Genomic DNA, 57,671 nt, shown 5'->3' with positions numbered 1-57,671 from the left:
ATGGTGACCTCGATCCCCGCGGCCCGCAGCTTGGCCGTTCCGCCCGTCGCCACCGGATTCGGGTCGCCGACCGCGACGTGCACGACGGCGACGCCGGCCTCGATCAGGGCGTCCGCGCAGGGCCCGGTGCGGCCCTGGTGGGCGCACGGTTCGAGCGTCACCACCGCCGTCGTGCCCCGCGGGTCGATGCCCTGCGCCCGGGCCGCGGCCAGCGCCGCCGCCTCCGCGTGGGGCGTGCCGGCGCCGCGATGGAAGCCTTCGGCGACCGGGCGGCCGCCCGGGTCGAGGAGCACGCAGCCGACGCGCGGGTTCGGGCCGTACGCCGGGCCCTGCGCGGCCAGTGCGAGGGCGCGGCGCATGGCTGCCTCGACGGCGGGCGGTGCGGTGGGCGGTGCGGTGAGCGTCGCCGCGCGCGCCACGGCGCGGCCCTGCGGTGCCTGAGTCATGCTGTCCTCCCCGAGCTTCGGCGCTCCGGGGTGGACGACGGGTACGCGGACCAGGCCTGAAGGCCCTGCCCGCGCGCACGACGTCACGGCACACCCGCCCCAGGGGACGGCGGCGCCGCACGTGCTTCCTCCCATCCGGACTTTCACCGTCGGTCCTGGAGTTCCACCAGGTCAACCGGTCCCCCTTGCGGGAGACGCGGGTCGCGGACTGTCACCGCCGGCTCGGAATTACACCGACCCCGGAGCACGTGTGTGCGTACTGCTGCCTGTCAGCATGCCACAACTCGCGAGAGCCCCGGCCATGGTCTGCGTCACACCCTGCCGCTCGTCCTGCGCCGTCGGATCAGCCACTCCGCGAAGGCCACGTTGATGACCCAGGCCGCGACCATCCCGGTCGCGTAGGCCGCCGTGCTCATGGTGCCGACGATGGCCATGTACGGCCCGAGCAGCAGCGCCTGCGTCCCGGCGCCCATCGCCAGCGCGTACGCCCGCATCATCCAGGCCGGGTGGCTCACGAAGTCGCGGCGCAGCGCCGCCCGCACACCCAGGACTATCGACACGGCCATGGCGGTGCCGACCACGTAGCGCGCCCCGTTGACGACCAGGTTGTCGTGGGCCGGCAGGTCGTAGAACGTGGTCATCCAGAGGCCGGTCAGCGCGACGCCGAGGCCTGCCGGCGCGAGGACCCGGCCGGCGAGCCGATGCCAGCGTCGTCGGCGCAGGCTCGGCACGAACTGGAACGCGCCGAGCAAGCTGTAGGTCGTCACGCAGATGATGTGCACGATGACAGGCAGGGGCTGGGCCACGAAGCGCGCGTTCTCCGCGGTGACCACGGGATCCGAGGCCAGCTCGGTGAGCCGCACGGATCCGGCGAGTGCCGGGACGGCCGCCAGGAGGAGCAGACCCGCCGGGACGAGCCATTCGCGACGACTCGTGGGCTTGGTCGTCGTCTGGGAGATTGTCATGTGTCGAGCGTGCCTGGCTGGGTACGGGCTGGTCATGGGCCCGTGGACCGGGCTGCTCCCGGCCGAAAGTACGAGCCGTGCTACGGGGCCGGAGCCCGGTCAGGACCAGCCGGGTCGGGAACGACCTGGTCGGGACCAACCCAGTCGGGACCAACCCGGTCAGGCTCAGTTCAGGAGCCGCCGGTCCGCACGCGCCCCGTGTCGTAGGCCCAGAGCGCGACCTCGACGCGGTTGCGCGCTCCGACCTTCGTCATGAGGTTCGCGACGTGCGACTTGACGGTGCTCAGGGTGACGAAGAGCTCGCGCGCGATCTCGGTGTTGGTCAGGCCGCGTGCGACGGCCCGGAGCACCTCCTCCTCGCGCGCGGTCAGCGGGTCGAGGGGCTGCGCGGGTGGCGCGGCGGGTCCGACGTCGGCGAAGGCCCTGAGCAGGCGTGTCGTGATGCTCGGCGCGATCAAGGCGTCGCCGACGGCGGCGGCGCGCACGGCCTGGGCGAGGAGCGCGGGGCCGGCGTCCTTGAGCAGGAAGCCCCGCGCGCCCGCCCGGAGGGCCGCGTAGACGTACTCGTCCAGGTCGAACGTCGTGATGACGACGACGGCGAGCGGATCGACGACTCCCGGGCCGGCCAGCGCCCGGGTCGCCTCGATGCCGTCGAGCACGGGCATCCGGATGTCGAACAGGCAGACGTCGGGCCGGAGGCGGCGCGCTAGCTCGACGGCCGCGGCGCCGTCCGCCGCCTCGCCGACCACCTCGATGCCGTCCTGGACGCCGAGGATCATGCTGAGGCCCGTGCGGACGATCTCCTGGTCGTCCGCGACCAGGACGGTCAGGGCGCGGTCCGCCGGGCGGTCCCCAGGGCGGTCCGGACCGGGCCCCGGCGTCGGGCCGGTCACGGGCGCCCGCCCGTCAGCGGGAGAAAGGCCTCCACGACCCATCCGCCCGACGGCACGGGACCGGCGGTGACGTCGCCGCCCAGCTCCCGGGCGCGTACCCGCATCCCGGCGATCCCGTTCCCGGGCACGAACGGCGAGGTCAGTGGCTCCCCGTCGTCGGAGACGCGCAGCCGGAGGGAGCCGGCCTCGACCGTGAGGGCGACGTCGACCCGCGTCCGGCCGCGGGCGTGGCGGCGCGCGTTGGTGACCGACTCCTGCGCGATGCGGTAGGCCGCCGCGCCGACGTCGGCCCGTACGCTTCCGACCTCGCCCTGAACCGTGACGACCACGGGCGACGGCGGACCGGCGGCGAGCCGGACGACGTCGGCGGCCTGCGGGCCGGGACCGACGGCGCTTGCGCTCAGGCTGTTGCCGGTTCCGGTGCTCGAGCTGTGGCCGGGTCCGGCACCGGAACCGGCTGCGGAGCTCGCTCTGCCGCCGGTGCTGAGACCCGCGGGCGCGGTGGGGACCCGGGCCGTGCCGGCCGAACTGGCCGCGATCGCCGAACCATCCGCAACCTGCTCGTCCTCGCGCAGCGCGCGGACCAGGGCGCGCATCTCGACGAGTGTCTGCTTCGCCTCGCCCTCGATGACGCGCAGCGCGGCCTCCAGCGGGTCTCCGCCGTCCCCCCCGCCGCGACGGCCGCGCCGCGCCTCCGCCTGGGCGAGTCCGGCCTGCGCCCGGACGGCGATGCCGGAGACGTGGTGTCCGACGATGTCGTGCATGTCCCGGGCTATGCGCTCGCGCTCCTGGGCCCGCGCCTGCGCGAGCGCGCGCACCCGGGCCGTGGACCGGAAGCGGACCGCCAGACCGGTAGCGCCCAGCATCGCGACGACAGATGCCCCGCCCAGCGTTTCGGCACCCGTAGCGTTCCCCAGCGCCCAGGTCAGGCCGAGCGCCGCGGCCAGGAGCCCGGCCCCGACGACGGCCTGCCGACCGCTCCCCCATCGGAACAGCGCGTAGACCAGGACCGCGCCGTACACCGCCGTGATCAGGTCGCCGTCGCTCCCCATCACGAGCATCACCGCGGTCGAGACCACTGTCGTGGCCACCACGGGCAGCAGCGGATGCGTCCGGCGCCAGAGCAGCGTCGGGACCAGGACCAGCGCCGCGGCAACCTGCAGCCAGCGCCACGGCAGGTCGGGCCGCACCAGGCCCTCGATCACCACGGCCGGGACCACCACTCCCACCAGAGCCCAGTCCCGCCAGACCCGCGCCGGCGGATCAGCGGGCGGGGGCTCGTCCCAGACCGAGCGGATGGCGGACACGGGCTCATGCTACGAGGGCCGGGCGGGCCGCCGGATCAGGCGAAAGTACGAGGCCGGGCTCCCCGTTCGGGGCTGGTGGTGAGGTGGAGGGTTGGTGGTCCGGGTCTGCGGCGCGCTTGGCACACTTTTTATCCACCAGAGCGCGGGCGCGGACAGCCGTCAGGGAGGTCCGCTTCCACCACACGATCTTGCCTGGACTCTGGCCCGGATCCATGCGAGATCGTGTGGTCGCAGCGGACCAATCTCTGCCCCGCCCGGCGCGGCTCAGTGCGTGTGCTTGCTCGCCAGCTCGCGCAGCGTCGCGATCTCCGCCGGGATGTCCGCGGCCCCGTAGACCGCGGAGCCCGCCACGAAGACGTTCGCCCCGGCATCGGCGGCCCGCTCGATCGTGTCGCGGGACACTCCCCCGTCGACCTGGATCCAGACGTCGAGGCCGGACTCGCTCACGGCCTCGCGCGCACGCCGGATCTTCGGCAGCGTGCCGTCGATGAAGGACTGCCCGCCGAAACCAGGCTCGACGGTCATCACGAGGATCATGTCGATCTCGGCGAGCAGGTCGAGGTAGGGCTCCACCGGCGTCGCCGGCCGCAGCGCCACGCCCGCCCGCGACCCGAGCTTGCGCAGCTCGCGCGCCAGGCGCACCGGCGCCTGCGCCGCCTCGGCGTGGAAGGTGACCGACGCCGCCCCGGCCTCCGCGAACGCCGGCGCCCACCGGTCGGGGTTCTCGATCATGAGGTGCGCGTCGAGCGGGATCGGCGACACCTTCGCGAGCCGCTCGAAGATCGGCAGCCCCAGCGTCAGGTTCGGCACGAAGTGGTTGTCCATGACGTCGACGTGCGCGTAGTCGGCGTCGGCGATCCGGCCGAGGTCACGCTCGAGGTTCGCGAAGTCGGCGGAGAGGATGCTGGGGGCGATGAGGGCTGCCATGATGCCAGCGTAGGACCCGACCAACAGACCGGGAGCACAGATGATCCCCGAAGTGAACTACTGGGCAGTGATCGCGGCCACGCTGTCGACGATGGTCGTGGGCTCGCTCTGGTACACGCCCAGGACGTTCGGCAACCGCTGGATGAAGCTCGCGAAGGTGGACCCCGAGGCGGCCAGTGCCGCAGGGATCTGGCCCATCGTCATTACGGTCATCGTCAGCTTCCTGACCGCGTGGGTGCTGGCCGGCGCCGTCTACATCTCGTGGGAGTTCTACGAGGGGAGCTTCTTCACCTCCGCCGTCGTGACCGCCGTCCTGCTCTGGATCGGGTTCACGGCCGCCCGCATGATCACGCACGACGCCTTCGAGGGCCGCCCGCCCGCGCTCACCACCCTGAACCTGGCGCACGAGCTGGTCACGATCCTGGTCATGGCCCTGATCATCGGGGTGTGGCCGCCGACCGGCGTCTGACCCGCGCAACCTCCGGCTCTGGAATCACGCGTTCAGCGCGCCGACGGCATCGTTGACGACAGACGCGATCTGGTCGGGTACCTCGTTCGGCAGGAAGAACACACTGCCCGGAACCGTCACGACCTTGACCGTGGAGCACGCCTCCAGCGTGCGCCGCTCGGCGCCGGTGAGCCCGCCGTCGCCCTTCTCGGCGTGGACGACCCACGTCGGGACGCCCGAGCGGCACAGCATCGCGGCGTGGTCCTCGCCGCTCTTCAGCCACTTCAGGTATTCACGAAGTCCGAGACGCATGTCCCGCGTGCTGGTCCTGCGGAAGTCCGCGGCGAGCTCCGCCCGCCGCTCGGGCGGCACCGGTATGCCCTTCACCATCGACTCCGCGGCGTTCTTCATCAACGCCAGCGGCAGGCTGCCGAGCGCTCTGGACAATCGGATGACGTTGATGAAGACCGCGGACTCGTCCGGCAACGACAAGCTGATGCCAAGCAGCACCATCGGGCCGGTGAACAGGTTCTTCTCCGCCATCTCCAGCGCCGCGTTGGCGCCCAGGCTGAACCCGACGACGACCTCCGCACCCGTCTTGGCCACGAGGTCCGCTGTCATTCGCCCATAGGCCTCGTGGCTGTAGTCGTCCGGGGACGGCGCGCCTGCTTGTCCGGGCATCGTCGCCGCCACCAGCCGCAGCCCGGACAGGCTGGGCTGCTGCATCAGCTCCAGATACGAGCGCGCGCTGCACATGCCGCCGGGCAGCAACAGCACGGTGTGTTCGGCGTCCGCCGGACCTGACTCGACCAACTGCCACTCAACGCTCACCATCGCACCCCCGTCACCCCATCGTAGGCAGGCCCTAGGTCGTGCGCCGCAGCAGCGTCAGGTGCATCGCGTCCGTGCCGTGCACGTGCGGCCAGAGCTGCACGTCATCACGGTCCGACAGCGGGATCTCGGCCGCGCTGTCGGCGCGCACCACCGAGCGCAGGACGCCGGGCGTGTCGAGCCGCTCGACGTCGGACCGCTTCTTCAGCACGTCCGACACCACGAGCTGCGTCTCGGCCAGGTGCGGCGAGCACGTCACGTACGCGACCACTCCCCCGGGCCGGACGGCGTCCAGCGCCGAGGCGAGCAGCTCGCGCTGCAGCCCGGTGAGTGCGCCGAGGTCCGACGGCGTCCGCCGCCACCGGCTCTCGGGCCGACGGCGCAGCGCGCCCAGACCGGTGCACGGCGCGTCGACGAGCACGCGGTCGTAGGCGCCCGGCTCGTCGGCGCCGACCTCACGCCCGTCGCCGGTACGGACCTCCTCGACCACGCCGTCGGGCAGGGCCGCCAGGGCGCCCGCGACCAGGCGGGCTCGGTGGGGCGCCACCTCGTTGGCGACCAGCGTCGCCCCGCGTTGCGCGGCCAGCGCTCCCAGCAGGGCCGCCTTGCCGCCCGGACCTGCGCACAGGTCAAGCCAGCGCTCGCGGGCCCCGCTGTCCGGCACAGCGCCATCCGACACCGCGGCACCGTCGGACGCGGCGCTCGCAGACGCAGCACTCCCAGACGCAGCACCGCTCAGGGGCACCCCAGCGAGGGCGAGCGTGACGAGCTGGGAGCCCTCGTCCTGCACGCCGGCGCGGCCCTCCCGGATCGCGGGGATCCCCGACGGGTCCGAGCCCTCCAGCCGCAGCGCGGTGGGCGCCCAGCGGCCGGCGACCAGGTCGACGTCGCCCCAGGCATCCTCGTCGGACACGTCCACCAGGCCCGGACGAGCCACCAGCATGACGCGCGGCGAGGCGTTGTCGGCGGCCAGCAGGTCCCCGATCTCGTCCACGCTGCGCCCGTTGCCGACCAGCGCCTCGCGCAGGGCGCGCGCGATCCACAGCGGGTGCGACTCGGTGGCCGCGAGGCCGGTCAGGGCGTCCGGCGCCTCCTTCTCGAGGATGGACAGCCACTCCTCCAGCGGGCGCTCCGACACCCGGCGCAGCACCGCGTTGACCATCTGCGCCGGCCCGGCGCCCACGCGGTTGCGCGCGAGCCCGACCGTCTCGGAGACCGCGGCGTGCACCGGCACGCGCATGCCGAGGACCTGGTGCGCGCCGAGCCGTAGGACGTCCAGCAGCGCCGGGTCCAGGCCGGGCAGGGGGCGGTCCACGCAGGTCGCCAGGATGGCGTCGTACCGGCCACGCAGGCGCAGCGTGCCGTAGGTCAGCTCGGTCGCGAAGCCGGCGTCGCGACCGCGGATGTGCCGCTCGCGCAGCAGCGGAGGCAGTACCAGGTTCGCGTAGGCGTCCGACTCGTCGACCTCGCGCAGCACGTCGAACGCGGCCATCCGGGCCGGGTCGGTGCGCTTGCGACGTTCGGACGGCGCCTGCGAGGTGCGGGGCCGGTCGCCGCCCCGGGACCGCGATGCGGAGCGCTGGCGCCCGGAGGAGTTGCGCCGGTCGTCGTCGAAGCTCCGCCCGCCGCCACGTGCGCTGCCCTCGCGCGAACCGCTGTCGCCCGAGCCGCCGTCGCCCTCGTACCCGCTCATGCGGACACCTCCGTGGTGCCCGACGTCGCAGAGCCCGACGTCGCAGAGCCCGACGTCGCGCCGTCAGGTGTCGAGGTGCCCGTCGCCGACCCGTCCGGTGTCGCGGCACCTGTCACCCCGGCACCGGTCACCGCGGCACCTGTCGCCGAGGCCTCCGACGTCGACGCGTCGAGCACGAGGCCCGCCTCGACGAGCTGTCGCCCCGCGCCGCGGGCCCAGTCGGGCGCGGGCATCGCCTTCTTGCCGACGGGCCGCACCTCGCCCAGCGCGACCGCGTAGGTGGCGGTGCCGACCAGGACCTCGCGCTTCAGGGCGCGCACCTCGCCGGCCAGCAGGTCGGTGACCTCAGGACGTGGCGAGACCGGCCCGAGCCCGAGCCGGGACCCGTCCGGCAGCACCGTCCACGCGCCGGGCGCGGGTGTGCAGCCCCTCACGAGACGGTCGACCGCGAGCGCCGGGTCGGTCCAGGCCACGCGGGCGTCGTCGGTGGTGAGCTTGGGGGCGATGGAGACGCCGTCGGCGGGCTGGGGCTGCGGCTGGAGGGTGCCGTCCTCGAGGGCGTCGAGGGTGGCCACGAGCAGTTCGGCGCCGGAGATGGCGAGGCGGCCGAGGAGGTCGCCGGACGTGTCGGTGGGGCGGATGGTCTCGGTGGCCGTGCCGAGCACGGGTCCGGTGTCCATGCCCTCGTCCAGGAGGAATGTGGTGGCGCCCGTGACCTCGTCGCCGGCGATGACGGCGCGCTGCACGGGGGCTGCGCCGCGCCAGGCGGGCAGCACGGAGAAGTGCAGGTTGACCCAGCCGAGGCGGGGCACGGCGAGCACGGCGGGGCGCAGGATGTGCCCGTAGGCGACGACGGGGGCGGCGTCGATCTCCAGCTCGCGCAGGTGCGCGATGAACTCGTCGCCGCGCGGGACATCGGTGATGACGGGGATCCCGGCCTCCTCCGCCCGGGCGCGCACGGGGCTCGGTGTGAGCTTGCGGCCGCGGCCCGACGGCGCGTCGGCGCGGGTCAGGACGGCCACGACCTCGTGGCGCGAGGCGAGCAGGGCCTCCAGCGAGGCGACGGCGGGTTCGGGAGTTCCGGCGAAGAGAAGACGCACCGGGCCAGTCTAGGTTCGGTGGCCCGACGACGCGGTGTGGGGCGGTGCGCACGGGCCGTGTCGCTCGGCACACCACGCTCGGCCCCCTCCGCTCGGCCTACTCCGCGACCGGGAGCCCCAGGGCGCGCAGGTCCTTGCGGAGCGCGTCCGTGGAGGTGAACACCACGCCGCGGAACCCGACGCCGCGCGCCGCGTCCACGTTGACCGCCTTGTCGTCCACGAAGACGGCGCGGGACGGGTCGACCCCGAACCGCTCGATGGCGAGCTCGAAGATGCGCCGGTCGGGCTTGGCCATGCCCTCGCGGCCGGACACGATGACGTCGTCCATCAGCCCGATCGCGGGTGCGGCGGGCTCGGCGCTGTGGAAGGTCTCTGCCTGCCAGTTGGTCAGCCCGTAGAGCCGCAGGCCGAGGCCCTTCAGCTCGGCGACCAGCTCCGCCGACCCCTCGATCGGTCCCGTCAGCGACATCTCGTAGTGCTCCACGTACCGGCGCAGGTCGGCGACCAGGTCGGGGCGGGTGCGCTCCACACGCTCCAGCAGTACCGCGTACGGCGTCCCCGCGTCGGCCGCGTGGTTGATCGAGCCGAAGTCCACGGCCTCGAAGAACGCCTCGATCTCGGCCTGCGGCCGGTCCGGGTAGGGGCCGAACGGGTCCCAGCCGATCAGCACGTTCCCGAAGTCGTACACGACGGTGTCGATCGCGGGGCTAGCCGGGTGGGTCGGGTCGGTCGGGCTGGTCGGGTCGGTCACAGGATCGGCAGAACTCACAGCATCTCCTTCGGGTCGAGCTGTACACGGACGGTCCCGCCCTCGCGGCGCGCGGAGCGGACGGCGAGGCTCGCCTTGAGCCTACGGGCGAGCTCGTCGCCCTGGGCGAGCGGTACGCGCAGCACGGTCCGTACGGGCAGGTCCAGGGCCTGCACGGCGATCCGGCCTGCCGAACCCCCTCTGCTGCCCGACGGCGCCCCCGCACCGCGCCCGCCTGGTCCGCGCCCCATCGCGTCCGGGTCGACCTCGACCGGACCGAGCACGCCCGACCCCGTTCCCGGGTCCTCGCGCAGCCCGACCCGCGCGACGACGGCGTCGACCGCCGTCCGGTCCCCCGTCACCGCGGCGACCCGGACCGCCGGCGGCAGGTGCAGCTCGGCCCGCTCGTCGAGCTCGCGCGCCGCGAAGCCGGCCGGGTCCCAGCGGACCAGGGCCTGGGTCGGGCCGGGGGCGCCGTCGCCGACGAGCAGCACCTGCCCCTGCGGCCCGGGACGCACCAGCGACGCGGCCGCCAGCCAGCGGTGCAGCGCCTCCGTGCCGGCGGCGAGGCCGGTGCCGCCCGTCATCACGGCGGCGTCGAGCAGCAGCGCCGTGGCGTACCCGGTCGCGGCGACCGGCTCGGCCCCCGGGGTCGCCACGACGAGCGCGGGCGTCGCGGGGACGGCGTCGAGCACCCCGCCGGGGGCCGACGCCGACGACAGCCGCACCGGCACGCCCGTGAACGCGCGCCCCAGCTCCTCGGCGGTGCGCGCCGAGCCGACGCGGACCGACCGCAGGCCCGTCCAGCCGCACTCCTCGCAGTGCCAGCCGCCCGCGAGCCGGCCGCACCAGGTGCACTGGGGCGCGCCGTCGGCGTGCGGCAGGCCCAGCGGGCCGTGGCAATGGCCGCAGCGGGCGGCGACCCGGCAGCGCGAGCACGCCACGACGGGCAGGTAGCCCGACCGCGGCACCTGCACCAGCACCGGGCCGTGCTCCAGGGCGTCCCGGGCGGCCTTCCAGGCGGCCGACGGCAGCCGGGCGGCCGCGGCCGCTCCGTCGCGCGCGAGCTCCACGGACGTGAGCGCCCGCACGCGCGGCGCACGGGCCCGCACCACGTCCCGCGCCGCCGCCAGCTCGCGGGCCCAGCCCGAGGCCAGCATCGCCTGCGCCTGCACCGTCCGGCCGGGCGACCCCAGCAGGAATGCCGCGTCCTCCCGTTCCGCGCGCAGCGCCAGGACGTCCCGGGCGTGCGGGTACGGGGCGTGCGGCTCGGCCAGCGTCTCCTCGCCGTCGCCCCACAGGACCACCAGGCCGAGGTCGGCGACCGGCGCGAACATCGCGGCCCGCGTGCCGACCACCACCCGGGCGGCCCCGCGCAGCGCCCGCAGGAACGCACGGTAGCGGGGAGCGGGCCCGTCGTCCGCGAGGAGCCGCACGACGTCGTCCGCCCCCAGCCCCGCGCCCGTCAGGGCGGCACTCACCCGCGCCACGTCCCGGGCGTCCGGCACGACGACGAGCGCCCCGCGCCCGCCCGCCGTGCACGCCCGCACGGCCTGGGCGACGGCGGCCGCCCAGTGCGGCGTGCCGTCGTCGCCGGTGCCCTTGTCCATGTCCACGCCCACGCCCACGCCGAGGCCCGTGCCCACGCCCGACAGCGCGGACCACACGGCCCGCGGCGCCTCGCCCGCCTGGATCCGGCGCAGGTACGCCTCGCCCCCGCGGTAGGGGGCCCAGGCGGAGGGCTGCTGAGGCTCGGCTGCGGGGGTCTCGACGGGCTCGACCACCATGGACGGCTCGACCTGTGTCGACGGCTCTCTCTCCGACGGCTCTTTCTCGGACGGCTCCCTGTCCGACGGCCCCTTGTCCGACGGCTCCTTCTCGACCCGCGCGTGCCGCGGTGGCAGGGCCAGGCGCAGCACGTCGGCGAGCGTGCCCGCGTACCGGTCGGCGACGGCGCGGCACAGCTCCAGCACCTGCGGCGTCAGCACCCGCTCGCCCGACACCACCCGGCGCAGCGGCACGAGCCTGCCGTCGTGGTCGGAGGTCTCCTGGCGTGCCACGACGTACCCGGCGACGTCCTGCCGGCCGAACCGGGCCTTGATGCGCACGCCGGGCTGCGCCTCGTCGGCCATCGTGACCGGGACCAGGTAGTCGTACGGCTGGTCGAGGTGCGCGGGCTGCAGGTCGAGCACGACCCGCGCCACCGGGAGCGTCTCGGTGATGGGGATGCCGTTGGTCTCGGCGTTGTCGAGCGGGTCCCGGCGCCCGGCCTTGCCGCGGGCGCGCACGGACGTGGCGCCCACCTCGTCCAGCCCGAGCAGCACGCCGTCCGGCAGCGTGTCCTGCTCCGTGTCCCCGTTCACGCCCCTATCCCATCACGCGCCACCGACATCCCGACGCGCGTGGCACAGGAGAGGTCAGAACAGGCTGAGCAGGTCGTCCACGCGGTCCATGCGCTCCCAGGTGAAGTCCGGGAGGTCGCGGCCGAAGTGGCCGTAGGTCGCCGTCTTGCGGTAGATCGGGCGCAGCAGGTCGAGGTCGCGGACGATCGCGGCCGGGCGCAGGTCGAACACCTCGCGGATGGCCGACGTGATCATCTCGACGGGCACCGTCTCGGTGCCGAACGTCTCGACGTAGAGGCCCACGGGGTGCGCCTTGCCGATCGCGTAGGCGACCTGCGCCTCGCAGCGCCGCGCGAGCCCCGCCGCGACCACGTTCTTGGCCACCCAGCGCATCGCGTACGCCGCGGACCGGTCCACCTTCGAGGGGTCCTTGCCCGAGAACGCCCCGCCGCCGTGCCGCGCCATGCCGCCGTAGGTGTCGACGATGATCTTGCGGCCCGTCAGGCCCGCGTCGCCCTGCGGGCCGCCGATGACGAACTTGCCGGTCGGGTTCACGAACTGCTTGGCGCCCGACCACTCCAGGCCCGCGATCTCCAGCACGGGGGCGATCACGTGCTCGGCCACCTCGACGTGCAGCTTCTCCTGCTGGACGTCGGCGTCGTGCTGCGTGGAGAGCACCACCGTGTCGATCGCGACGGGGCGGTCGCCGTCGTACCCGACGGTGACCTGGGTCTTGCCGTCCGGCCGCAGGCCCAGCACCTCGCCCGACTTGCGTACCGCGGCCAGCCGCTCCGAGAGGCGGTGCGCCAGCCACCCGGCCACCGGCATGTACGACGGCGTCTCGTCGGACGCGTAGCCGAACATGAGGCCCTGGTCGCCGGCGCCCTGGGCGTCCATCGGGTCGAGGTCGCTGGTGTCGTCCCGCATCTCGAGCGCCTTGTCGACGCCCTGCGCGATGTCGGGCGACTGCTGCCCGATCGACACCGACACGCCGCACGAGTCGGCGTCGAACCCGATGGTGGAGGACGTGTAGCCGATCCCGCGCACCACGTCCCGCACGATCTGCGGGATCTCGACGTAAGCCTCGGTGGTGACCTCGCCCGCGACGTGCACCAGGCCGGTGGTGACCATGGTCTCGACCGCCACGCGCGACGTCGGGTCCTGCTCCAGCAGCGCGTCGAGGATCGCGTCACTGATCTGATCGCACACCTTGTCCGGATGACCCTCGGTCACGGACTCGGACGTGAACAGACGCAGCTCGCTCATGCCCACCAGCCTACGGTCTCGCACAGCGAACAGTCGATCCTGAAAGGTGAGACGGGAGTCACTGCAGCGTCTTGATCGTGGCTGGGGCCCGATCATGGCTGGTCCTGATCATGAGAGGCCAGATCATGAGAGGCCCGGTCACGGCAGCAGCTTGACGACAGCGTCCCAGACGGCGTCCGCCACCTCGCGCTTCGACCCGGACGCCTGCCCGACGACGTCGCCGGCCCCGTCCAGGATGGTGACCTCGTTGCCCTCGGTGCCGAACCCGCGCCCGGAGCCGACGGCGTTCACCGCGATCAGGTCGGCGCCCTTGCGCCGTGCCTTGGTGCGGCCGTGCTCCAGCACGCTGCCGGACTCGTCGCCGGTCTCGGCCGCGAAGCCGACGACCACCTGGCCGGCCCGCAGCCGCTCGTGGGCGAGCTCCGCCAGGATGTCCGGGTTCTCGACGAGCTCGATCGGCGCGGGGCCCTGACCGGGCACCTTCTTGATCTTGGCCTCTGGCGTGGAGGCGGGGCGGAAGTCGGCGACGGCGGCGGCCATCACCACGACGTCCGCGGCGACGCCGGCGGCCCGGACCGCGTCCCGCAGCTCGGCCGTCGACTCGACCCGCACGACGGCGCAGGGCGGCTGGCCCGCAGCGGTCCGCGCTGACCCGACCGGCCCGGACCCGACCGGCGCTGCCTCGACCTGGTCGGTCACGTCCTGGGCGAGGTTCGCCGCGATCAGTGTCACGTCGGCGCCGCGCGCGGCGGCGGCCTGCGCGAGCGCGATGCCTTGCCGGCCGCTGGACCGGTTGCCGATGAACCGCACCGGGTCGATGGGCTCCCGGGTGCCGCCCGCGGAGATGACCACGCGGCGGCCGGCGAGATCCTGCGGCTCGGGGGTCTCGACAGGCTCGACCAGCGTGGGGTCAACCAGCGTGGGGTCAACCAGCGAAGGCGAGACCAGCGAGAGCGCCTCGCGCGCTATGTCCTCCGGCTCGGGCAGCCGGCCGGGACCGGTGTCGACGCCGGTCAGGCGGCCCGACGCCGGCTCGATCACGCGCACGCCGCGCTGGCGGAGCGTGGCCACGTTGGCCCGCGTCGCGGGGTGGTCCCACATCTCGGTGTGCATGGCCGGGGCGAGCACCACGGGGCAGCGGGCCGCCAGCAGCGTGGTGGTCAGCAGGTCGTCGGCCAGGCCGGCGGCGGCGCGCGCCATGAAGTCGGCGGTCGCCGGGGCGACGATCACGAGGTCGGCGCCCTTGCCCAGCGCCACGTGCTGCACGCCGGGCACGTCGTCGAACACCTCGGTGCTGACCGGCTCGCCCGACAGCGCCTCGAAGGTAGGGGCGCCCACGAACTGAAGGGCGGCGCGCGTGGGGATCACGCGCACGGCGTGCCCCTGCTCGCGCAGGAGGCGCAGCAGGAGCACCGCCTTGTACGCGGCGATCCCCCCGGTCACGCCGAGGAGGATCCTCATCGGTGGTCGCCCTCCGGCACGCTCGACGACAAGCTCATCGGGAAGCTCTGGAACCGCTCGTCGGGACCGGTCAGGCCGGGAAGTCGGGCAGCGACTGCTCGGCCTTGGCGGCCGCGGCGGCGTCGGCCTGCGCCTGAACCTCCGCCGGGTCGACCTCCTCGATGGTGAGCAGGCCCTGGGTGATCTCGCGCATCGCGATGGAGAGGGGCTTCTCCTGGTTGCGGGTCTCGACGAGGGGGCCCACGTTCTCCAGGAGGCCCTCGTTCAGCTGCGAGTAGTACGCGTTGATCTGACGGGCGCGCATGGACGCGTACAGCACGAGGCCGTACTTCGAGTCGATGCGCTCGAGCAGCTCGTCGATCGGCGGGTCGGTGATGCCCTCGGGGGCGGCGACGGTTCCGGCCATGGTGAAGCTCCAGAAGTCTGAGGTGGCGGGCTGATGTACTGCAGAAGTCCGAGGGATGAGTCTACCTGCTCTATCGCCCGGGGGTATCGCTCGGAGGTGTTGCTCAGGGGCGTCGCTCGCCGGCGCCGGGCGAGGCGCCCGGCCGCTAGCCCGCGACAGGTGTGGTGGAGCCCACACCCATCACGGAGACGAGCTCGTCCGTCGCGCGGTGCACGTCGTCGTTCACGATCGTGACGTCGAACTCCGCCTCGGCGGCGAGCTCGACCCGCGCGGTGGCGAGCCGGCGCTCGCGCTCCTCGGAGTCCTCGGTGCCGCGCCCGACGAGCCGGCGGACCAGCTCGTCGAAGCTCGGCGGGGCGAGGAAGACGAACCGGGCATGAAGGCCCGAGGCCGTCACCGCGTCACGCACCTGGCGCGCGCCCTGGAGGTCGATCTCCAGGAGGACGGGAACCCCGGCGGCGAGCTTCTGCTCGACCGGCCGCCGTGGTGTTCCGTACCGGTTACGACCGTGCACCACGGCCCACTCGAGCATCTCGTCGGCAGCGACCATGCGGTCGAACTCCTCCGGCGACACGAACATGTAGTGCACTCCGTCCACCTCGCCCGGGCGCGGCGACCGGGTGGTCGCCGACACGGAGAGCCAGACTTGCGGATAACGGTCCCGCACATCAGCGGATACCGTGCCCTTGCCCACTGCCGTGGGCCCTGCGAGCACGGTCAGCCGTGCGAGTTGTGACGTACTGATCTCAGCCAAACCTCTCGATGAGCGCCGCCGACTGGTGCGGTCCGAGGCCTCGGACGCGGCGGGTCTCGGCGATCCCGATCTCTTCCATGATCGCCCTGGCCTTAACCTTACCGACCCCAGGGAGCGACTCGAGCAGCGAGACGACCTTGAGCTTGCCCACGACGTCGTCCTTCTGGCCCTGCTCGATGACCTCCTTGAGGGAACCCTGCGAGTACTTGAGCTTGTTCTTGATCTCTGCCCGCGCGCGTCGCGCCTCTGCGGCCTTCTCGAGTGCTGCCGCACGTTGCTCGGGTGTGAGGGGAGGTAGTGCCACGCAAGTCACCTACTCGTGTCTCGACCGGTCTCCTGGCTCGGACCCGGTCCTCGCTCGGGCCGGATGCCCAAGTCCGTGACCTGGTCCGCAACCGGTCTGGTGTGAACTGCTGCATCGAAAGTAGCCACCGCCTCAGTGGTCGGCAATCGCAGAACGCCACTTCGTGAAAACTCATGCACCCCTGCCTGATGGCATTTAGTACATTTCACACGAAAGCGCCCCCGATCCATAGGATCGAGGGCGCTTTGTCCGGCTGACGAGTTTCAGCTCCGCAAGGCGGTCGTCGCCTCCTTCGCGGCCGCTCGTGCGGCCCTCACCAGCGCATCCGGGTCCGGTCCGGCAGCCAGCACCGCCCTGGACGACGACGCCAGCACGTTCCGCCGGGCGTCTCCGAACGTCGTGGCGAGCTCCCGCTCCCCCGCGCCCTGCGCGCCCACGCCGGGGGCCAGCAGGGGTCCGTTGACGGCCACCAGGTCGGTCCCCGTCGCGCCGACCGCGTCGCCGATGGTCGCGCCCACCACGAGGCCGACCGAACCCATGGGCTCCGCCCCGGCGTTGAGGACGGCGGCGCGCGCCGCCATCAGGGCCGCCACCGTGCCGCCGAGCACGCCCTCCGGCCCCTCCGTGCGCGCGTGCTGCACCTCGAAGCCCTCCTTGTTGGAGGTGAGGCACAGCACGAACAGCCCGCGGCCCGTGGCGGCGGCCAGGTCGACGGCGGGCTGCAGCGAGCCGAACCCGAGGTACGGCGACACGGTGAGCGCGTCCCCGGCCAGGGGCGAGCCGTCCGCGAGGAACGCCTCGGCGTAGGCACCCATCGTGGAGCCGATGTCGCCGCGCTTGGCGTCCACGATCGTCAGCGTGGCCGTACCGCCGGAACCTGGGCCGCCGGAACCTGGGCCGCCCGCGCCGGTCGCCCGCGCCGCCGCGATCACCTCCTCCAGCACCGCGACGCCGCGCGAGCCGTGCCGCTCGAAGAACGCGGCCTGCGGCTTGAACGCCGCGACCTTGCCGCCGAGCGCGTCCACCACCCGCAGGGAGAACTCGCGCAGCCCGTCGACGTCGTCCCGCAGGCCCCAGGCCTGCAGGAGCGACGCGTGCGGGTCGATGCCCACGCACAGCGGACCGTGCTCGTCCATCGCGGCGGCCAGCCGGGCGCCGAACGGCAGGGTCTCGACGGGCTCGACCAACGAGGGCTGGGTGCCGCTCACGCGCCCACCAGCTTCGCCGCAGCCAGCCGGGCCGCCGTCGCCGCCGTGTGCTCCTGCAGGCTCGCGACCTCGAACGGGCCGGCCAGCACCGCCTCGATGCCCTGCACCGCCGCCGCGAGCTGGTCCACCGTGGTCGCGATCGGCTTGTCGGCCGCCGTCGTGGCCGCCCGGATCTCGTAGCCGTCGGCGCGGGCGCCCTGGCCAGACGGCGAGTTCACCACCAGGTCGATCAGCCCCTCGGTGATCAGCCCCACCACCGTGAGCTCGCCGTCCGGCCCGCGACCCTCGGTGTGCTTGCGCACCACCGTGGCCTCGATGCCGTTGCGGCGCAGCACCGTGGCCGTGCCCTCCGTCGCCAGGACCTTGAAGCCCAGCTCCACCAGGCGCTTGACCGGGAAGACGACGTGCCGCTTGTCGCTGTCGGCCACCGACACGAACACGGTGCCCGACGTCGGCAGCCCGCCGAACGCCGCGGCCTGCGACTTGGCGAACGCGTGCGGGAAGTCCTTGTCGAAGCCCATGACCTCGCCGGTGGAGCGCATCTCCGGCCCCAGCACCGAGTCGACGACCAGGCCCTCGCGGGTGCGGAACCGCTTGAACGGCAGCACCGCCTCCTTGACCGCCAGTGGCGCGCCCAGGTCGAGCGTAGCGCCGTCGTGCTCGGGGAGCAGGCCCTCGGCACGCAGGTCCGCGATGGACTCACCCACCATGACGCGGGCCGCGGCCTTGGCGAGCGGCGTCCCCGTCGCCTTGGAGACGAACGGCACGGTACGCGACGCGCGGGGGTTGGCCTCCAGGACGTACAGGACGTCGCTCACGAGCGCGTACTGCACGTTGAGCAGGCCCCGCACCCCGACCCCTCGCGCGATGGCCTCGGTGGAGCGGCGGATGCGCGCGATCTCGGTCTCGCTCAGCGACACCGGGGGCAGCACGCACGCCGAGTCGCCCGAGTGGATGCCGGCCTCCTCGATGTGCTCCATGACGCCGCCGAGGAACATCTCCTCGCCGTCGAACAGGGCGTCGACGTCGATCTCCATCGCGTCGTCGAGGAACCGGTCGATGAGCAGCGGGGCGGCCAGGGTGCCGTGCGCGCCGGAGTCGGCATGCGTCGCCGCCGCGGCCTCCAGGGCGCGCTCGACGTACCCGGTGAGCTGCTCCTCGCTGTAGACGATCTCCATGCCGCGGCCGCCCAGCACATAGGAGGGGCGCACCAGCACGGGGTAGCCGATGCCGTCCGCGACCTCGCGCGCCTGGGCCAGCGAGCGGGCCGTGCCGAAGGCCGGGGCCGGCAGGCCGGCGTCCAGCAGGACCTGGCCGAAGATGCCGCGGTCCTCCGCGGCGTCGATGGCCTCGGGGCTGGTGCCGAGGATCGGCAGGCCGGCCTCCGCGAGGCGCCGCGCGAGGCTCAGCGGCGTCTGCCCGCCGAGCTGCACGATGATGCCCTTGACCGGACCGGCGGCGAGCTCGGCCTGGTAGACCTCCAGGACGTCCTCGAAGGTCAGCGGCTCGAAGTACAGGCGGTCGGACGTGTCGTAGTCCGTCGAGACCGTCTCCGGGTTGCAGTTGACCATGACGGTCTCGTACTTGTCCTTCAGGGCCAGCGTCGCGTGCACGCAGGAGTAGTCGAACTCGATGCCCTGGCCGATGCGGTTGGGGCCGGAGCCGAGGATGATCACGGCCTCGCGCTCGCGGGGCGCGACCTCGGTCTCGGAGTCGTAGCTGGAGTAGTGGTAGGGGGTCTTGGCCGCGAACTCGGCGGCGCAGGTGTCGACGGTCTTGTAGACCGGGCGGACGCCGAGGGCGTACCGGATCTCGCGGACGGTGACCTCGCCGGAGGGGCCCATGCCGCGCAGGCGCGCGATCTGGGCGTCGGACAGGCCGTGCCGCTTGGCGTGCCGCAGGATGTCCTCGGTGACGGTGGGTGACGCCGCGACGTCGGCCGCTACCTCGTTGACGAGCTGGATCTGGTCGAGGAACCAGGGGTCGATCTTGGTGGCCTCGAAGACCTGCTCGAGCGTGGTCCCACCGGTGGCGACCGCCCGCAGCGCCTGCTGGACGGCGACCATGCGGCCCTCGGTGGGCCGCTCGATCTCCGTGAGCAGAGTGGCGAGCGCGGCGCCGGACGGGGCGTCGCCGTCCCAGTGGAACTGCACGCCGCCCTTGTCGATGGACCGCAGGGCCTTGCCGAGGGCCTCGGTGAAGTTGCGGCCGAGCGCCATGGCCTCGCCGACGGACTTCATGGTGGTGGTCAGCGTGTCGTCGGCGGCGGGGAACTTCTCGAACGCGAACCGCGGGACCTTGACGACCACGTAGTCGAGCGTGGGCTCGAAGCTGGCGGGGGTGACCTTGGTGATGTCGTTCGGGATCTCGTCGAGCGTGTAGCCGACGGCGAGCTTGGCGGCGATCTTCGCGATCGGGAAGCCGGTCGCCTTGGAGGCCAGCGCGGAGGAGCGGGACACGCGGGGGTTCATCTCGATGACGATGATGCGCCCGTTGTCGGGGTCGATGGCGAACTGGATGTTGCAGCCGCCGGTGTCGACGCCGACCTCGCGGATCACGGCGACGCCGATGTCGCGCAGCTTCTGGTACTCGCGGTCGGTGAGCGTCAGCGCCGGCGCGACGGTCACGGAGTCGCCGGTGTGCACGCCCACGGGGTCGACGTTCTCGATGGAGCAGACGACCACGACGTTGTCGTTGCGGTCGCGCATGAGCTCCAGCTCGTACTCCTTCCACCCCAGGATGGACTCCTCCAGGAGCACCTCCGTGGTGGGCGAGTAGTGCAGGCCCTGCCCGACGATGCGGTGCAGGTCCGCCTCGTCGTAGGCCAGGCCGGAGCCGAGGCCGCCCATGGTGAAGGACGGGCGCACGACCATCGGGTAGCCGAGGATCTCGGCCGCCTTGAGGGCCTCGTCGATCGAGTGCACGATCTCGGAGCGCGCGGACTCGCCGCCGCACTTCTCGACGACGTCCTTGAACTGCTGGCGGTCCTCGCCCTTCTGGATGGCGGGGATGTTGGCGCCGATCAGCTCGACGCCGTACTTCTCGAGCACCCCGGCCTCGTCGAGCGCGATGGCGGCGTTCAGCGCCGTCTGGCCGCCCAGGGTGGGCAGCAGGGCGTCGGGGCGCTCCTTGGCGATGATCGTGGTGAGGACCTCGGTGGTGATGGGCTCCACGTAGGTGGCGTCCGCGAACTCGGGGTCGGTCATGATCGTGGCCGGGTTCGAGTTCACCAGGATGACGCGCAGGCCCTCCTCCTTCAGGACCCGGCAGGCCTGGGTGCCGGAGTAGTCGAACTCGCAGGCCTGGCCGATGACGATCGGGCCGGACCCGATGACCAGGACCGAGGAGATGTCGGTACGGCGAGGCATCAGTGGTTCTCCTCGGTGTTGATCTGGGACTTGATGGCAGGCGGCCACGCCGCGGGGTTCGTCATGAGGCCGACGAACCGGTCGAACAGGTAGGCGGCGTCGTGCGGGCCGGCCGCCGCCTCCGGGTGGTACTGCACGGAGAAGGCGGGCAGGTCGAGGCAGGTCAGGCCCTCGACCACCTGGTCGTTCAGCCCGACGTGGGAGACGACGACGCGGCCGTACCGGCCGCCGTCGTGCGGGGCGAGGGAGCCTTCCTCGTCCAGGGGCGCATCGACGGCGAAGCCGTGGTTGTGCGCGGTGACCTCGACCTTCGCGGTGGTGCGGTCGAGCACCGGCTGGTTGATGCCGCGGTGCCCGTAGCCGAGCTTGTAGGTGCCGTACCCGAGGGCCCGGCCCAGGAGCTGGTTGCCGAAGCAGATGCCGAAGAACGGGATCCCCCGGTCCAGGACCGCGCGCAGCAGCTCGACCTCGTGGCCGGCGGCGCCCGGGTCGCCGGGGCCGTTGGAGAAGAACACGCCGACGGGCGTGCCGTCGCTCGGCAGGGCGGCCTCGACGTCGGCGATGGTGGAGGCCTGCGGCACGACGACGACGCGCACACCGCGCTCCGCCAGGCGCACCGGCGTCATGGTCTTGATGCCGAGGTCGACGGCGACGACCGTGGCGACCGGCGTCCTGCCCTCGAACTCGGCAGGGTTCACCGTGGCCGGCTCGACCGTGTAGGCCTCGGTGGTGGAGACCTCGCGGGCCAGGTCGGCGCCCGCCATCTGCGGGGAGGCCTGCACCTCGGCCACGAGCTCCTCGACGGGGCGCGGGTAGCCGCCCCGGACGAGGTCCTCGCCGGAGAAGATGCCGGCGCGCATCACGCCCTCCTCGCGGAGGCGACGGGTCAGGGCGCGGGTGTCGACGCCGGAGATGCCAACGACGTCCTGCCCGGCGAGCTCGTCGCCGAGGGAGCGCTGCGCGCGCCAGCTCGACACGCGCCGCGCGGGGTCGCGGACCACGTAGCCGGAGACCCAGATCTGGCCGGACTCGGGGTCCTCGTCGTTCACGCCCGTGTTGCCGACGTGCGGGGCCGTCATGACGACGATCTGCCGGTGGTAGGACGGGTCCGTCAGCGTTTCCTGGTAGCCGGTCATGCCGGTGGAGAACACGATCTCGCCGAACGTGGTGCCGGTGGCGCCGTACGCCCGGCCGCGGTAGGTCGTGCCGTCCTCGAGGACGAGTGCTGCCGAGGCGGCTGCGCCAGTCGTAGCCACGGGGGTCGTCGCTGGGGGTGTCATCGGGGTGGTCACCGGGCCTCCTGCTGGTACGGGTACTGCTGAGGGTGTTGAGCTTGCTGGGGCTGCTGGGGCTCTTGTGCCTGCTGGGGCTGCTGTGCCGCGAGCAGGTGCCGGACGGCGTCCACGAGGCCGCCGCGGTCCTCGGCGCGCCGGGTGCGCAGGCCGGTGTCGACCAGGGCCGCCGCGACGCCGTCGGCCTCGGGGACCGCCCAGGTGAGGACGACCAGGCCGTCGGCGCCGACGTACTTGCCCGCCATGCCCGGGGCGAGGCCCGCGCTACGGATCGCGTTCACGGGCACCCACAGGTCCTGGGCGCCGTCGCGTTCGATCAGGACTCCGCCGTCGAACCCGGGGCCGTCGAACCCGGGGCCGCCGTCATGCACCGAGACGAGGGCGCTCGACCGGTCGCCCAGGCCGTGCGCGCCCACCCGGGCGAGCCAGTCGCCGTGCAGCGTGGTGGAGACGTAGACAGCCTCCAGGGGGCCGAACCGCACCGGGCCCACACCACCGCCCGGGACGGGCGGCGGCACCGGCACGAGGGTGGTGGTGCGCTGCGCGAGCCGACGTCGGCCGATGAGGGTCACGTACAGCACCAGGAAGATCGCGAGGGCGAGCAGCACGGCGATGGCGAGGATCTTCATCGGGTGGCTCCTTCGAAGGCGGGTGCACCGGCGGGACGGTCGACGACCGCGCCGTCGAGCACCGTCGCGCGGCCGCGCAGGAACGTCGCGACCACGCGGCCCGGCAGCTCCATGCCCGCGAACGGCGTGTTGTCGCTGGCCGTGACCTGCGTGCGGCCGTCGATGGCGCGGGTGGCGGCCGGGTCGACCAGGGTCAGGTTGGCGGGCTCGCCGACGGCGATCGGCCGGCCCTGGGTCCCTCCGTGATCCTTGTCGATCCGGCCGATCCGGGCGGGGTTCTCCGAGAGCACGCGGGCGACGTCGGCCCAGGTCATGCGGCCGGTGTCGACCATGGTCTGCTGGACCACGGACAGCGCCGTCTCCAGGCCGGTCATGCCGAACGCGGCCGACGCCCACTCGCAGTCCTTGTCCTCGACCGGGTGCGGCGCGTGGTCGGTGGCGACGATGTCGATGGTGCCGTCGGCCAGGCCCTCGCGGACCGCCTCGACGTCCTTCGCGGTGCGCAGCGGCGGGTTCACCTTGAACACCGGGTCGTAGTCGCGGGCGAGGTCGTCGGTGAGGACGAGGTGGTGCGGCGTCACCTCGGCGGTGACGTTGATGCCACGGCCCTTGGCCCAGCGGATGATCTCCACCGAGCCCGCGGTGGACAGGTGGCACACGTGCAGGCGCGAGCCGACGTGCTCGGCCAGCAGCACGTCGCGGGCGATGATCGACTCCTCGGCCACAGCGGGCCAGCCCGTCAGGCCGATCTGCGCGGAGACGATGCCCTCGTTCATCTGCGCGCCCTCGGTCAGGCGGGGCTCCTGCGCGTGCTGGGCCACGACGCCGTCGAACGCCTTGACGTACTCCAGCGCGCGGCGCATCAGGACCGGGTCGTGCACGCACTTGCCATCGTCGGAGAAGATCCGGACGCGGGCGGCGGAGTCGGCCATGGCGCCCAGCTCGGCGAGCTTCTCGCCGCCCAGGCCCACGGTCACCGCGCCGACGGGGTGGACGTCGACCCAGCCGGCCTCCTGGCCCAGCCGGTACACCTGCTCGACGACGCCCGCCGTGTCCTGCGTCGGCGTCGTGTTCGCCATGGCGTGCACCGCGGTGAACCCGCCGGCCGCGGCGGCCCGGGTGCCGGAGAACACCGTCTCGGCGTCCTCCCGGCCAGGCTCGCGCAGGTGGGTGTGCAGGTCGACCAGGCCGGGCAGGAGCACCAGGCCCGTTCCCTCGCCGCCGTCGCTGCCCTCGGCCTGGATCTCGACCGCGTCGGCGGGCACCTCGCCCGACCCCAGCTCGACGGTGCCCGGGGCGCCGATCGCGGCGATCACGCCGTCCGCCAGCACGACGTCGACCGGGTCCGTGCCGTAGGGACGCACCCCACGCAGGACGTAGGCCGTGGTTGAAGGGGTGCTCACAGGGCGTTCCTCTCGTCAGTGCTGGTCTTCGCGGTGCTGGTCGTGTCGCTGCCCGCGCTGTCATCGCCCGACAGCAGCAGGTACAGGGCGGCCATCCGGACGGCGACGCCGTTCGCCACCTGCTCCACGATCACCGACCGCGGATGGTCGGCGGCGGCCGCCGAGATCTCCAGGCCGCGGTTCATCGGCCCGGGATGCATCACGATCGAGTGGTCCGGCAGCACCGCGAGGCGGCGGGCGTCGAACCCGAACTTCCGGCTGTACTCCATGGGGCTCGGGAAGAACGCACCGCCGGCGCCGCCCGACATCCGCTCGCGCTGCACCCGCAGCATCATGACGGCGTCCGGCTGCCACTGCTCGAGCGTCTCGTCCAGGTGGTAGGAGACGCGGCACGGCCACGTCTCGACGCCCACCGGGACCAGGGTCGGCGGCGCGACCAGCGTCACCTCGGCGCCCAGGGTGTGCAGCAGGTACACGTTGGAGCGAGCCACGCGCGAGTGCAGCACGTCCCCGACGATCGCCACGCGTATGCCGGCCAGGTCGGCACCGGCCGAGGTGTCGATGCCCCGGCCGTCCTCGCCAACGTTGCCCACCAGGTGCCGGCGGATCGTGAACGCGTCCAGCAGCGCCTGCGTCGGGTGCTGGTGCATGCCGTCGCCCGCGTTGAGCACGCCGGCGTCGAGCCAGCCCGCGTGGGCGAGCTGGTGCGCCGCGCCCGACGCCGAGTGCCGCACAACCACGGCGTCGGCGCCCATGGCGTGCAGGGTGAGGGCCGTGTCCTTCAGGGACTCGCCCTTGGACACGCTGGAGCCCTTGGCCGAGAAGTTGATGACGTCCGCCGACAGGCGCTTGGCCGCCGTCTCGAACGAGATCCTGGTGCGCGTGGAGTCCTCGTAGAACAGGTTCACGACGGTGCGCCCGCGCAGCGTCGGCAGCTTCTTGTTCTCGCGGGACTGGGTGGCCGCCATCTGCGCGGAGGTGTCCAGCAGCAGGATCGCGTCGTCCTTGGACAGGCCCTGGGTGGTCAGCAGGTGCTTCATGACGCGCCCCCGTCCTCATTGCTCGAGCCCTCGCCGGTCGAGCCCTCGCTGGTCGAGCCTGTCGAGACCCCGCTGATCACCACGGAGTCGGCCCCGCCGTCGACGTCGGACAGGCGGACCCGCACGCGCTCGCTGCGGGAGGTGGGCAGGTTCTTGCCCACGTAGTCCGCGCGGATCGGGAGCTCACGGTGCCCGCGGTCCACCAGGGCGGCGAGCTGCACCACGCGGGGACGGCCCAGGTCGTTCAGGGCGTCGAGCGCGGCGCGGATGGTGCGGCCGGAGAACAGGACGTCGTCCACCAGGACGACGACCTTGTCGTCGATGGTGCCATCCAGGCTGCCCGGCAGCACCGTCTGCCCGACGGCGCGGGTCGGCTGACGGCGCAGGTCGTCGCGGTACATGGTCACGTCGAGCGTGCCGTACTCGCCGCTGAAGGAGGGCTCGATCTGCGCCAGGCGCTCGGCCAGCCGGTGAGCGAGCTGGACGCCGCGCGTCGGGATGCCGAGGAGCAGCAGGTCGGCGGCGCCCTTGTTCCGCTCGACGATCTCGTGAGCGATGCGGGTCAGCGCGCGAGCGATGTCGGCCTCGCCGAGCACCGTCCGTGCTGCCGTCGGCGGGCTCGATGGTGTGCTGGATGCGGGCATGCGGCTGCCAGGATTCATCTGGCGACCTCCTTCTCCGCCTCACAGGACGGGATTAAAGGGAGTCTGACAGCCACCACCCTAACCCGCCGGACCCGTGCCGGACGCCGAGGCCCACGCCCGCCGGAGCGGTGTTGCTCACACCGGGGCGGCCCGTCGCTGCGCACGCCCGGCGCCTGCCCTTGCCGGGTGCTCGCCTGGGTATGGAGTGGTGCGCGCGGTCGGGGCCGAGTCCTGCCGTCGAAGTCGGCAGTTGGCAGCGAGGTCGGCAACTGGCATCGAGATCGGTCCAGCGCTGGACCGATCTCGATGCGGACTGCCGACCTCGATACGAGCACAGGTCAGCCGCGCTCCAGGTCCTCCGCGATGGTCGCGATCCGACCCAGCCGCGCCTCCCACGCGTCCCCGATGCGCTCGAGCCGCCGGCCCAGCGCCGTCAGCTCCGCACCCAGGGCGCGATACCGGCGCTCGCGGCCCACCATCCGCGACTCGACCAGGCCGGCGCCTTCGAGGACCGCGAGATGCTTGGCGATCGCCTGCCGCGTGACCGGCAGGCGTCCCGCCAGTGCCGACGCCGTGAGCCCTCCGGCGCCGGCCGCGTCATGTTCCGCGTCGTCGTCCGCCAGGGCCTCGAGCACGGCCCAGCGCGTCTCGTCGGCGAGGGCGACGAACGCGGCGACGGGCGACTGCGCGGATGCCGCGGCCGACGCTCGTGCCTGTGACACCTCCTGTGGCACCTCCTGTGGCACACCTTGTGTCACACCTTGTGTCACTTCTAGTGGCACCTTCACCACGCCCGGGACTCGACGTACTCGACGAGCTCGTCCAGCTCGCTGTCCCAGCCCTCGCGGTTGCCGTCCAGGGCCGTGCGCACGTCGTTCTCGGTAGCGCCGCTGAAGCCGGTCTCGTGCACGGTGAGGTAGGTGCCGTCGCCGTCGCGCCGCAGGGTGAACTCCGCCTCGGTCATGCGCTCGGGCTCGTCCGGCGACTGGCCCCAGCGGTAGGCCAGCAGGCGGCCCGGGTCCACCCGCATGACCTCGAACGCGAACCAGCCATAGCCGTCGAAGTGGAGCCGGCCGCGGGTGCCGGCGGCGAGCGGCCCGCCGTCGTCGGTCTCGCACCCGTCGCCGAACCAGCCGGCGACGTGCTCGGGCTCGGAGATGGCGCGCCAGACGGCGTCCGGGCCGGCGGCGACGCGGATCGTGCGGGTGACGGACCGCGCCTCGAGGTCGATGGTCGCGCGGGGCTGTGTGGTGGTCATGGGATCCTCCAACGGCTTCGTGGACATTCGTGGACAGGAGCGCAACCAACCGGTTGCACATCCACCCTGCCCCATCGCGGGCCGATGTGCAACCTTCGAGTTGCACAGGACTGTGTTGCACGGACCACCCGTGGCGGACGCGACCGCAGTGCTCTTCCGAGCCGACGCCGTCAGTCCCGCAGCACCGCCGCCGCCGATCCCGCGGCGACGGCGACGAGCGCCAGCACCATCCCCACGGTCCCCGGCCAGCCGGCCAGCGCGAACCCGATGCCGCCGAGCCAGCCGAACACGCTCGATCCCGCGTAGTACGCCAGGTTGTAGACCGCCGCGGCCTGGGTCCGGGCCTGGGGCGCCGCGACCGGCGTCCACCCGCTGGCCACCGCGTGCGCCCCGAAGAATCCCGCCGTCAGGACGACCAGGCCCGCCAGCACCACCGGCAGCCACCCGGACAGCGTGGCCGCCACCCCGGCCGCCATCACACCGGTCGAGGCGATCAGCACCCGGCGCCGCCCGTGCCGGACCACCAGGCGGCCCGTCCGCGCCGACGACCAGGTCCCCGCCAGGTAAGCGAGGAACACGAGGCTGACCACGCCGGACGACAGGCCGAACGGCTCGTCGGCCAGGCGGAAGCCCAGGAAGTTGTACACGGCGACGAAGCCGCCCATGAGCAGCAGGCCCTGGGCGTCGAGCACGAGCAGGCGTGGGCTGAGCAGGGCGCGGAGCCGCCCGAGGCGCCGAGAGCCGTCGGCATCGCGACGCGAGGCCCTGTCGTTCAGCTCGCCGTCTTCTCCGCCGCCCTGCCCGTCGCGCTTCCCGTCGCCCTGCCCGCCGTCCCGCACCACGCGGTCCCGGGGCGCCAGCCAGACGAACGCCCCCGCCGCGACCAGGCAGGCCACTGCGACGGCGCCTACCCCGGCGCGCCAGCCGAAGAGCTCGGCGACACCGCCCGAGACCAGCCGCCCCACGAGGCCGCCCATCGACGTCCCCGCCACGTAGGTTCCGGCGGCGCGCGGCACCACCGACGCTCCACCCGTCTCGGTGAGCATCTCGGTCAGGTAAGCCATGGCGACGGCGGGGACGCCCGCGACGAGCAGACCCTCGACGGCCCGCCCGGCGACGATCAGGCCGAACGACGGCGCGAACGGGATCGCGAGGCCGACCGCCGTCGCGCCGAGCATCGCCACGGTCATCGCCCGGACCCGCCCGACGCGGTCGGCGACCCACGCCCAGGGCAGCACGCCCACCGCCAGGCCGAGGGTGGCGGCGGAGACGAGCAGCGCGGCCGCGGAGGCGGACGTCGCGAGGTCGCGGGCGGCGTCGGGCAGGACGGCCTGCGGCGCGTAGAGCTGCGCGAACGCAGCGGTCCCGGCGCCGAACAGGGCGACGAGCAGACGTCGCTCGTCGAACGGTTCAGCGCCGGGACCGGTGCTCACGCGTGCTGCGGGCTTACGCCGGCAGTGATGCCGGCATCATGCGAGGAGAGTCGGCTTCAGGTCCTTGACCCGGCCGAGCAGGCCGTTCACGAAGGCCGGCGAGTCGTCGGTGGACAGGTCGCCCGCGAGGTCGACCGCCTCGTCGACCGCGACGGCGTCGGGCACCTCGTCGTTGAAGAGGACCTCCCACGAGCCGATCCGCAGCAGTGCGCGGTCGACGGCAGGCATCCGCTGCAGGGTCCAGCCCTGCGAGTAGGTCTCCAGCACCTCGTCGATGCGGTCGCGGTGAGCGACCACGCCCTCCACGATCTCGACCGTGTACTGCGGCACTGCCGCCTCGGTGTGGGGTACGGCCACGCGGTCGGCGAGGAGCTTCAGCGGGTCGATGCCCCGCTGCTCCGCCTCGAAGAGGATGTCGGCGGCGCGCTTGCGCGCCTTGGTGCGTGCGCCCATGGTCTCTCTCTGCTACTCGAGCTTGCTGATCAAACTCTGCTACGAAACCTGCGGGAAAGCTGCTGCGTGTCAGTCCGTGACGCGGCCGAGGTAGTCACCCGTGCGCGTGTCGACCTTGACCTTGACACCCTGCTCGAGGAACAGCGGGACCTGGATCTCGGCGCCCGTCTCGAGCGTCGCCGGCTTGGTTCCGCCCGTGGAGCGGTCGCCCTGCAGGCCCGGCTCGGTGTAGGTGATCTCCAGGACGACGGACGTCGGGAGCTCGATGTACAGCGGCGTGCCGTCGTTCGAGGCGAGCATGACGCTCATGCCCTCGAGCATGTAGTCCTTCGCGTCGCCGACGGTCGCGGCCGGCACGTTCACCTGGTCGTACGTGTCGTTGTCCATGAAGACGAAGTCCTCGCCGTCCATGTACAGGTACTGGAAGTCGCGGCGGTCGACGTTGGCCGTCTCGACCTTGATCCCGGCGTTGAACGTCTTGTCGACGACCTTGCCGGACAGCACGTTCTTCATCTTCGTGCGGACGAACGCTCCACCCTTGCCCGGCTTGACATGCTGGAACTCGATGACCGACCAGAGGTTGCCGTCGATCCGGAGCACGGTGCCGTTCTTGATGTCGTTGGAGGTAGCCACGTTCGTCTTCCTGTGTCGGTGAAGGTGTACCCAGGGCACGCCGACAAGGGGCCGGCGGCTGGGGTGATCAAGCGGGGGGTCTAGCAGCAGCGGCCAAGTCTAACAAGGTGTGAACTTGGATTGTGTCCTGGTTCGGGTCGTCAGTGTCTCGGTCTAGCGTTCGGGGCATGGCTCGGCACACCACCTTCCGGTTCTGCCTCGACCCCACGGTCGAGCAGACGGTGGCGCTCGCCCGCCATGCGGGTGCGGCACGGTTCGCGTACAACCAGTGCCTGCGGCTACACGTGGACGCCCGCGAACGCCACCGCACCCTCATTGATCGCGGTGCTGACGCCGACGCCGTGGACCAGGCCCGCGACGCGGTGCCGTGGTCGCGGTTCAGCTTGATCAACACGTTCAATCGGTGGAAGGTGTCGGAGGCCGCGGGAAGGCAGTTCTTGGTCACGGGTGAGGGTGTCGCCGAGGTCGAAGTGACCGGGCTGGCGTGGCGGGGCGAGGTGTCCGCACAGGTGTCCGAGGAAGCAGCCGTCGACCTCAGCCGGGGCCTGGCCGCATGGACCGACTCCAGGGCCGGGAAGCGCAAGGGCCGCGTGATCAGGCACCCCCGCTTCAAGAAGAAGAACCACGCGGGCGGGTCGTTCCGGATGCGCAACAAGACCACCGGCGGACACGCCTCAATCCGGGTCGGGACCGGGGGCCGTCCGCGGTCGATGACCCTGCCCAGGATTGGCAGCATCCAGGTCCGAGAGGACACTCGCCGCCTGCGCCGGATGATCAGCACGGGGCGAGCCCGGATCCTGCAGGCCACCGTCACCCGCGGCGCCCGTCGATGGTGGATCTCGGTCACAGTCGAGGCCGCCGACCCGCACCCCGCTGTCCAGCACCCTGCTCGGGACCCGGACGCCGACGCGACCGGGTCGGTGGGCGTCGACCGCGGGCTGCGCGACCTGGTCGTCGCCGGAACCCGGGACGGGACCGAAACCCTGCGCGTCCAGGCGCCCAAGATCCTGACCACCCGACTGCGTCAGCAGCGGCGTCTGGCCCGCGCCGTGTCGCGGAAGAAGCGCGGGTCCACGAACCGCCGCAAGGCCGCCGCGCGTCTGGCAAAGCATCACGTCCGGGTGCGGGACACCCGGCAGCACTTCCTGCACCAGGTCTCCAATCAGCTGGTCAAGACACACGACCGGTTGGTGCTGGAGGACCTGAACATCACCGGCATCATGTCCAACCGGCGCCTGGCGCGTGCTGTTGGTGATGCGGCGTGGGGTGAGCTGGCCCGCCAGATCACCTACAAACAACACTGGCGTAACGGGCAGGTCGTAGTAGCGGATCGGTGGTTTCCGTCGTCCAAGACCTGCTCGTCCTGCGGCACCCTGCGCAAGGACCTGACACTCAAGGACCGCACCTACACGTGCGGTCACTGTGGGCTGGTCCTGGACCGGGATCTGAATGCCGCCGCTAACCTCGCCGCCTGGGCCGAGGACCACGCCCGTGCCGTCACAGACGGTGTGGGGAGTGGTGAAGCCCGGGTCGGGGACCGTCAAGCAGCCGGCCCCGTGATCAATGCCTGCCGACGGGACGGCACTGGCCCACACATTCGTGTGGGTGGAACCAGCCCGGACGACGCAGGAACCCCAGCTCAGACCGAACGCGCGGCCTGAATCGGAGGACGCCCGAGAAGGGCGGTGTCCGTGAACACCCACAGTTCACAGACACGCTGTAACGGACGGCTCAGCCCACCAGCGCGTTGATCGCGATGAGCCCGAAGAGTCCCACCGCGACCGACCAGATGAGCGAGGCGAGCGTACCCACGACGAACCGCTCCGACGCGATCGGCTGATCACGCAGCTCCGCGTATCGGCCCAGGCCCTTGATCGCCACCACCACCGCTATCCCGTACGGGTAGCCGGCGAGCAGGGAGCCCGTGATCGCCAGGCGCTCGAGCACCCCGAGCCACGCGCCGCCGCGCAGGATCTCCATGGCCTCGGGGTTCATGGTGCCCGACGGCGGCTCGCTGCCTCCCGCCTCGCCCGGCCCGGGCGCCTCGGCACCGTCGCCGCCCGGCTCCAGCGACTGCGGGAGGATCGGCGGCTGGTAGCGCGCCCAGGGCAGGTCTCCCCCGCTTGCCTGCCGGAGCACCCATGGCACCACCCACGAGCCCACGACGACGCTCAGCAGCAGGGTGATCAGCCAGATCGCTACCGCCGCGACCCAGCTCCACCCGTCGATGTTCTCCAGCATCTCCCAGGTCACGGCGTGGCGTTTCCCCTCAGCTCGTCGCTTGCGTCGTCTCGTTCCCCGCCCATCCAGCCGCTGAGCTCGGCGAGCAGCCGGACCACGACGGGACGCACGCCCTCTTCCTCCTGCCACAGGGCCGCACGGACCCGCTGGCTCACTGCCTGCTCGCTGACCTTGAGCGACTGCGCGGCAATCTTCTGCCTGCCGGGCTTGTCGGCCAGCTCGGCGAGCCTGTCGACGACTTCCCAGCCCTGGGGGGTCCGACGTGCGCGAACTGCCCCGAGAAGTCGCAGGAGCGATTCAATCTCGTTTGCCCGGTTCGCGCCAACTGGACCCTCCGGCCCTTCGACAGCGACCGACGTGCCCCGGGCCCGCCTCTTGGCGCGCTCCACCGCATCGCGGGCGCGGTAGAACGCTGGACCCCGCCCCTCGCGTGACACCTCGGGCAGCGGCAGCTCCACGGGGCCGACCCCGATGCCGACGCTCCACCCCTGGTCTCGCAGGAGGGCGAGCGTGAGATCCACGGCGAGCTGCGCCCCGGCATCCGAAGCGGCGAGGACGCCCTGGACCTCGTCGCCGACGGTCCGGGCGAACGACACGACCATCCCGTCCCGGCCGCGGACCCACTCCGCCAGGTGCTCGAGCACCGCGGGGACACGGTCCTCCGCATGCGTCGAGCCGCGCTGGTCGACCGTCAGGACAATCACCGGTCAATCGTAGGCACGCGACCGGTGAATATCAAGACAGCACCCTTGATTTGTTGTTCTCAAGTCTGTTGGCTTGAATTGCCCCCTGGCCATCTCTCGCCGGCCGCTGACCTGTACCGTCGCCGATACGCAACAGTTCGCAGGGGCGCCGTCCGGCTGGGCTACTGCGCCCCCAGCTTCCCGGCGATCGCCGACAGCGCCAGCCGGTAGGAGTCGAACCCGAATCCCGCGACCGTGCCCGTCGCGATGCCGGCCACCACCGAGTAGTGCCGGAACGACTCGCGCGTCGCGGGGTTGGAGAGGTGCACCTCGACCAGGAGCAGGTCCGCCGTGGTGACCTGGGCGGCGGCGTCACGCAGGGCGTACGAGTAGTGCGTGAACGCCGCGGGGTTGAGCACGACGTGCGCGCCGGCGTCGACCGCCTCGTGGAGCCAGCCGACGAGCTCCGACTCCCCGTCGGTCTGCCGCACCTCGACCTCCAGCCCGAGCTCCTCGCCCCACTTCGCGGCGGCAATCTCGAGGTCTGCCATCGAGGCGTGCCCGTAGATCTCGGGCTCGCGGACGCCGAGCCGACCGAGGTTCGGACCGTTGAGCACGAGGACGCGGGGCAGTGCGGAAGCCATGTCCGCGAGCCTAACGGGCGACGCGCCCCGCCGCTGTCACGCGCCTGCGCTCACCCCGTCCTGCCCCACCCGGTCCGCTCACACGCCGTCCTGCTCACGGCTCGTCATGCTGCTCCAGCCCCTCCACCAGGAGCGTCCGCGGGCCGGGGCCGGCCTCGGCGAGCTCGTCGTGCGGGTTGGTCAGCGCGCAGCGGCGCAGCGAGAGGCAGCCGCACCCGATGCAGTCGGTGAGGTGGTCGCGCAGCCGGGAGAGCTGCTCGATCCGCGCGTCGAGGTCCTCGTGCCACGCCCGCGAGATGCGGCGCCAGTCCTTGGCGGTGGGCGTGCGGTCGCCGGGCAGGGTGTCGAGCGCCGCGCCGACGTCGGCGAGCGGGATCCCGACGCGCTGCGACACCCGGATGAACGCGACCCGGCGCAGCGTCTCGCGCCGGTAGCGCCGCTGGTTGCCCGACGTCCGCCGGCTCGCGATCAGCCCCTTGCGCTCGTAGAAGTGCAGCGCGGACACCGTCACGCCGCTGCGGGCGGCCAGGTCACCGACCGTGAGCTCGTCGCGGTCCCAGGGGACTGACGGGTTGGGTGCGTCCATGAAGCGGCCTCCTACGGCTGTCGCTGGATCGGGTCGGCCGACACCGGGAAAGCGGCCGACGCGGGTCAGTTGACCTCAACTTTGGTTCAGGTTAGAGGATGACGGCATGGACGCCATCAGACACCACACCTTCGGGCCGCCCGAGGTCCTCATCCTCGAGCAGATTCCGGACCCCGTCCCCGGTCCGGGCGAGGTGCTCGTCGACGCCGTAGCGCACGGCGTGCACCTCCTCGACACCAGCCTCCGCCGTGGCGAGGCCGGCCCGCCGCTCCCCTTGCCGACCCTCCCGACGGTCCCCGGCCGCGAGATCGGCGGCACGGTGTCCGCCGTCGGACCCGGGGTCGACGTCTCCTGGATCGGGCGGCCGGTGGCCGCACACCTCGGCGCGGTGCCCGACGGCGGCGGGTACGCCCGGCGCGTCGTCGTCGGCGCCGACAAGCTGCACGCGCTCCCCGACGGCCCCGACGGCGCTCCCCTCGACCCGGCCGACGGGATAGCCATGATCGGCACGGGCCGCATGGCCGTCTACACCCTCGACATCGCGGCCATGACCGCGGCCGACGTCGTGGTCGTGACGGGTGCGACAGGCGGGCTTGGCACACTTTTTGTGCAAGAGGCGCTGCACGCCGGTGCGCGCGTCGTCGCTCTGGCAGGCGGCGACGCGAAGCTGAAGGTGCTCCAGGACCTGGTGTCCGGCACGGCCGGCGCGCAGTCCGGCGAGGTGCCCGGCGAGGTGCCCGGCGCCGGCCGGCTCGCGCTCGTCGACTACTCCGCACCCGGCTGGACGGATGCGGCGCGCGCGGCCCTCGGGCCCTCGCCCGCGACCCTCGTGTTCGACGGCGTGGGCGGCGACCTCGGCACGGCCGCGACCGGCTTGCTGCGAGATGGCGCGCCGGGCGCGGGCGGGCGGCTCGTCGCGTACGGCTGGGCGTCCGGTGCCCCGAACCGGTACACCTCGTGGGCGGGCGCGGAGCAGATCGAGTCGCCGGTCGAGGTGCGCTACGCCGTCGGACCGGACGCTCCCCCGATGGGCGACCAGCGGCCTTACCAGGAGCGCGCCCTGGCCCACGCCGCCTCCGGCCGGTGGCGGGTCGCGACGCACCGCGTCCCGTTCGCCGAGGCCGCCCGGGCCCACCGCGAGCTCGAGGAGCGCCGCACCACCGGCAAGGTGGTGCTGGTGTGACCGCCACGCTTCCGTCCGCCGAGTCGTCTTCGTCGTCCGCCGGGTCGCCTGCAGGGTCGCCTGCAGGGTCGCCTACAGGGTCGCCCGCCCTACCATCTTCCGTGACGTCTCCCCTGTCTTCTCCCGCGCCTTCCTCCGCGCCGTCCCCCACACCATCCCCTGGGCCGGCGACTCCGGGAGCGCTCGGGCGTGGCGCGCAGCGCCTCGTCCTCGCCGGCATGGTCGCGCTCTGCTCGCTCGGCGCGTTCGAAGCCCTCGCCGTGTCGACGGCGATGCCGACGGTCGCCGTCGACCTCGACGGGCTGCGGTACTACACGTTCGCGTTCGCGGTGGCGTTCGCGACCAGCGTCGTCGGCATGCTGGTGGCCGGCCGCTGGTGCGACCGCAGCGGCCCGACGCCGGCGATGTGGACCGGCGTGGCGCTCTTCGTGGCCGGGCTCGTCGTCGCGGGGACGGCGACCGGCATGGGCGCCCTCATCGCCGGACGCGCGGTGCAGGGCGTCGGCAACGGCCTCTTCGGCGTCGCGCTGTACGTCCTGGTGGCCCGCGTGTTCCCCGCCCAGCGGCACCCGGCTGTGTTCTCGGCGTTCGCCGCCGCGTGGGTGGTGCCCGCCATCGTCGGGCCGGGGCTGGCCGGGCTCGTCGTGGACCACGTGGGCTGGCGCTGGGTGCTCCTCGGCGCGGCGGTCCTCACCGTCCCGGCGGCGATCCTGATGCGGCCGGGCCTGACGGCGGCCCAGGGCGGCGCGGTCGCGGCCGGCACGGTTGCGGACGGCGCGGCCGCGGGGGGTGCCACCGCCGTCGGGCAGCCGGAGCGGCCCGTGCGGCACGCGCTGCGCCTCGCCTTCGGCGTGCTGCGGGCCGGGCGCGGGCTGCCGGCTGTCGTGTCGGTGCGGGCGCTGGTGTCGGGGGCGTTCACGGGTGCCGAGGTGCTGCTGCCGCTGCTCCTGGTGCACGAGCGGCACCTGAGCCCCGGTGGCGCCGGGCTGATCCTGACGGTGGGGGCGCTCGGCTGGTCCGGCGCGTCGTGGGTGCGCGGGCGCGACCTGCTGCACCTGAGCCACGCCGGCTACGTGCGGCTCGGCGGCGGACTGCTGGCCCTCGGGATGGTCGGTACGGCGATCCTCGTGCTCCCGGACGTGCCGGCCGGGTTCGGGATGGCGTTCTGGGTGCTGTCCGGGAGCGGGATGGGTCTGGTCTACCCGACGCTGTCGGTGCTGACGCTCGAGCTCGCTGCGCCGCACGAACAGGGTTCGGCGTCGTCGGCGCTGCAGGTGGCCGACGCCGTGGCGGCGGCCATCGCGTCGTCGGCGACGGGAGCGCTCCTGTGGGCGCTGTACGACGTCGCGGGGCTGCCCGCGTACGCCGTCGTGCTCGGGCTCACTGGGCTGCTGGCGGCAGGAGCCGTCGCTCTGGCCGGGCGGACACGGGCGGAGGCGCTGCTGCCGGTGCCGTGAGCGCACGCACAGGTCAGGTGGCGGCCTCCGACACCAGCTTCCGGACAGGTCCGCGGCGCTTGACGGCCCCGATGTGGCAGCGGGTCCGTTCGTTCGCGCACCCCTCGCGCGCCGCGCCCGTTCTCGCGAGGCTGTGCCCATGGACGAGTTCACCGAATACATCGCGAGCCTCGACGGCGCGGCGCGGGACGCCGTCGAACACGTGCGGGCCCGGGCGATCCAGCTGGTCCCCGACGCCGAGGAAGGCGTGAGCTACGGCATGGCCGCCCTGCGCTACCGCGGCAGCCCGCTCGTCTCGGCGCGGGCGACGGCGCAGCACATCGGGCTGTACCCGTTCAGCCCGCCCGCGATCGAGGCGCTCGCCCCGGACCTCGCCGGCTTCTCGACGTCGAAAGGCACGGTCCGGTTCACGCCGGAGCATCCGCTGCCCGACGACGTCCTGGACCGCATCATCCTGTTCCGCCGCGACGAGATCGACGCCATGCGCTCACGCTGACGAGGCCCGCCGCGACCAGGACCCCGCTCTCAGGCGATCCCGCGCCCGTTCGCCTCCAGCGCACTGGGCGCTCCCTCGGTCAGGGCGAGCACCACCCGGTCGAGCACCCACAGCGCCGCGAGCGCCGCCCCCGTCGTCGGCGCTCCGGTCTGCCAGATCAGGTATCCGGTGCCGCCGAAGAGCAGCGCCTCGAGCGTCACCCGTGCCCACCCGGGAACGGTGACCCGGGCCTTGGGCGAGAGGAACGTCCCCCAGAGCGCGATGACGACGGCCGGGGCGAGGACGGCGAGCGGGAGTCGCCAGCCGCCGTCGGCCAGTGTCCAGCCCAGGTAGGCGGCGGACGCGATCAGGGCGAGCTCGAGGAGGAAGCGCAGCAGGAGCGCGGTTGTTCTCACCGCTGCAGGGTACGGACCCGGTGAGGTGCGGTACAGGGCTGGTCGGACGGCGGATCGGGCGAGGACTGTCACGTTTCGCAGCCGCATCTCGTCTACGGGGTATGACGCGAGAGCATGTCCTCATGACAGGTCCCGACGCCCCCTCTGCTCACCACGACGGCGCTCGCCTCGACGGCACGGCCCTGGACCGTCTGCGTCCTCTCGCCTTCTCGGTCGCCTACCGGATGCTCGGCAGCGTTGCCGAGGCGGAGGACGTCGTGCAGGAGGCGCTGACCCGGCTCTCCCAGGCGGACGGCGTGCGCAACCCCGACGCGTTCGTCACGACGGTGACGACGCGGATCGCCATCGACGTCCTGCGGTCGGCCCGGGTGCGGCGTGAGTCCTACGTGGGCGAATGGCTGCCCGAGCCCCTGGTCGGTCCCGCACAGGCGAACCTCCCGGTCGCGATGGCGGCCGCGCCGCCCGACGCCGCGGCGCACGCCGAGCTGGCCGACGATCTCTCGACGGCGTTCCTCGTGCTGCTGGAGACCCTGACGCCGACCGAGCGCGCGGCGTTCCTGCTGCACGACGTGCTGGGGTATCCGCACAGCGACGCGGCCGACATCATCGGCACGAGCGAGGTGGCAGCGCGGCAGCTCGCATCGCGTGCCCGGCGGCGGATCGCGCGGCAGCGCGGCGACGTCGGCCACCGGGCGACGTCGGGCGGGGACAACAAGGCACAGGACAACAAGGCACCCCACAGCACGGCGCGCGACGACCGGGTGCGGGAGGCCCGAGTACGGGACGACCGCGCGCGGGCCGAGCAGCTCGTGACCCGGTTCCTCGCGGCGTGCGAGGAGGGCGAGGTAGACGCGTTCCTGGAGCTGCTCGCCCAGGACGTCGTGCTCACGGGCGACAGCGGCGGCAACGTCCCGCCGGGCATGTCGATAGTCCGGCCGGTCGCCGGCCAGGTGGCGGTCGCGCGGGCGCTGGCCGGCTTCATGCGGCGCGGCGCGCCGATCCACTTCGAGCGCGCCCTCGTGGGCGGCGGGCCTGGCCTGCTGATCGTGGCGGACGACGCCGTCGGCGGCGGCCTGATCGGCACGTGGTCGTTCGAGGTGTCCGGCGGACAGCTGAGGGCGATCCGGGGCGTGATCAACCCGGAGAAGCTGCGGCACCTGGGCCCGCTGGCCGACCTGGTCCGGCTCCACGAGTGGCTGCGGGGCGCACGGCGGCGGACGGCCCGCTGACCGCCATCACGCGTCGGCGAGCGGTGCCTCCCGCACGAACCACATCAGGACGAGGCCGAAGAGGACCACGGCGACGATCCCGAGGGTGCCCCAGATGGTCGCGCCCGTAGCGGCGACAACGACCGTCCACACGCCGTGCGACATCCAGGAGGTCGCACGCCCGGTGGTCGCATAGAGCCCGAAGATCTCCGACTCCTTGCCCGCCGGCGTCACGCGGGCGAGGTAGGAGCGGGACGCGGCCTGCGCCGGGCCGACACAGGCGGACAGGACGAGCCCGCCCACCCAGTACACGATCGGCCCGAGGTCGCGCAGGAACACGACGCCGAGCCCGGCGACGACGATCACGCTGAGCGTGCTGAGGATGACGGAGCGGGGACCGAACCGGTCGTCGGCGCGGCCCATGAGGACCGTGCTGATGCCGGCCACGAGATTGGCAGCGATGCCGAAGGCGATCACCTGGTCGGTGGTGAACCCGAAGCTCGCCTTGCCGATGATCGCGCCGTAGGCGAAGACGCCGGCCAGCCCGTCCCGGAACACGGCGCTGGCCAGCAGGAACCAGAACGTGCGGCGGGAGGTGTGCCACAGGCCCAGGATGTCGCGGAACAGCACCACGTAGCTGGCGAAGAACCCGACGACGGGCCGGCCCTTGGTGGGCGGCAGCTCGGGCACGAAGGCGAAGATCGGCCACACGAAGGCCAAGGCCCAGACCGCGCAGGCCACCGCGATCACGCGGTAGCCGAGGCCGTTCTCGGTGGGCATGCCCCACCAGTGGGCGCCGTTGGCGATCACGACGAGGACCAGCATCAGGATGCCGCCGACGTAGCCCAGGCCCCAGCCGAGCCCGGACACCTTGCCGACGGTCTTCGGCGTGGCGACCGAGACCATGATGGCGTTGTAGTTGACGCCGGCGATCTCGCTGAGCAGGCTGCCCAGGGCGATCATGATCGCGCCGAACACGAAGTAGGCAGGGTCCTCCTCGACGAACCACAGCGCGAGCATGCACAGCACCATGCCGCCGGTGGCTCCGCCCAGCCAGGCCTTGCGGCGGCCGGTGGCGTCGGCGCGCTGGCCCAGCACTGGTGCGAGCAGGAGGATGGCAAGTCCGGCGATCGTGTTCCACAGCCCCAGGCCGCTGGTCAGCTCGGCGATCCCGCGCACCCGGGCGGGGTCGTCCGGGGCGAGCGCCGCGACGGCCGGGTCCAGGAACGACTCCGTGGTCAGATACAGCGCGGTGAACACGAACGTGAGGATCACAGTGTTGAACGGCTGGGTCCCCCAGTCCCACAGCGCCCAGGAGACGACCTGGCGGCGCGGGATCCGCACGCCTTCCTGCAGCTCCAGGCCCATGGTCGGCGGCGCCGAGCCTACGGGCACGTCGGGTCGGGGTGCGGCGTCGGTCATGGCCGCAGTCTGCCGGGAACTGGTGAACGGCGGGTGCCCGGCGCGGTCACGATCGCATACCGACCCTTCTGCCGGAGGGCTGGGTCTGAGGGCTAGGTCAGAGCGCCAGGTTCTGCCGTCCGATCTGCCCCGGCGTCGAGACGCCCGCGAGCGCCATGGTGATGTCGAGCTCGGCGAGGATGTGCTCGGTGACGGCGCGGACGCCGTCGGCTCCGGCGAGGGCGAGGCCGTAGACCCAGGGGCGTCCCAGGAGGACGGCGTCGGCCCCGAGGGCGAGGGCGGTGAAGACGTCGGCGCCGGTGCGGATGCCGGAGTCGAACAGGACGGGCGCCCGCGTGTGCCGGCGCACCGCGTCGACCACGGGGCCCAGGGCGTCGAGGGAGGCGACGGCGTTGTCGATCTGTCGTCCGCCGTGGTTGGACACGATGATGCCGTTCGCGCCGTGGTCGAGGGCACGGTGGGCGTCGTCGGGGTGCTGGATGCCCTTGACGAGGATGGGCAGGGTGGTGCGCTGGCGCAGCCAGGCGAGGTCGGCCCAGGCCAGGGTCGAGCGGGAGAAGACGTCGAGGAAGGTCTCGACGGCGGCGCGCGCGTAGGGCTGGCTGAGGTTTCGCCAGGTGGGGCCGGGGTGGTGGCGGGCCATGGAGAGCAGGGAGCGGACGGCGGCGAGCGTGGGCCGGCCGGTCGCGGCGCCCTGCCCCGCCGGCTCGCTGCCGGCGCCACCGGCGCGTCCCCTGCCCCGGACCCGGGCCTCGACCAGCTTCTGGAACTCGGGGTCGCTGAGGTACTGGGCGATGCCCTCGGCGCGGGCGAACGGCAGGTAGCCGAGGTCGAGGTCGAGGGTGCGCCAGCCGAGCACGTGGGTGTCGAGGGTGACGACTATGGCCTCGCAGCCGCTCGCCTCGGCGCGGGCGACGAACGACTCGACGACGGCGTCGTCGGACGACCAGTAGAGCTGGAACCAGCGGGGGCTGTCGCCGAGGACGGCGGCGGTGTCCTCCATGGGTACCGACGCCTGGGAGGAGATGACGACGGGCAGGCCGAGGTCCCGTGCGGCGCGGGCCAGCGCGGGCTCGGCGTTGCGGGGCGCGGCGCCCCGGCCGCCGCGGGCACGCTGATGCTGCACGGCGAGCTCGAGCGCGCCGACGGGCCCGAACAGGACGGGTGCGGGCAGGTCGCGCCCGAACAGGGTGGTGGCCAGGGAGCGCTCGCCGACGTCGACCATCTGGCGCGGCACGATCCGGTAGCGGCCGAACGCCTCGCGGTTGGCGTCGACGGTGCGCTGTGCGCCGGCGCCGCCGGCGACGTAGGACCAGCCGGTGCGGGTCATCCGGCGTCGGGCGGCCTCGGCGAGCGCGTCGGGGCTGGTGGGCACCGGCGGAAGGCGGCCGAACAGGCCGTCGCGGTAGATCGAGGACTGCACCGTCCGGCCGACATTGCGCATGCCGGACATCCTCCATGCCGAACGTCCCGCCATGCAGCCCGCGCGTTGTGATTGATCTCGCGCCGGAGGCGGTCTAACATCGGCGGCCGGGCGTACAGGGGGGTCTGGTGCCAGGTCATGACGTGTTTCTGTGCTACGACCCCGCTACTGACGAGCGCTTTGCGCACCGGTTCGGCGCGCACCTGGCCACGTTCGGCCGACGGCGGTCCGGCCCCGGACCGCGCAGGGCCGCCCTGCGCCTGGCCCCGCGCACCGCGGACGCGCTCGCGGCCAGCGACTGGCTCGTCCTGCTCGCGTCCCCCGAGGCCGCGCGGTCGCCTCAGGTCATCGACGAGGTCGAGCGGTGGCTCGACCGGCACGGCACACACTCGCACGGCGCCCACTCGCACGGCACCGACCGGATCCTCATCGGCCTCACCCGGGGCGACCTGCGCTGGGCCGGCGACCGTGCGGCGGACGGGACGGACACGCTCCCGTCCGCCCTTCTCGCGCGGCTGACCACCGAGCCCCACTGGGTCGACCTGCGCGACATCGCGGGACTCGACCGGCTCGACCGCGGCAACGCGCTGGTGAGCGAGAACCTCGCCACGTTCGCCGCGCGGCTGCGCGGCGTGGAGAAGGACCAGCTCATCGGCGCGCACGTGCGACGCGAGCGGCGCACCCGCCGCGCGACCGTGGCTGCGGGCGCCGTCCTGAGCGTGCTGCTCGGTGTCGCGCTCGTCCTCGCCGTCCTCGCGTTCCGGGGAGCCCACCGGGCCGACACGGAGGCGCGCGCGGCGGACGCCCGGCTCCTCGCCAGCACCGCCCTGGCCGTCTCGGACACCGACGCGGAACGCGCGGTGCTGCTGGCCGCCGAGGGCTACCGCCTCCATCCCGACACCCAGACGTTCACCGCCCTCCTGCGCAGCGTCGAGGCCACCGGGCCGCTGGAGCGCCGCGTGGACCTGGGCGGCGACGTCGTCGCGCTGGCCGCTGCGCCGCTCCCCGAAGAGCCCGAGGAGTCCGGATCGGACCCGGAGGCGGGAGCTGACGCGGGCACCGTGGTGGCCGGCACCGCCGACGGGGACGTCTGGCGGTGGCGCCTCGACCGGGCGCCCGAGCTCCTGGCCACGCTGGAGGGCGCGGTGACCGAGGTCGCGACCAGCGCGGACGGCGAGACGGTGGCGGCGGTGGCCGAGGGCGCGCTCTGGGTCTCCACCGCTCACCCCGGCAGTCCGGGCCCGGGCACGACGGGCCTGGCCGGCGTCTCGGACGTCGCCGTCGACCCGGACGGCGAGCGCCTCGCGGCCATCGTCTGGGACACGACGGACCATGAGCTCCTGCTCCTGGACGGGACGGGCCGCACCCGTATCGCGTCGGACGACCTGACCGGGACGTCCCTGGAGGCTGTGGCCCTGACCGAGGACGCCCTGGTCGTCGCGCAGCGCCGCGTCCCTTCCGGCGCCGGGCACTGGCAGCGCCGGTCGGTGCCGGACCTCGAGATCGTGCGCGAGGCCGGCGTCGTCGAGCCGCTGGACGGCGAGTTCACCGAGCACCAGGTCTCGCCCGACGGCGCCCTGGTCACCGCCTTCCGCGCCGGCTCCGTGTTCGCGGCCGACACGACCTCGAACGCCCTGTACCGGATGGCCGCGCCGGACTCCCTGGGCTCGCTGCTGCCCGTCACCGCCGCGCCGTCCGGCGGCGAGGCGGCCCGGATGCTGCTGTCCCGCCGGGACGAGACCTGGGTGGTCGAGCTGCCGAGCTGGACGTACGAGCGCGCCTGGCAGCTGCGCGGGATGCCGACCGCCGATGCCGCGGTGTTCCTCGACGACGACCGTCTCGTCACCGCGCACGGCGGCACCCTGGCCGCGTGGGACCTGGCCTCCGCGTCGCCGCTGACCAGCTCGGTCGACACGGACCGCGCCTACCTGGCCGATACCGCGCTGTCCCCGGACGGGACCCGCGTGACGACCGGCGGGGCCAGCCTCCTCGACGGGAGCGGCAGGTGGTACGACGCGGTGTCGAGCTATCTGCTGACCGGCCAGGACGGCCGGACCGGCCGCACCGACGACCGGGACAGCACCGACCAGGATCTCCGCTCGGTCATCCAGGCCGTCCAGCCCGGCCGGCTGGGCGACCGGCTGCTGCCGGTGCCGCTGGACGACGGCCGGGTGCTGGTCGTGACCCCCGAGGACGGCACGGTGAGCGAGGCGACGGGGAGCCTGTCCGACGACGACCTCACGACGCCCGTGCCGCTGCGCCCCCTGGAGGCGCGGTACGAGACCGGTCTCCGTTCGGTGCGCGCGGCCCGGGTCGTCGGCGACCGGCTCGTCCTGGCCGACGCGTTCGGCCGGGTCCAGGTGCGGGACGCGCGCGGCGGGCGGCTGGTGCGGCACGCCACGGCGGACCACGCAGCGACGAGCGACCCTTGGGCCGTCGAGGCGGCCATCAGTCCCGACGGCCGGTACGTCGCCTTCCACGACCTGTCCCCGCTCGCCTTCGGCACCGAGGAGGCCACGGTCTCGGTGCTCGACCTGCGCATCTCGCGCACCCGCACGCTCACCGTCCCGGTCCGCCAGAACGTCACGCACCTGGGGCTGCGCACCTCGGCTCCCGTGCTCGACCTCACCTACGGGGGCGACCACCTGCTGGCCTCCCAGGTCGACGGCGTCCTCGTGGTCGAGCCCGACGGCAGCGCGGTCCGCACCACCATCGACTCCGTCGTCGGCTCGACGGCCGCCTTCACGCCGTCCGCCCTCGCGCCCGTGCCCGGGACGTCCCTGGTGGCGCAGGCCGGCGAGCTCGACTGGATCCGGCTCTACGACACGCGGACCGGGCAGCAGGTCGGCAGCCTCACCCCGCCGGAGGCCGGCGGCACGCTCGACCCGCTGTGGCTCGCCGCCGGCCCGGACTCGCTGCTCGCCCTCAGCGGCGACGACGCCGTCCGCTGGGACCTGCGCCCCGCAGCCCTCCTCGACGCGGCCTGCGCGTTCGCCGCTCGCGACCTGACCGTCGCCGAGTGGACGCAGGCCGTCGGCTCCGCCGCGCCCGGCGACCTGGCATGCGACCGGGACCTGTGATGCCTCGCTACGACGCGTTCCTGTCCTACAGCCACGCTGACGACGGCGCCTTCGGGCCGCAGCTCCAGGCTCTGCTCGAGGGGTTCGCCCGCACCGGCCGACGGCGAGCCCTGCGCGCCTTCCGGGACGAGCAGAACCTCGCCGCTGACCCCGACCTGTGGGGATCCATCGAGCAGGCGCTCGCGGACTCCGCGTGGTTCGTGCTGCTCGCGTCCCCGGCCGCCGCGCGGTCGCCCTGGGTCGACAAGGAGGTCGCCTGGTGGCTCGACCACCGCTCCCCCGACCGCCTGATCGTCGCGCTCACGGAGCCCGAGCCCACACGCGCCGAACCCACACAGCCCGACGAGCCCGCGCACGACATCCCGCTCCCGCCCGTGCTCCTGGCCGACGGCGCGCCGCGCCCCGCCGTCGTCGACCTCACCGGCATCTCCCGGGCCGGCCGGCTCGACGCCCAGGACCCGCTGGTGCAGCGGTCGGTCGCCGAGCTCGCGTCCGGCCTGCACGACCGGCCCGTCCCCGACCTCATCGCCGCCGACGCCGCCCACCACCGCCGGGAGGCCTCGTTCGTCCGGCGCGTGATCGCGACGCTGGCCACGCTGTTCGTCGTCGCGCTGGTCGCCGCCTACCTGGCGGGCACGCAGACCGACCGCGCCGCCGCCGAGACCCGTGTGGCCAACGCGCACCTCCTCGCCACGACCGCCCTGGCGACGTCCGCCACCGACCTGGAACGGGCGGCACTGCTCGCCGTCGAGGGGTACCGGCTGCATCCCGACACGCAGACCCTGACCGCGCTGCTGCGCTCCGTGAACGGGTCGAGCCCGATCGGCGCGCGGGCCGGGGTGGACGACGAGGTGCTGGTCGCCGCGGCAGCGCCGGCCGCCGGAGCGGTGCTCGTCGGCACCGAGACTGGGGAGATCCTGCGCTGGGACCTGCGCGGCGCCCCGGTCCGGGTCACTACCCTCGACGCCCGCCCGAGCGCCCTCGCCACCAGCGCGGACGGCTCGGTGATCGCCGTCGCCACCACCGGCGCCGACCCCGCGGTGTGGGTCCACGCCGACGACCGCACCCGGAAGGTGCAGGACGAGGAAGCCATCGACGTCGCCGTCGACCCGGCCGGCCGCCGGTACACGACGGTCCGCTGGTCGACCACTGAGCACACGGTGAGCGTCCGCGCGACGGCCGACGACGCCGTCGTCGCCGAGGCCGATCTCGCGGGCACGAGCTACGACGCGGTCCGGCTCCAGGACGACGCGATGGTGCTCCACCAGCGCTGGACCAACGGCGGCCTCGGCCCGTGGCAGCGGCGCTCGCTCCCCGGTCTGGACGTGCTGGACGAGGGCACGGTGCTCGACGGCGACCTCGCGGACGACGTCGCCGGCGGCGCCGTCGCCACCACCCAGGCGACCACCGCCGACGGGCGCTGGGTGATGACGCAGCTCGACGACGTGGTCCACGGGGCACGGACGACCGACGGCACCACCGTCTCGGTGCAGATGCCGACCGCCCTGGGCACCTTCCCGCTCACGACGATGGCGCTGTCCCCGAGCGGTACCACCATGCTGCTGTCCCGCCGCGACGAGGTGTGGATCGTGCACCTGCCGCCACCGGGCGGAGGGCACCAGGGGGAGCAGCAGGACGAGCACCGCGCCGAGCGGCTGACGGGTATCGGCACACCGGACGGCGCGGTCTTCCTGAACGACGGCCTGCTCGTCATGACCCACGGGCGCACCCTCACGACCTGGGACGTCGGCTCGGGCGAGGCCCTCGCCGAGACGACCATGCGCCTCGAGGGCATCCCCCGCGACAAGGCCCTCACCCCGGACGGCGCGACAGTCGTCTCGGCGGGCGAGCTGCCCGACGCCGTGCGGGCGGCCGTGGGCGCGCAGGGCACGGCGGAGGGCACAGGGCAGGGCACAGGGCAGGGCACGGAGCCGTCGCTCTGGGCCATGACGCACACGTTCGACACTACGGACGGCGCTGGTCCGAGCACAGGGCCGGGCACCGGGTCTGGCACGGGGCCCGACACGGACGCGCTGCACCTCAGGCCCGCGCTGACGCAGGTCCGCGGGAGCCTGACCGGCCCGTCCGGGGCGCGGCTCCTCCCGGTGCCGCTCGCCGACGGCACGCTCCTGTTCGTCGACGCCGGCGCCGGCACGGTCTTCGAGGCCGCCGCGGCGCCTGCCACCGGCGACGGCGGCTCTGCGGACGACCCCGCCGACGACTCTGCCGACGACTCGTCGGACGACACCGCCGTCGGGCCGGCCGAGGAGCCCGACGTACCCCCGCTCGAGCTCCGGTACGAGACCCGCCCGGGCTGGGTGCAGGACGCCGCCGTCGACCACGCGGGACGCCTCGTGCTGGCCGGGGCGAACGGCTCGGTGCAGGTCCGGGACGTGCGCACCGGCGAGCTGCTGGACCAGGCGACGGTTCCCGCCGAGTCCGCGACCGCCACCACGAACGCGCAGATCAGCCCCGACGGGCGGTTCGTGGCGTTCCACCGCGTGCGCACGTCGGACCCGACGCTGCGCACCGCCCGGATCGAGGTCCTGGAGGTAGCGACGTCGACGGTGCACGGCCAGGACCTGAGCGCCGGGCGCCTGGTCTCGCGGGCCAACGACCGGACCTGGCAGTCGCAGGTCGACCTTGCTTTCGGCGGCGACAGCTTCGGTAGCGAAGTCTCCGGCGGCTACCTCGTCGCGGCGCACGCGGGCGGGATCGCCGTACTGGACCAGGACGGCGGCTCCGTCCGGCGGACGATCGCCGCGCCGACGTCGGGCCGCCAGAACGCCGTGGCCCCGGTGCCCGGCACGACCCTCGTGGCGGTCGCCGGGGACGCCGACTGGATCCGGCTCTTCGACACCGCCACGGGCGAGGAGGTGGGGCACCTCTCCGCGCTGGCCGGGGGCGCCGACGGCGACTCCCCGCTCTGGCTCGCCGCCGGGCAGGACACGCTCTGGGCGGTCGGCCCGCGCTACCTGACGCGCTGGGACGTCCGGCCCGCGCAATTGCACGCCCGGGCCTGCGAGTTCGCAGCGCGGAACCTCACCGCCGACGAGTGGAGGCAGGCCGTCGCGGGCAGCGAGCCGCCCGCCGACCTGGCCTGCGACCGGCCGCTGGGGTCACCGTGACGGCCGCCCTGGTGCGCAGGTGGTCCCGCGGCGCGGTCTCGTGCCTCGCCGTCGGCGCGCTGCTCGGCGTCAGCCTGCTGCCGGCCGGGCTCGCCGCGTCCCGGGCGGGCTGGCCGGACGCGCCCTCGACGGTCGAGGCGCTGGTCGCCGCCGCACACGCCGCGGGGGCGACCGACGCCGACCGCGGCGCGCTGCTGGCCGCCGAGGCCTACCGTCTCGACCCGTCGGCGCGGACCCACGCCGCCCTGCTGTCGGTCCTGGACGCGACAGCCCAGCTCGACCGGGAGGTGGTCCTCGCCGACGACGTGACGGCCCTGACATCGGTGGGGGCGTCGGCGGGCGGGGCCGGCGCGGTGCTGGCGGCGACGAGCGGCGGCGACGTCGTGCGCTGGGACCTCGCCGGCCGCCCCGAGCCGGTGGGATCGGTGGGCGGCCGGGTCACGGAGCTCGTCGCCAGCACCACCGGCGCCACGGTCGCGGCCCTGGACGCGGCGGGGTCCGTCACCGTGCTGGCCGGCGGGACGATGGACACGCCCTTCACCTCGGCCCTCGACATCGCCGTCTCGCCGTCCGGGGAGCTGCTCGCCGCCCTCGTCGAGGACGACGACGGGCGCCGGCTGGAGGTCCAGGACCTAGGCGCCCGGACCACCGTCGCGGAGCTCGACCTCGACGAGGCCTACGACTCGGTGGACCTGGGCGACGGGTTCGTCGTCCTCTCCGGGCAGGACAGCCGGCTGCGCGACCAGGGGCGCTGGGAGCGCAGGTCGCTCCCTGGGCTCGAGCTGGTGAACCGGGGTTCGGTGCTGCCGGACACCAGCTACGACTCGGGCCTGGCCGCTGCTCCGGCGGTGTCGACGTACGGGGACTGGGCGGCGAGCGTGCATCCGACCCTGATCACCCTCGAGGACACGTCCGACGGCGAGAGGTTCCCGCGGCCCGGCACCGGTCCGACGCCCACGCTCGACGTGCGCACGGCGGTGGTCTCCCCAGGCGGCACCCGGATCCTCGTGGTCCGGGACCAGAAGAACTACGTGTTCGACGTGGGCACCGAGGAGGGCGGCTTCTGGGAGCTGCAGGGTGCCGTCGCGGCCGACGCCGCGGCCTTCGTCGACGAGAACCGGGTGGTCACGGCCCAGGGCGGCACCCTCACCCTGTGGGACACCTCGGTCTGGTTCCCCCGCTCCACAGCCCGTCAGACGGAGCTGTCCGCGCTCGACGAGCAGGCGCTCGCGCCCGGCGGCCGGTACCTCGTCGCGTCAGGGGACCAGCCGGGCGACGACAGCGTGAACCTCGCCGTCACGTACGACCTCGAGGCGCCGGGCGCGGACGACATCCCCGCCCGGGTCGGCGCGGCCGCCGACCGGCACGGGGCCGAGGACACCTGGCTGCCCGCGGTGACCGACGACGGCACGACGCTGGTCGTCGAGACCGCCGACGGCACGGTGCGGGAGGCGGGCGCGACGGCGTCTCCCGACGAGATGTCCGCCGCCTTCGACGAGCTCGCGCGGGCGGAGTTCGACGAGACCTTCGCGGCCCCGGTCCGCTACGAGACCGGCCTGCGGGACCTGCTCGCCGCGCGGATCAGCTCCGGCGGGGAGCTTGTGCTGGCCGCCGCGGACGGGTCCGTCCGCGTCGTCGACCCCGGCACCGGGCACCTGCTCCGCCAGGCGTCGCTCCCCGGCGGCCCGTGGACGTCCGCCGAGCTCGCGCTGGACGGCCGGCGCGCGGCCTTCAGCGCCGGGGCGACCGTCGCAGTCGTCGACACGACGACGGCGCAGTCCGCGGTCCAGCTGCTCGAGATCGCCATTGAACCGGGCTCTGCTGGTTCAGACTCTGACGACGCGGACTTCGACGGCTCCGACGCGGACAGCTCGGACACTCCCAGCTCGGATCCCGTGCTCGCCTTCGGGGAGGACGAGCTCGTCGTCGCGCACCGGGACGGCGTCGTCGTGCTGGAGGCGGACGGCGCGGCCGTGCGAGCCGTGGCGGACGTGCCGGTGCCGGCCGGGCTGCGGACGGCCGTGGTGCTGCCGGGCACCGGGCTCGCCGTCCTGGCCGGGGACTCGCCCCTGGCGGTCCTGGTCGACGTGGCGACCGGTGAGCAGGTCGGAGAGCTGGGCACCCAGGTCAGCCGGCCCTCGCTCGCCGCCTGGACCGACCGGCTCCTCACGATCGGGACCGACGCCGGAAACAGCCAGCTGGTCGACCGCGACACCAGCGCGCAGGGCCTGCTGGCGACGGCATGCGCGGTCGCCGGACGGGACCTGACGGCCGAGGAGTGGTCGCAGGCGGTCGACGCGCCTCCGCCGCCGGACCTGTCCTGCGAACGAGCCTCCTGAGAGGGGACCGCGCGCTGAGACGCGCCCCGTTCGCCCACTGCATCAGGCGATCGATGCATCCGATCGATCGAGGAGGATGTCCGCTGCGCGGAAGAGCACCTGCGATCTCGATCGTCCGTCGTGATCGGCGGCGAGGAAGTGCTCGCCGATAGCCAAGCAGAACGCGAGAAGGCTTCGGGCCTCGATCTCGTCAGGGTCGGTGCAGAAGGCGCCGATCATCTCGCGAAGCAGCGCCATCCGCCGGTTGTCCACTCGTCGTAGGCGTTCGGCGACGCCCTCATCGTGGCGGGCCCAGTCGCGGACGGCCAGGTCGATCGGCAGCAGCCGGTCGTTCGAGAAGGTGAGCATGCCCGCTCGTCGGATCTTGGCCTTCGGGTCACCGCCCTCGTGCTCGATGAGGTCGAGCACCTCGTCGGTGCTCTCGCGTTCCCACGTGTCGAGCATCGCCTCGAGCAGCGCGTCCCGGTCGGCGAAGTACCCGTAGAAGCCGCCCTTGGTGACTCCGAGGCTCTTGGCCAGCGCTTCGACTCGCACCGCATCCGTGCCGCCTCCGGCGAGCGCGCGCAAGCCCGCTTCGACCCAGGCATCACGCGGCGTGCGAAGTGCCCCCATGACTGCCACCTCCTCATTCCACGAGTTATACGCAATCGTACAACCTCTGGTACGGTCCGCTGTTATACACCTACGTATAACCACGATGGGAATGTGCCGGAACATGAAGCTGCCCGAGAGCGTCCGCAAGCGGCAGGGCGCACCGGCATCCCCGGTGACCGGCGTCGTCGGGATGTCGGCGATTCCTGAGCTCGACCGTTCTGCGAGCTCGTTGCCCGACGAGGACTACGCCGACGCGTTCTCGCTCGCGACCGGCGTGGTCGCATCCCCTGAGCAATGGGCCAGGGCGATGTTCGGCGACATCCCGAGTCCAGCTCAGCGATTCATCTGGCGGGGCCTGCTCGGCATCCGCCTCAGGCGCGGTCGATCACCGCACACCGTCGCCGGTTGGCGGATCGCCGCGCGGAGCGAGCAGTGGATCCGGCTCGAGGCTCGGTCCTGGTTCCTCAGTGCGAATCTCGTGGTGAGAACATCCGATGGTCGGGTGTCGGTGGCCACTCTCGTGCGTTACGAACAGGGAGTGGGTCGCATCGTGTGGCCCCCGCTCTCCGCCGTACACCGCCTGCTGATACCTGGTGTGCTTCGGTCCGCCGTCGAGATTCGCGCTCGCGATCGGCCGCGACCGGACGCTACGCCCAGACCGGAGCCGCGGCCACCGAGTTCGCGTGCTGCGGCGAGAACGCCGGCGGACTCGCAGGACGAGCTTCTCACCGGGGATTGAGCGCGGGCGCCCGGATCTGCCTGATCCGCGCGCCGCGACCTGCGAGGACGGCGCCGTACGGCATACGATCCGCACGTGCCTGGTTCCACGAACGACGCGCTCGACTGGCGCACCGACCACCTGCTCGGCGCGCCGTTCCAGGAGGCCGCGCTCGGGCCCGCGACGCTGGTCCGGTACCCGTACCCGGACGGCGCTCGCGCGGCGAAGGCCGCCGTCATCCACGTGCACGGGTACAACGACTACTTCTTCTCGCGGAACGGGAGCCTCTCGGCTCGATAAGTGCGGCCTGACCTGGACGCGAGCGCCTGGGACCGCGCGCGCCGGCAGAGGCGCTACGAGGCCAGATGCGGAATTCCATGCGGAATCCGACTTCGTGTTCATCCATGTACATCTGTACGCCGCGGCAGTACGTCGGCATGCTCTCCGCGACATAGCCGCACATCCACCGGGCATGACGAAGAACACTGGCCCTGCTACCGAACCTGTCCACGATCTCGAATCCCTCCGGCGCTCCGGCCGGCTCACAATCACGGTCGACGAAGCCTGCACCCTTCTCGGGGTGGACCGCCGGACCCTCTACAAGGCGATGGCTGCGGGCGAGATCCCCGAGGTACGAGTTCAAGCCCGGCGCCTCATCCCACGGCTGAAGTTCCTGCGGCTGTTCGAGGACGTCAACAACGAGGTCGCGGCATGACCTGGAATTGCTCGACGAGTGTCCGCACCTGCTGCCAGGAGCCTGACCGGGCGTGCGGACCGTGACGCGGCCCAAGCAGCGTAACGGCGACGGGTCCAAGCCACGCCCCTACAGCCTCAAGAATGGCGAGGTCAGGTGGCGCATCTCGTGGACCGAGCCATCGCGGCCCGACGATCCGCTACCGAGGAAGTCGAAGCAGCCGACGAAGGGTGGCTTCGAAACCGAGACGGAGGCCCGCGAAGAGCTGCGGCGCATTCTTTCTGAGCTTGACCAGGGAATCGTCCAGCCACGGAACCGCGGTGTGACGTTTCGCGACCTCGCCAAGGCGTGGCTGCGCGCCACACGCGTCGCTGAGATCTCGATCTCCGCCTACGAACGCGACCTGCGGCTCCACGTCCTGCCCTTCATCGGGGACAAGCCCATCAGCAAGATCACTCCCCCGATGGTTGCCGAGCTCTATCAAACCCTTGAGGTCGGAGGCGGTCTAGTCGTCAAGGGCAAGCCCAAGAGGAAGCTCGGGCTAGCGTCACTGCTGCGTGTCCACATCTGCGTAGCCGCAGTCCTGCAGACCGCCGTGGAAGACGGCAAGCTGCGGCAAAACCCGGCCAAGCATCCAAGCGTCAAGCCTCCGACCGACAAACAGGTCAAGGGCGCCCGCAAGGAGCAAGTCACGTGGTCCGCCGTGGAGGTCAAGGATTTCCTCGACTGGTCCCACGACAGCAACGACCCCCGCCGGGCGATGTGGCAGTTCTTCGCACGTACCGGTTTACGCCCCGCTGAAGTCGCTGCACTTCGCTGGAGCGATCTCATGTTCGCTGGTCCGAACCCCTACATCACAGTCCAGCGAACTCGTTCGCGCGTCTACCGGGAGAACCAGGATCCCAAGACTGTCGAGCGAGGTACCAAGTCAGGAAAGGTACGCACCGTCTCCGTCGACCAGCAGGTGATAGCTGTTGCCCGCGCCCACCGGAAATCCCAGGCAAGGCATTTCGGGTTCGAAGCCATCAAGCGCGACGCACCGGTCTTCACCAAGGTGGATGGCACCGCACTGCTGGGCAAGAACATCACGTACTACTTCGACCAGGCACAGGGTGCCTACACAAGAGCCACCGGAATTGTGCTGCCACACATGGGGCCACACGGAATGCGCCACACGCACGCTACTTTGCTGCTTGCCGACGGAACGAACCCCAAGGCGATCCAGGAGCGCCTCGGTCACTCGTCCATCAGCACGACGATCGACATCTATACGCACGTCCCGTTCGGGACGCACCAGTGGGTCGCATCCGCGTTCGACTCCATCCTCGAGAACGCGGAGCGACCGGCCGCCGAAGACGGCGAGACTGGTGAGGCGGCCTTCGACTGGTGAAATCGCAACGCGCCCGACAGGCTCGACGCGACCGCAATCGAGCGAGGAATCACTCGACGAGACGCTCCATGTCGGCCGAGCCAGGCAACCGGTCGCCCCGGATGTGCTCGCTCCTCAGAGCCGACGATCTGTGCGAGTGACTCCGGCGCGAACTGCAGAGCCAGGACAGGCTGGCGTCCGAACTCGGCGTCCTCCAGCTGGGGTCACCGCAGCGCGGCGTAGCGCATCCATGGGACCGATTGGGGCTCGCTTGGGGACCGACCCGACTCGGCGGCATGCTGATTGCTGGTGTGGCCCAATGGTCGGCGCGCCATGACGGCTATCGACCTGTTCCTGGAAGGATCGCTGGCATGGTTCAGACTCTGTCCGCTGAAGACGCACGCCACCTCAGCCGGGTGCGAAAGATGCTCGAGGAGGCGGCCGCCTACGCCACTCACGCATCGAGTCTGCAACGCACCACCGCCGTCGTGCTCTTGGACGGAGCGGTCGAGCGCGTTACGTACCTTGTCGCCGCGGCGGTCGGCGTCCCGCTCGGCGGAGCCAGGACACCGGATCTGCGCGGTCTCGTGGATGACGTCAAGAAGCGCCTTCCCGACGCGAAGCTCGAGAGCATCGCCAAGATCCGAGAACTGCATTCGGTGCGGAACGCCGCACAACACGAAGGCGTCTCCCCGGACCGCGACGAGGTCCAAAACTGGACTCGGGCAGTGCAGTCCTATGTCCGTAGCTTGGTCGACGCCCAGTACGGCGTAGCCATCGAGCATGTCGCGTTGACAGACGCAATCCAGGATGACGGCTTCCGATCTCTCCTCGAGGACGCCGAACGCGATCTTGAGGCCGGCCGGTTCGACCAGTGCGTCCAGGCCTGCAATAAGGCGGTTGAGGGAGCATCGCGCAGCTGGAAGACGCTCCATGGGATCACGCACGCATCAAGCCCTATGCCGTCCCGCTCGGCCGACGTCGTACGCCAGCGTGTGGATGCGATGCAGGCACACCTCGACCTGTTGACATTCAGCCCAGATCCCGCCGAAGCGCAGTGGTTCACGAGCGTCGCGCAGGTACCGGGCCACCTTCTCGACGCCGACGAGGCCGAACGCGCACTCGCGTTCGCGACCGACTGGGTGGTCGGATTCGAGGACTCGGCGAGTACCTGGAGACCCGATCGTCTCAAGCAGCACAACTTGGCGCAGCGCCTCGTTCGCAAGGACGGTGGGACTGCGTACGTGCGCGAGGTCATCGAGGTGACGGCGGGCGCCGGCGGGACGCTCCACGCCTTCGTCCGAATCGGGAACGTGCCCGATACCGCCCACTTCAAGCAGTGGTCCCTCGACGTCGCCGCGGCCGGGCATGACTTGTGGGACAGGCTCGCTGGCGTATTTCCAGACGGCAGAATGCTCGCGATGATGGATCTCGACGAAAGTCTCGAAGACCTCAGCACTCGGCTGCAGGAGGCACTTGACCTAGCGGAAGCACGCATGGAGGAACGCTTCTTGACGTCGGCAGCAGAGGCCAGGGCGAAGTCGGAACGGGCTGCGGAATACAACGGGCAAGTCGCGCGCTTGGTCGAGCTCCCGCCCTTGATCCGCGCTGCGGTCCTTGACGTCGACTACGAGCCGGAGGCGGTAAGGCTTGAACTGGCTCCTCCCGCGCGTGAAGCGCTCTTCCACGGTCAGACAGTCGCTGAAGTCACGGCTGACGTGCTGGAGGATGATCCTGACGTCGGACAATGCATTGTCGACGAAGCGTTGCTCTACATCGTGCCGCCCGTTGAACCTACGACGCTCGGAGCGATCATTGCGCGGAATCACAAGGCACTTGAGTCGACACGTCTGCAGGCCGAGGCCGAGCGGGACACCGTGAGGATCGCGCTGGCCCGGGCCGCCCGCGAAATGGTCTCGTTCAATGCCAACCGCTCGACGTGATTGCCGACGGGGCCACGGCACCCGTCATGTGGCTGTCTAGCGCACGAGAACGGCAGCCCGCCCCGATGATTGGGCGGACCGCCGCGTAAGGCCCGGCTGGGGGCCAGGACTGGACGTCGTCGAGTTAGAACTCGTCGTCGTCCTCCATCGGGGTGCCGGGCGCGGTCGCCCCAGCGGCGCGCCCCTTACTCGTCTTGTCGCCCTTGGCCATGCGGGTCACCGCGGCCTGGGCGTAGCGCAGGGAGGGGCCGATCTCGTGGATCTCCACCTCGATGACGGTGTGCTTATCGCCGTCCTTCTCGTAGGAACGCTGCACGAGCGCGCCCTGCACGATCACGCGGTCGCCCTTGTGCAGCGAGGCGACGACGTTCTCCGCCGCCTCCCGCCACAGGCTGCCGCGCAGGAACAGCGTCGCGCCGTCCTTCCACTCCCCCGCGTCACGGTCGAACGTGCGCGGTGTGGAGGCGACGCTGAGGTTGGCCACGGGCGTCCCGCTCGCGGTGTACCTCAGATCCGGGTCACCGGTCAGATTCCCGATGACGGTGATGACAGTCTCGCCGGCCATCAGCAGTCCCTTCATTCGTCCCGCTCAGCTGCGGGCCCCACGACGTGGCACCGGGTGGCGCCTCTGCAAGGACTGATGTGCGGCAATGCGCGGAACGACCTGAGGCGTCAACACGTCATCAACTGCGATACGACGTCCTGCTCGCTGGACGACTCCGGGCAAAGGATCCCTGTCGCGACGAGAGGCACATGCGACGGACTCAGACGGCGTCCACCGCGACCGAGCATCCTCACGCTGGCACACGCCCTTCAGTGCAGTTCTATGGATCCTGACCACGGCGCGAAGTACGGTCAGCGCGTGACCACTGATGCCACTTCCCCATCAATCGCCGACCATCCCGCGCGTACCCAGAACGAGCGTGGTAGCTCGTACGATCCGGTCCTAACGCTCGCCAGCACGATGGATGCAACCCCTGACGCCTATGCAGTGTTGCTCGGCGCGGGTATCTCGGTATCCGCGGGGGTGCTCTCTGCCTGGGGTGTGCAGGAACACCTGATCGAACGGCTCGCAAACCTTGACGGGGCAGATCTCAATGGCCAGAGCCCTCACTCGTGGTACCAGTCCCGCTTCGGACAGGAGGCAACCTACGAGTCGCTCCTCGAGGAACAAGGGACAACGCAGCACGCGCGGCAGGCACTCCTGCGCGAGATCTTCGAGCCGCAGACCGTTGACTCGGATGTTCCAGCTCCGTTGCCGAGCGCAGCGCACCGTGCTCTCGCGCGGCTCGCGGCATCAGGGCACGTACGGGTCTTCTTGACGCTGAACTTCGACCACCTCATGGAGACGGCGCTGCGCGACGAAGGGATCTCGCCCTACATCGTGCACTCACCGACTGAACTCGCGGCGTTGGGCCCCCTGCACACGATCCCGGCTGTGGTTGTACATCTGCACGGGGACTACCTCACCCCGACGGCGATGAAGAACACGGCCAGCGAACTCGCGGACTATGAGCCCGAGCTGCAAAGCTTCCTGGCCCGAGTCCTCAGTGACTATGCGCTTCTCGTTGTTGGGTGGTCGGCCGAGTACGACGTAGCCTTGCGGACGTTGATCGACAAGCATTTGCTGCTGCAGTACACGTCGTATTGGATCAATCGTGGCGAGCTGGAACCGGCGGCGGCCGACTTCGCCCGCCGCAACAGGATCGTGCACGTTACAGGGACAGCCGACGAGAAGGTCGGACGCCTGGCAGATGCGGTGGCGGCGATCAGCGACCGACAGGCGCGGCACCCGCTCAGCCTCGCCGAGGCCGTCGTAGCCACCAAACGCGACCTCGCTGGGCTCCCAGTGGCGGTCAACACGCACGATCGACTCCGCCGGGCACTGTCCGAGCTCCGTGAGCATGAGCACCTCAACCAGGCTCCCCACGACCTGGAGAAGGCGCACACCTACGGGCAGGTCTTCGACCGGCTCACTGAAGCCACGCTAATCCCGGCCGGCCTCGTGGCGGCGGCGGCATACTGGGGGAACGAGACGACAGACGCCTGGTGGTTCGACGATCTGCGCCGTTTCACGTCCGACAACATTGACTCTGCGGGGACGAGCTTCGTTCAGTTGCCACGCCTGTGTGGCACGTTGCTGTACCAGGCAGCTCTGGTTGGTTCTGTGGCGACGGGCCGCTTCGAGCTTGCGCAACGGTTACTTCACGGGAGCGCGGAGCTCAACTATGGTCGCTCTACGCTGCTGCCCGAAAGACTGCTCGCCGCTAGCAACTTCGTATTCCCGTCCCCGCCTTCGGCGCGCGCGTTCGAGACGCTTCAACCGATCTTCGTCGAACACCTCGCTCTGGGTCAGCGCGCATACCAAGACGCCTGGGAACTCGCCGACATCCTAGGGATGGTCGAGTTTCTGACTGCGCACCCGTCATGGCACAACCACGTAACCGAGTTGGGCAGCGCCCAAGCGGTGCTCGACACCGCGCAAGGAACCATGGCTGCTGTTGGGGCGGGAACGGCCCCAGCGGTACATCCCACCGAGGCGCGAGCAGACCTTGCCGCGGCGTCGCAAGACCGAGATCGCAAGGTTGGGAGGGTCGCGGATCTGCTCGACAGCTTCACGCCTCATGTACGCGGCACGATGATCGACTTTGAACGAGCCCAGGCCCCGACCGCTGAAAGGCTCCTTGTCGAGCTCCAGCGGGAAGGTGCGACGCACCCCCTTCTCCGCGCAGGATTGGCAACGGGCAAGCCGATTGAACTCCAAGCTGCGCTGGCTGCTGTCTCGGTCTCCGTCGGCCGCGCCTTCCGAAAGCGTC

50 protein-coding genes, 1 pseudogene and 1 riboswitch (2 of these 52 cut by a window edge) are annotated in these 57,671 nt (G+C 72.3%); of the genes and pseudogenes, 15 read left to right on the top strand and 36 right to left on the bottom strand.

Annotation, left to right across the window (positions count from 1 at the left end; translation table 11 throughout):
• From ribD to rpe, 5 genes are all read right to left on the bottom strand, one after another.
• Positions 1-446: the start of a bifunctional diaminohydroxyphosphoribosylaminopyrimidine deaminase/5-amino-6-(5-phosphoribosylamino)uracil reductase RibD gene (gene ribD / locus ACFT2C_RS06610; protein ID WP_377206224.1), read on the bottom strand. It extends 655 nt beyond the left edge of the window; 446 of the gene's 1,101 nt are visible here — the first part of the coding sequence; the start codon lies at positions 444-446; its stop codon lies beyond the left edge, outside the window.
• 117 nt (positions 447-563) lie between these two features.
• A riboswitch (FMN riboswitch) is annotated at positions 564-698 on the bottom strand.
• Between the two features lie 59 nt (positions 699-757).
• Positions 758-1,411 (bottom strand): DUF2306 domain-containing protein, encoded by a 654-nt coding sequence (locus ACFT2C_RS06605; RefSeq protein ID WP_377206223.1) that lies wholly within the window; start codon positions 1,409-1,411, stop codon positions 758-760.
• A gap of 170 nt (positions 1,412-1,581) precedes the next feature.
• A complete protein-coding gene (locus tag ACFT2C_RS06600) occupies positions 1,582-2,241 on the bottom strand; it encodes a response regulator (protein ID WP_377206234.1) in 660 nt (219 codons plus the stop codon).
• Between the two features lie 59 nt (positions 2,242-2,300).
• Positions 2,301-3,611 carry a sensor histidine kinase gene (locus ACFT2C_RS06595; RefSeq protein WP_377206222.1) on the bottom strand — a complete coding sequence of 437 codons (1,311 nt, stop codon included), beginning with the start codon at positions 3,609-3,611 and terminating at the stop codon, positions 2,301-2,303.
• Between the two features lie 264 nt (positions 3,612-3,875).
• The gene (gene rpe, locus ACFT2C_RS06590; RefSeq protein ID WP_377206221.1) at positions 3,876-4,538 is read right to left on the bottom strand and encodes a ribulose-phosphate 3-epimerase; all 663 of its coding nucleotides are present in this window, start codon (positions 4,536-4,538) and stop codon (positions 3,876-3,878) included.
• A gap of 40 nt (positions 4,539-4,578) precedes the next feature.
• Here rpe and ACFT2C_RS06585 point away from each other — a divergent pair, with 40 nt between their 5' ends.
• Positions 4,579-5,007: a DUF1761 domain-containing protein gene (locus ACFT2C_RS06585; RefSeq protein ID WP_377206220.1), complete on the top strand. Its 429-nt coding sequence runs from the start codon at positions 4,579-4,581 to the stop codon at positions 5,005-5,007.
• Between the two features lie 24 nt (positions 5,008-5,031).
• Here ACFT2C_RS06585 and ACFT2C_RS06580 read toward each other — a convergent pair whose 3' ends face one another.
• The 22 genes and pseudogenes from ACFT2C_RS06580 to efp form a co-directional block, all read right to left on the bottom strand.
• The gene (locus ACFT2C_RS06580; protein WP_377206219.1) at positions 5,032-5,763 is read right to left on the bottom strand and encodes an alpha/beta fold hydrolase; all 732 of its coding nucleotides are present in this window, start codon (positions 5,761-5,763) and stop codon (positions 5,032-5,034) included.
• 88 nt (positions 5,764-5,851) lie between these two features.
• The gene (locus tag ACFT2C_RS06575) at positions 5,852-7,510 is read right to left on the bottom strand and encodes an RsmB/NOP family class I SAM-dependent RNA methyltransferase (RefSeq protein ID WP_377206218.1); all 1,659 of its coding nucleotides are present in this window, start codon (positions 7,508-7,510) and stop codon (positions 5,852-5,854) included.
• Between the two features lie 185 nt (positions 7,511-7,695).
• Positions 7,696-8,610 (bottom strand): annotated as a pseudogene (gene fmt, locus ACFT2C_RS06570) (methionyl-tRNA formyltransferase); the annotation flags it as partial.
• A 97-nt stretch (positions 8,611-8,707) separates the two neighbouring features.
• The gene (locus ACFT2C_RS06565) at positions 8,708-9,379 is read right to left on the bottom strand and encodes an HAD family hydrolase (protein WP_377206217.1); all 672 of its coding nucleotides are present in this window, start codon (positions 9,377-9,379) and stop codon (positions 8,708-8,710) included.
• Positions 9,376-11,721, bottom strand: a complete 2,346-nt coding sequence (locus ACFT2C_RS06560; protein ID WP_377206216.1) for a primosomal protein N' — start codon at positions 11,719-11,721, stop codon at positions 9,376-9,378. The genes ACFT2C_RS06565 and ACFT2C_RS06560 overlap by 4 nt, the downstream gene beginning before the upstream one ends.
• A gap of 54 nt (positions 11,722-11,775) precedes the next feature.
• Positions 11,776-12,966 (bottom strand): methionine adenosyltransferase, encoded by a 1,191-nt coding sequence (gene metK, locus ACFT2C_RS06555; protein WP_377206215.1) that lies wholly within the window; start codon positions 12,964-12,966, stop codon positions 11,776-11,778.
• Positions 12,967-13,104: 138 nt separating this feature from the next.
• Positions 13,105-14,427, bottom strand: coding sequence for a bifunctional phosphopantothenoylcysteine decarboxylase/phosphopantothenate--cysteine ligase CoaBC (coaBC, locus tag ACFT2C_RS06550; RefSeq protein WP_377206214.1), 1,323 nt, complete (start codon positions 14,425-14,427; stop codon positions 13,105-13,107).
• Between the two features lie 70 nt (positions 14,428-14,497).
• Entirely contained in the window at positions 14,498-14,833 is a 336-nt protein-coding gene (gene rpoZ / locus ACFT2C_RS06545; RefSeq protein ID WP_377206213.1) for a DNA-directed RNA polymerase subunit omega, read from the bottom strand.
• Between the two features lie 145 nt (positions 14,834-14,978).
• Entirely contained in the window at positions 14,979-15,587 is a 609-nt protein-coding gene (gmk, locus tag ACFT2C_RS06540) for a guanylate kinase (RefSeq protein WP_377206212.1), read from the bottom strand.
• Positions 15,580-15,891 (bottom strand): integration host factor, actinobacterial type, encoded by a 312-nt coding sequence (gene mihF / locus ACFT2C_RS06535; RefSeq protein WP_108494130.1) that lies wholly within the window; start codon positions 15,889-15,891, stop codon positions 15,580-15,582. The genes gmk and mihF overlap by 8 nt, the downstream gene beginning before the upstream one ends.
• Before the next feature lie 263 nt (positions 15,892-16,154).
• Positions 16,155-17,099, bottom strand: a complete 945-nt coding sequence (pyrF, locus tag ACFT2C_RS06530) for an orotidine-5'-phosphate decarboxylase (protein ID WP_377206211.1) — start codon at positions 17,097-17,099, stop codon at positions 16,155-16,157.
• Positions 17,096-20,467, bottom strand: a complete 3,372-nt coding sequence (gene carB / locus ACFT2C_RS06525; protein ID WP_377206210.1) for a carbamoyl-phosphate synthase large subunit — start codon at positions 20,465-20,467, stop codon at positions 17,096-17,098. Before carB ends, pyrF begins: the two co-directional genes overlap by 4 nt.
• Entirely contained in the window at positions 20,467-21,747 is a 1,281-nt protein-coding gene (gene carA / locus ACFT2C_RS06520; protein ID WP_377206233.1) for a glutamine-hydrolyzing carbamoyl-phosphate synthase small subunit, read from the bottom strand. The genes carB and carA overlap by 1 nt, the downstream gene beginning before the upstream one ends.
• A gap of 8 nt (positions 21,748-21,755) precedes the next feature.
• The gene (locus ACFT2C_RS06515; RefSeq protein ID WP_377206209.1) at positions 21,756-22,388 is read right to left on the bottom strand and encodes a hypothetical protein; all 633 of its coding nucleotides are present in this window, start codon (positions 22,386-22,388) and stop codon (positions 21,756-21,758) included.
• Positions 22,385-23,791, bottom strand: coding sequence for a dihydroorotase (locus ACFT2C_RS06510; RefSeq protein ID WP_377206208.1), 1,407 nt, complete (start codon positions 23,789-23,791; stop codon positions 22,385-22,387). The genes ACFT2C_RS06515 and ACFT2C_RS06510 overlap by 4 nt, the downstream gene beginning before the upstream one ends.
• Positions 23,788-24,831, bottom strand: a complete 1,044-nt coding sequence (locus ACFT2C_RS06505; RefSeq protein WP_377206207.1) for an aspartate carbamoyltransferase catalytic subunit — start codon at positions 24,829-24,831, stop codon at positions 23,788-23,790. Before ACFT2C_RS06505 ends, ACFT2C_RS06510 begins: the two co-directional genes overlap by 4 nt.
• Positions 24,828-25,493 (bottom strand): bifunctional pyr operon transcriptional regulator/uracil phosphoribosyltransferase PyrR, encoded by a 666-nt coding sequence (gene pyrR, locus ACFT2C_RS06500; RefSeq protein WP_377206206.1) that lies wholly within the window; start codon positions 25,491-25,493, stop codon positions 24,828-24,830. The genes ACFT2C_RS06505 and pyrR overlap by 4 nt, the downstream gene beginning before the upstream one ends.
• 320 nt (positions 25,494-25,813) lie before the next feature.
• A complete protein-coding gene (locus ACFT2C_RS06495) occupies positions 25,814-26,197 on the bottom strand; it encodes an ArsR/SmtB family transcription factor (protein ID WP_377206205.1) in 384 nt (127 codons plus the stop codon).
• Between the two features lie 62 nt (positions 26,198-26,259).
• Positions 26,260-26,733 carry an SRPBCC domain-containing protein gene (locus ACFT2C_RS06490; RefSeq protein ID WP_377206204.1) on the bottom strand — a complete coding sequence of 158 codons (474 nt, stop codon included), beginning with the start codon at positions 26,731-26,733 and terminating at the stop codon, positions 26,260-26,262.
• Positions 26,734-26,903: 170 nt separating this feature from the next.
• Complete coding sequence (locus tag ACFT2C_RS06485) at positions 26,904-28,166, bottom strand: MFS transporter (protein ID WP_377206203.1); 1,263 nt, start codon at positions 28,164-28,166, stop codon at positions 26,904-26,906.
• Between the two features lie 36 nt (positions 28,167-28,202).
• Positions 28,203-28,619 (bottom strand): transcription antitermination factor NusB, encoded by a 417-nt coding sequence (nusB, locus tag ACFT2C_RS06480; protein ID WP_377206202.1) that lies wholly within the window; start codon positions 28,617-28,619, stop codon positions 28,203-28,205.
• Positions 28,620-28,688: 69 nt separating this feature from the next.
• The gene (gene efp / locus ACFT2C_RS06475) at positions 28,689-29,252 is read right to left on the bottom strand and encodes an elongation factor P (protein WP_377206201.1); all 564 of its coding nucleotides are present in this window, start codon (positions 29,250-29,252) and stop codon (positions 28,689-28,691) included.
• Between the two features lie 167 nt (positions 29,253-29,419).
• Here efp and ACFT2C_RS06470 point away from each other — a divergent pair, with 167 nt between their 5' ends.
• A complete protein-coding gene (locus tag ACFT2C_RS06470) occupies positions 29,420-30,913 on the top strand; it encodes an RNA-guided endonuclease InsQ/TnpB family protein (RefSeq protein ID WP_377206200.1) in 1,494 nt (497 codons plus the stop codon).
• Positions 30,914-30,983: 70 nt separating this feature from the next.
• Here the strand turns inward: ACFT2C_RS06470 and ACFT2C_RS06465 are convergent, their stop codons facing one another.
• From ACFT2C_RS06465 to soxR, 4 genes are all read right to left on the bottom strand, one after another.
• Positions 30,984-31,505: a hypothetical protein gene (locus tag ACFT2C_RS06465; protein ID WP_377206199.1), complete on the bottom strand. Its 522-nt coding sequence runs from the start codon at positions 31,503-31,505 to the stop codon at positions 30,984-30,986.
• Positions 31,502-32,197: a SatD family protein gene (locus ACFT2C_RS06460; protein WP_377206198.1), complete on the bottom strand. Its 696-nt coding sequence runs from the start codon at positions 32,195-32,197 to the stop codon at positions 31,502-31,504. The genes ACFT2C_RS06465 and ACFT2C_RS06460 overlap by 4 nt, the downstream gene beginning before the upstream one ends.
• Positions 32,198-32,358: 161 nt before the next feature.
• Positions 32,359-32,820 (bottom strand): type II 3-dehydroquinate dehydratase, encoded by a 462-nt coding sequence (locus ACFT2C_RS06455; RefSeq protein ID WP_377206197.1) that lies wholly within the window; start codon positions 32,818-32,820, stop codon positions 32,359-32,361.
• A 94-nt stretch (positions 32,821-32,914) separates the two neighbouring features.
• A complete protein-coding gene (soxR, locus tag ACFT2C_RS06450; RefSeq protein ID WP_377206196.1) occupies positions 32,915-33,406 on the bottom strand; it encodes a redox-sensitive transcriptional activator SoxR in 492 nt (163 codons plus the stop codon).
• A 106-nt stretch (positions 33,407-33,512) separates the two neighbouring features.
• On the opposite strand from soxR, the gene ACFT2C_RS06445 reads away from it, so the two are divergent.
• From ACFT2C_RS06445 to ACFT2C_RS06435, 3 genes are all read left to right on the top strand, one after another.
• A complete protein-coding gene (locus ACFT2C_RS06445; RefSeq protein WP_377206195.1) occupies positions 33,513-34,589 on the top strand; it encodes an alcohol dehydrogenase catalytic domain-containing protein in 1,077 nt (358 codons plus the stop codon).
• Between the two features lie 218 nt (positions 34,590-34,807).
• The gene (locus ACFT2C_RS06440; RefSeq protein ID WP_377206194.1) at positions 34,808-36,046 is read left to right on the top strand and encodes an MFS transporter; all 1,239 of its coding nucleotides are present in this window, start codon (positions 34,808-34,810) and stop codon (positions 36,044-36,046) included.
• A 139-nt stretch (positions 36,047-36,185) separates the two neighbouring features.
• Positions 36,186-36,542, top strand: a complete 357-nt coding sequence (locus tag ACFT2C_RS06435; RefSeq protein ID WP_377206193.1) for an iron chaperone — start codon at positions 36,186-36,188, stop codon at positions 36,540-36,542.
• A gap of 29 nt (positions 36,543-36,571) precedes the next feature.
• On the opposite strand, the gene ACFT2C_RS06430 is transcribed toward ACFT2C_RS06435, so the two are convergent.
• The gene (locus tag ACFT2C_RS06430) at positions 36,572-36,937 is read right to left on the bottom strand and encodes a YrdB family protein (RefSeq protein WP_377206192.1); all 366 of its coding nucleotides are present in this window, start codon (positions 36,935-36,937) and stop codon (positions 36,572-36,574) included.
• Between the two features lie 122 nt (positions 36,938-37,059).
• On the opposite strand from ACFT2C_RS06430, the gene ACFT2C_RS06425 reads away from it, so the two are divergent.
• The gene (locus tag ACFT2C_RS06425) at positions 37,060-38,166 is read left to right on the top strand and encodes a sigma-70 family RNA polymerase sigma factor (protein ID WP_377206191.1); all 1,107 of its coding nucleotides are present in this window, start codon (positions 37,060-37,062) and stop codon (positions 38,164-38,166) included.
• Positions 38,167-38,172: 6 nt separating this feature from the next.
• On the opposite strand, the gene ACFT2C_RS06420 is transcribed toward ACFT2C_RS06425, so the two are convergent.
• Entirely contained in the window at positions 38,173-39,567 is a 1,395-nt protein-coding gene (locus ACFT2C_RS06420) for an MFS transporter (protein WP_377206190.1), read from the bottom strand.
• A 97-nt stretch (positions 39,568-39,664) separates the two neighbouring features.
• Positions 39,665-41,011, bottom strand: coding sequence for an alpha-hydroxy-acid oxidizing protein (locus tag ACFT2C_RS06415; protein ID WP_377206189.1), 1,347 nt, complete (start codon positions 41,009-41,011; stop codon positions 39,665-39,667).
• A 107-nt stretch (positions 41,012-41,118) separates the two neighbouring features.
• On the opposite strand from ACFT2C_RS06415, the gene ACFT2C_RS06410 reads away from it, so the two are divergent.
• The 3 genes from ACFT2C_RS06410 to ACFT2C_RS06400 are packed head-to-tail and all read left to right on the top strand — an operon-like array spanning position 41,119 to position 49,537.
• Entirely contained in the window at positions 41,119-44,070 is a 2,952-nt protein-coding gene (locus ACFT2C_RS06410; RefSeq protein ID WP_377206188.1) for a hypothetical protein, read from the top strand.
• The gene (locus tag ACFT2C_RS06405; RefSeq protein WP_377206187.1) at positions 44,070-47,198 is read left to right on the top strand and encodes a TIR domain-containing protein; all 3,129 of its coding nucleotides are present in this window, start codon (positions 44,070-44,072) and stop codon (positions 47,196-47,198) included. The genes ACFT2C_RS06410 and ACFT2C_RS06405 overlap by 1 nt, the downstream gene beginning before the upstream one ends.
• On the top strand, positions 47,195-49,537 hold the full coding sequence (locus ACFT2C_RS06400; RefSeq protein ID WP_377206186.1) for a hypothetical protein: 2,343 nt from the start codon (positions 47,195-47,197) through the stop codon (positions 49,535-49,537). Before ACFT2C_RS06405 ends, ACFT2C_RS06400 begins: the two co-directional genes overlap by 4 nt.
• Positions 49,538-49,579: 42 nt before the next feature.
• Here ACFT2C_RS06400 and ACFT2C_RS06395 read toward each other — a convergent pair whose 3' ends face one another.
• A complete protein-coding gene (locus ACFT2C_RS06395) occupies positions 49,580-50,254 on the bottom strand; it encodes a TetR/AcrR family transcriptional regulator (RefSeq protein ID WP_377206185.1) in 675 nt (224 codons plus the stop codon).
• On the opposite strand from ACFT2C_RS06395, the gene ACFT2C_RS06390 reads away from it, so the two are divergent.
• The 5 genes from ACFT2C_RS06390 (at position 50,253) to ACFT2C_RS06370 (ending at position 54,855) form a co-directional block, all read left to right on the top strand.
• Positions 50,253-50,870, top strand: coding sequence for a hypothetical protein (locus tag ACFT2C_RS06390; RefSeq protein ID WP_377206184.1), 618 nt, complete (start codon positions 50,253-50,255; stop codon positions 50,868-50,870). The genes ACFT2C_RS06395 and ACFT2C_RS06390 overlap by 2 nt on opposite strands.
• A gap of 75 nt (positions 50,871-50,945) precedes the next feature.
• Positions 50,946-51,149, top strand: coding sequence for a hypothetical protein (locus tag ACFT2C_RS06385; protein WP_377206183.1), 204 nt, complete (start codon positions 50,946-50,948; stop codon positions 51,147-51,149).
• Between the two features lie 172 nt (positions 51,150-51,321).
• Positions 51,322-51,564 (top strand): helix-turn-helix domain-containing protein, encoded by a 243-nt coding sequence (locus ACFT2C_RS06380; protein WP_377206182.1) that lies wholly within the window; start codon positions 51,322-51,324, stop codon positions 51,562-51,564.
• 52 nt (positions 51,565-51,616) lie between these two features.
• Complete coding sequence (locus ACFT2C_RS06375; RefSeq protein WP_377206181.1) at positions 51,617-52,933, top strand: tyrosine-type recombinase/integrase; 1,317 nt, start codon at positions 51,617-51,619, stop codon at positions 52,931-52,933.
• A gap of 350 nt (positions 52,934-53,283) precedes the next feature.
• Positions 53,284-54,855, top strand: coding sequence for a hypothetical protein (locus ACFT2C_RS06370; protein WP_377206180.1), 1,572 nt, complete (start codon positions 53,284-53,286; stop codon positions 54,853-54,855).
• Between the two features lie 124 nt (positions 54,856-54,979).
• Here the strand turns inward: ACFT2C_RS06370 and ACFT2C_RS06365 are convergent, their stop codons facing one another.
• Positions 54,980-55,420 (bottom strand): single-stranded DNA-binding protein, encoded by a 441-nt coding sequence (locus ACFT2C_RS06365; protein WP_377206179.1) that lies wholly within the window; start codon positions 55,418-55,420, stop codon positions 54,980-54,982.
• 297 nt (positions 55,421-55,717) lie between these two features.
• On the opposite strand from ACFT2C_RS06365, the gene ACFT2C_RS06360 reads away from it, so the two are divergent.
• Positions 55,718-57,671 carry the 5' portion of an SIR2 family protein gene (locus ACFT2C_RS06360; protein ID WP_377206178.1) on the top strand. It continues 89 nt past the right edge of the window, so only the first 1,954 of its 2,043 coding nucleotides appear in the window; it begins with the start codon at positions 55,718-55,720; the stop codon falls past the right edge of the window.

The sequence above is a fragment of the Promicromonospora sp. NPDC057138 genome, from assembly GCF_042670845.1.
GTDB lineage: Bacteria > Actinomycetota > Actinomycetes > Actinomycetales > Cellulomonadaceae > Promicromonospora.
The sequence above is the reverse complement of the archived record's forward strand: the minus strand, read 5'-3'. Positions and strand labels throughout refer to the sequence as shown.

Excerpts from the sequence above, each read along its gene's own strand:
- ACFT2C_RS06605 (WP_377206223.1), bottom strand. The coding sequence starts at position 1,411 with ATGACAATCTCCCAGACGACGACCAAGCCCACGAGTCGTCGCGAATGG.
- rpe (WP_377206221.1), bottom strand. The coding sequence starts at position 4,538 with ATGGCAGCCCTCATCGCCCCCAGCATCCTCTCCGCCGACTTCGCGAAC.
- ACFT2C_RS06585 (WP_377206220.1), top strand. The coding sequence starts at position 4,579 with ATGATCCCCGAAGTGAACTACTGGGCAGTGATCGCGGCCACGCTGTCG.
- ACFT2C_RS06575 (WP_377206218.1), bottom strand. The coding sequence starts at position 7,510 with ATGAGCGGGTACGAGGGCGACGGCGGCTCGGGCGACAGCGGTTCGCGC.
- metK (WP_377206215.1), bottom strand. The coding sequence starts at position 12,966 with ATGAGCGAGCTGCGTCTGTTCACGTCCGAGTCCGTGACCGAGGGTCAT.
- coaBC (WP_377206214.1), bottom strand. The coding sequence starts at position 14,427 with ATGAGGATCCTCCTCGGCGTGACCGGGGGGATCGCCGCGTACAAGGCG.
- rpoZ (WP_377206213.1), bottom strand. The coding sequence starts at position 14,833 with ATGGCCGGAACCGTCGCCGCCCCCGAGGGCATCACCGACCCGCCGATC.
- carB (WP_377206210.1), bottom strand. The coding sequence starts at position 20,467 with ATGCCTCGCCGTACCGACATCTCCTCGGTCCTGGTCATCGGGTCCGGC.
- carA (WP_377206233.1), bottom strand. The coding sequence starts at position 21,747 with ATGACACCCCCAGCGACGACCCCCGTGGCTACGACTGGCGCAGCCGCC.
- ACFT2C_RS06515 (WP_377206209.1), bottom strand. The coding sequence starts at position 22,388 with ATGAAGATCCTCGCCATCGCCGTGCTGCTCGCCCTCGCGATCTTCCTG.
- ACFT2C_RS06505 (WP_377206207.1), bottom strand. The coding sequence starts at position 24,831 with ATGAAGCACCTGCTGACCACCCAGGGCCTGTCCAAGGACGACGCGATC.
- pyrR (WP_377206206.1), bottom strand. The coding sequence starts at position 25,493 with ATGAATCCTGGCAGCCGCATGCCCGCATCCAGCACACCATCGAGCCCG.
- ACFT2C_RS06490 (WP_377206204.1), bottom strand. The coding sequence starts at position 26,733 with ATGACCACCACACAGCCCCGCGCGACCATCGACCTCGAGGCGCGGTCC.
- nusB (WP_377206202.1), bottom strand. The coding sequence starts at position 28,619 with ATGGGCGCACGCACCAAGGCGCGCAAGCGCGCCGCCGACATCCTCTTC.
- ACFT2C_RS06470 (WP_377206200.1), top strand. The coding sequence starts at position 29,420 with ATGGCTCGGCACACCACCTTCCGGTTCTGCCTCGACCCCACGGTCGAG.
- ACFT2C_RS06455 (WP_377206197.1), bottom strand. The coding sequence starts at position 32,820 with ATGGCTTCCGCACTGCCCCGCGTCCTCGTGCTCAACGGTCCGAACCTC.
- soxR (WP_377206196.1), bottom strand. The coding sequence starts at position 33,406 with ATGGACGCACCCAACCCGTCAGTCCCCTGGGACCGCGACGAGCTCACG.
- ACFT2C_RS06445 (WP_377206195.1), top strand. The coding sequence starts at position 33,513 with ATGGACGCCATCAGACACCACACCTTCGGGCCGCCCGAGGTCCTCATC.
- ACFT2C_RS06440 (WP_377206194.1), top strand. The coding sequence starts at position 34,808 with ATGGTCGCGCTCTGCTCGCTCGGCGCGTTCGAAGCCCTCGCCGTGTCG.
- ACFT2C_RS06435 (WP_377206193.1), top strand. The coding sequence starts at position 36,186 with ATGGACGAGTTCACCGAATACATCGCGAGCCTCGACGGCGCGGCGCGG.
- ACFT2C_RS06425 (WP_377206191.1), top strand. The coding sequence starts at position 37,060 with ATGACAGGTCCCGACGCCCCCTCTGCTCACCACGACGGCGCTCGCCTC.
- ACFT2C_RS06420 (WP_377206190.1), bottom strand. The coding sequence starts at position 39,567 with ATGACCGACGCCGCACCCCGACCCGACGTGCCCGTAGGCTCGGCGCCG.
- ACFT2C_RS06415 (WP_377206189.1), bottom strand. The coding sequence starts at position 41,011 with ATGCGCAATGTCGGCCGGACGGTGCAGTCCTCGATCTACCGCGACGGC.
- ACFT2C_RS06405 (WP_377206187.1), top strand. The coding sequence starts at position 44,070 with ATGCCTCGCTACGACGCGTTCCTGTCCTACAGCCACGCTGACGACGGC.
- ACFT2C_RS06390 (WP_377206184.1), top strand. The coding sequence starts at position 50,253 with ATGAAGCTGCCCGAGAGCGTCCGCAAGCGGCAGGGCGCACCGGCATCC.
- ACFT2C_RS06395 (WP_377206185.1), bottom strand. The coding sequence starts at position 50,254 with ATGTTCCGGCACATTCCCATCGTGGTTATACGTAGGTGTATAACAGCG.
- ACFT2C_RS06380 (WP_377206182.1), top strand. The coding sequence starts at position 51,322 with ATGACGAAGAACACTGGCCCTGCTACCGAACCTGTCCACGATCTCGAA.
- ACFT2C_RS06370 (WP_377206180.1), top strand. The coding sequence starts at position 53,284 with ATGGTTCAGACTCTGTCCGCTGAAGACGCACGCCACCTCAGCCGGGTG.
- ACFT2C_RS06365 (WP_377206179.1), bottom strand. The coding sequence starts at position 55,420 with ATGGCCGGCGAGACTGTCATCACCGTCATCGGGAATCTGACCGGTGAC.